At 67.6% G+C, this 57671-nt stretch carries 45 protein-coding genes and 1 tRNA gene (1 of these 46 only partly in view); 24 read left to right on the top strand and 22 right to left on the bottom strand.

The window, feature by feature from the left end:
- Positions 1 to 747, bottom strand: the beginning of a protein-coding gene (locus tag K368_RS0116030; RefSeq protein WP_027173213.1) for an FAD-dependent oxidoreductase. Its footprint begins 912 nt before the window's first position; only the first 747 of its 1659 coding nucleotides appear in the window; its start codon is at positions 745 to 747; the stop codon falls past the left edge of the window.
- Between the two features lie 576 nt (positions 748 to 1323).
- Between K368_RS0116030 and K368_RS0116025 the strand changes: the two genes are divergently transcribed.
- From K368_RS0116025 to K368_RS0116010, 4 genes are all read left to right on the top strand, one after another.
- The gene (locus K368_RS0116025) at positions 1324 to 1560 is read left to right on the top strand and encodes an ATP-binding protein (protein ID WP_155935181.1); all 237 of its coding nucleotides are present in this window, start codon (positions 1324 to 1326) and stop codon (positions 1558 to 1560) included.
- Positions 1542 to 3485: an ATP-binding protein gene (locus K368_RS24800; protein ID WP_036266393.1), complete on the top strand. Its 1944-nt coding sequence runs from the start codon at positions 1542 to 1544 to the stop codon at positions 3483 to 3485. The genes K368_RS0116025 and K368_RS24800 overlap by 19 nt, the downstream gene beginning before the upstream one ends.
- The gene (locus K368_RS0116015) at positions 3482 to 4153 is read left to right on the top strand and encodes a response regulator transcription factor (RefSeq protein WP_027173211.1); all 672 of its coding nucleotides are present in this window, start codon (positions 3482 to 3484) and stop codon (positions 4151 to 4153) included. The genes K368_RS24800 and K368_RS0116015 overlap by 4 nt, the downstream gene beginning before the upstream one ends.
- A 157-nt stretch (positions 4154 to 4310) precedes the next feature.
- Positions 4311 to 4703, top strand: coding sequence for a response regulator (locus K368_RS0116010; protein WP_036266392.1), 393 nt, complete (start codon positions 4311 to 4313; stop codon positions 4701 to 4703).
- Between the two features lie 22 nt (positions 4704 to 4725).
- Here the strand turns inward: K368_RS0116010 and K368_RS0116005 are convergent, their stop codons facing one another.
- The gene (locus K368_RS0116005) at positions 4726 to 5562 is read right to left on the bottom strand and encodes an alpha/beta hydrolase (RefSeq protein ID WP_027173209.1); all 837 of its coding nucleotides are present in this window, start codon (positions 5560 to 5562) and stop codon (positions 4726 to 4728) included.
- Positions 5563 to 5877: 315 nt separating this feature from the next.
- Between K368_RS0116005 and K368_RS0116000 the strand changes: the two genes are divergently transcribed.
- On the top strand, positions 5878 to 6756 hold the full coding sequence (locus tag K368_RS0116000; RefSeq protein WP_027173208.1) for a LysR substrate-binding domain-containing protein: 879 nt from the start codon (positions 5878 to 5880) through the stop codon (positions 6754 to 6756).
- A gap of 42 nt (positions 6757 to 6798) precedes the next feature.
- Here K368_RS0116000 and K368_RS0115995 read toward each other — a convergent pair whose 3' ends face one another.
- The 7 genes from K368_RS0115995 to K368_RS0115965 form a co-directional block, all read right to left on the bottom strand.
- Positions 6799 to 7815: a zinc-binding alcohol dehydrogenase family protein gene (locus tag K368_RS0115995; RefSeq protein ID WP_027173207.1), complete on the bottom strand. Its 1017-nt coding sequence runs from the start codon at positions 7813 to 7815 to the stop codon at positions 6799 to 6801.
- 25 nt (positions 7816 to 7840) lie between these two features.
- Positions 7841 to 8833 carry a DMT family transporter gene (locus tag K368_RS0115990; RefSeq protein WP_027173206.1) on the bottom strand — a complete coding sequence of 331 codons (993 nt, stop codon included), beginning with the start codon at positions 8831 to 8833 and terminating at the stop codon, positions 7841 to 7843.
- 169 nt (positions 8834 to 9002) lie between these two features.
- Positions 9003 to 10040 carry an SLAC1 anion channel family protein gene (locus tag K368_RS0115985; protein ID WP_051439895.1) on the bottom strand — a complete coding sequence of 346 codons (1038 nt, stop codon included), beginning with the start codon at positions 10038 to 10040 and terminating at the stop codon, positions 9003 to 9005.
- A 105-nt stretch (positions 10041 to 10145) separates the two neighbouring features.
- Positions 10146 to 12395, bottom strand: coding sequence for a xanthine dehydrogenase family protein molybdopterin-binding subunit (locus K368_RS0115980; RefSeq protein WP_027173204.1), 2250 nt, complete (start codon positions 12393 to 12395; stop codon positions 10146 to 10148).
- Between the two features lie 13 nt (positions 12396 to 12408).
- Positions 12409 to 12855: a (2Fe-2S)-binding protein gene (locus K368_RS0115975; protein ID WP_027173203.1), complete on the bottom strand. Its 447-nt coding sequence runs from the start codon at positions 12853 to 12855 to the stop codon at positions 12409 to 12411.
- Between the two features lie 102 nt (positions 12856 to 12957).
- Positions 12958 to 13905 (bottom strand): helix-turn-helix domain-containing protein, encoded by a 948-nt coding sequence (locus K368_RS0115970; RefSeq protein WP_027173202.1) that lies wholly within the window; start codon positions 13903 to 13905, stop codon positions 12958 to 12960.
- Between the two features lie 87 nt (positions 13906 to 13992).
- Entirely contained in the window at positions 13993 to 14787 is a 795-nt protein-coding gene (locus K368_RS0115965; RefSeq protein ID WP_027173201.1) for an SDR family oxidoreductase, read from the bottom strand.
- Between the two features lie 119 nt (positions 14788 to 14906).
- On the opposite strand from K368_RS0115965, the gene K368_RS0115960 reads away from it, so the two are divergent.
- Positions 14907 to 15854, top strand: a complete 948-nt coding sequence (locus K368_RS0115960; protein WP_027173200.1) for a GlxA family transcriptional regulator — start codon at positions 14907 to 14909, stop codon at positions 15852 to 15854.
- 155 nt (positions 15855 to 16009) lie between these two features.
- Here K368_RS0115960 and K368_RS0115955 read toward each other — a convergent pair whose 3' ends face one another.
- Together K368_RS0115955 and K368_RS0115950 are read right to left on the bottom strand one after the other, a co-directional pair.
- A complete protein-coding gene (locus K368_RS0115955) occupies positions 16010 to 16462 on the bottom strand; it encodes a hypothetical protein (RefSeq protein WP_027173199.1) in 453 nt (150 codons plus the stop codon).
- Between the two features lie 90 nt (positions 16463 to 16552).
- Complete coding sequence (locus K368_RS0115950; RefSeq protein ID WP_027173198.1) at positions 16553 to 17524, bottom strand: PfkB family carbohydrate kinase; 972 nt, start codon at positions 17522 to 17524, stop codon at positions 16553 to 16555.
- A 139-nt stretch (positions 17525 to 17663) separates the two neighbouring features.
- On the opposite strand from K368_RS0115950, the gene K368_RS0115945 reads away from it, so the two are divergent.
- From K368_RS0115945 to urtA, 10 genes are all read left to right on the top strand, one after another.
- Positions 17664 to 18359 carry a GntR family transcriptional regulator gene (locus tag K368_RS0115945; RefSeq protein ID WP_027173197.1) on the top strand — a complete coding sequence of 232 codons (696 nt, stop codon included), beginning with the start codon at positions 17664 to 17666 and terminating at the stop codon, positions 18357 to 18359.
- 366 nt (positions 18360 to 18725) lie between these two features.
- Positions 18726 to 22709 (top strand): M10 family metallopeptidase C-terminal domain-containing protein, encoded by a 3984-nt coding sequence (locus K368_RS27600; RefSeq protein WP_027173196.1) that lies wholly within the window; start codon positions 18726 to 18728, stop codon positions 22707 to 22709.
- 120 nt (positions 22710 to 22829) lie between these two features.
- Positions 22830 to 23051 carry a hypothetical protein gene (locus K368_RS0115930; protein ID WP_027173195.1) on the top strand — a complete coding sequence of 74 codons (222 nt, stop codon included), beginning with the start codon at positions 22830 to 22832 and terminating at the stop codon, positions 23049 to 23051.
- Positions 23052 to 23198: 147 nt separating this feature from the next.
- The gene (gene ureE, locus K368_RS0115925; RefSeq protein WP_027173194.1) at positions 23199 to 23663 is read left to right on the top strand and encodes an urease accessory protein UreE; all 465 of its coding nucleotides are present in this window, start codon (positions 23199 to 23201) and stop codon (positions 23661 to 23663) included.
- The gene (locus K368_RS0115920; protein ID WP_027173193.1) at positions 23663 to 24430 is read left to right on the top strand and encodes an urease accessory UreF family protein; all 768 of its coding nucleotides are present in this window, start codon (positions 23663 to 23665) and stop codon (positions 24428 to 24430) included. The genes ureE and K368_RS0115920 overlap by 1 nt, the downstream gene beginning before the upstream one ends.
- Positions 24431 to 24489: 59 nt before the next feature.
- Positions 24490 to 25185, top strand: a complete 696-nt coding sequence (locus K368_RS0115915; RefSeq protein ID WP_027173192.1) for an urease subunit beta — start codon at positions 24490 to 24492, stop codon at positions 25183 to 25185.
- Between the two features lie 144 nt (positions 25186 to 25329).
- On the top strand, positions 25330 to 27042 hold the full coding sequence (gene ureC / locus K368_RS0115910; protein WP_027173191.1) for an urease subunit alpha: 1713 nt from the start codon (positions 25330 to 25332) through the stop codon (positions 27040 to 27042).
- Between the two features lie 14 nt (positions 27043 to 27056).
- The gene (gene ureG / locus K368_RS0115905) at positions 27057 to 27692 is read left to right on the top strand and encodes an urease accessory protein UreG (protein ID WP_027173190.1); all 636 of its coding nucleotides are present in this window, start codon (positions 27057 to 27059) and stop codon (positions 27690 to 27692) included.
- A gap of 5 nt (positions 27693 to 27697) precedes the next feature.
- Entirely contained in the window at positions 27698 to 28558 is an 861-nt protein-coding gene (locus K368_RS0115900; protein WP_027173189.1) for an urease accessory protein UreD, read from the top strand.
- Between the two features lie 175 nt (positions 28559 to 28733).
- Positions 28734 to 29984, top strand: a complete 1251-nt coding sequence (gene urtA, locus K368_RS0115895; RefSeq protein WP_027173188.1) for an urea ABC transporter substrate-binding protein — start codon at positions 28734 to 28736, stop codon at positions 29982 to 29984.
- A gap of 57 nt (positions 29985 to 30041) precedes the next feature.
- On the opposite strand, the gene K368_RS27595 is transcribed toward urtA, so the two are convergent.
- The 3 genes from K368_RS27595 to K368_RS0115880 form a co-directional block, all read right to left on the bottom strand.
- Positions 30042 to 31421: a calcium-binding protein gene (locus tag K368_RS27595; protein ID WP_155935179.1), complete on the bottom strand. Its 1380-nt coding sequence runs from the start codon at positions 31419 to 31421 to the stop codon at positions 30042 to 30044.
- 552 nt (positions 31422 to 31973) lie between these two features.
- Positions 31974 to 34391 carry an aminomethyltransferase family protein gene (locus tag K368_RS0115885; RefSeq protein ID WP_027173187.1) on the bottom strand — a complete coding sequence of 806 codons (2418 nt, stop codon included), beginning with the start codon at positions 34389 to 34391 and terminating at the stop codon, positions 31974 to 31976.
- Positions 34392 to 34523: 132 nt separating this feature from the next.
- Positions 34524 to 35879: an NAD(P)/FAD-dependent oxidoreductase gene (locus K368_RS0115880; protein WP_027173186.1), complete on the bottom strand. Its 1356-nt coding sequence runs from the start codon at positions 35877 to 35879 to the stop codon at positions 34524 to 34526.
- 592 nt (positions 35880 to 36471) lie between these two features.
- Here K368_RS0115880 and K368_RS0115875 point away from each other — a divergent pair.
- Complete coding sequence (locus K368_RS0115875) at positions 36472 to 37530, top strand: LuxR C-terminal-related transcriptional regulator (RefSeq protein WP_027173185.1); 1059 nt, start codon at positions 36472 to 36474, stop codon at positions 37528 to 37530.
- A gap of 418 nt (positions 37531 to 37948) precedes the next feature.
- Here the strand turns inward: K368_RS0115875 and K368_RS0115870 are convergent, their stop codons facing one another.
- Both K368_RS0115870 and K368_RS0115865 read right to left on the bottom strand, forming a co-directional pair.
- Positions 37949 to 39082, bottom strand: a complete 1134-nt coding sequence (locus tag K368_RS0115870; protein WP_027173184.1) for an aminomethyltransferase family protein — start codon at positions 39080 to 39082, stop codon at positions 37949 to 37951.
- A gap of 99 nt (positions 39083 to 39181) precedes the next feature.
- Positions 39182 to 40888, bottom strand: a complete 1707-nt coding sequence (locus K368_RS0115865) for an APC family permease (protein ID WP_027173183.1) — start codon at positions 40886 to 40888, stop codon at positions 39182 to 39184.
- 1162 nt (positions 40889 to 42050) lie between these two features.
- Between K368_RS0115865 and K368_RS0115860 the strand changes: the two genes are divergently transcribed.
- From K368_RS0115860 to K368_RS0115850, 3 genes are all read left to right on the top strand, one after another.
- Complete coding sequence (locus tag K368_RS0115860; protein WP_245259592.1) at positions 42051 to 42542, top strand: dimethylamine monooxygenase subunit DmmA family protein; 492 nt, start codon at positions 42051 to 42053, stop codon at positions 42540 to 42542.
- Complete coding sequence (locus K368_RS0115855) at positions 42539 to 43492, top strand: PDR/VanB family oxidoreductase (RefSeq protein WP_027173181.1); 954 nt, start codon at positions 42539 to 42541, stop codon at positions 43490 to 43492. The genes K368_RS0115860 and K368_RS0115855 overlap by 4 nt, the downstream gene beginning before the upstream one ends.
- Positions 43493 to 43584: 92 nt before the next feature.
- Positions 43585 to 44646: a DUF3445 domain-containing protein gene (locus tag K368_RS0115850; RefSeq protein ID WP_027173180.1), complete on the top strand. Its 1062-nt coding sequence runs from the start codon at positions 43585 to 43587 to the stop codon at positions 44644 to 44646.
- Between the two features lie 153 nt (positions 44647 to 44799).
- Here K368_RS0115850 and K368_RS0115845 read toward each other — a convergent pair whose 3' ends face one another.
- A complete protein-coding gene (locus K368_RS0115845; RefSeq protein ID WP_036266385.1) occupies positions 44800 to 45669 on the bottom strand; it encodes a LysR family transcriptional regulator in 870 nt (289 codons plus the stop codon).
- A gap of 135 nt (positions 45670 to 45804) precedes the next feature.
- Between K368_RS0115845 and K368_RS0115840 the strand changes: the two genes are divergently transcribed.
- On the top strand, positions 45805 to 46509 hold the full coding sequence (locus K368_RS0115840; RefSeq protein ID WP_027173178.1) for a YoaK family protein: 705 nt from the start codon (positions 45805 to 45807) through the stop codon (positions 46507 to 46509).
- Between the two features lie 275 nt (positions 46510 to 46784).
- Here the strand turns inward: K368_RS0115840 and K368_RS0115835 are convergent, their stop codons facing one another.
- From K368_RS0115835 to K368_RS26115, 4 genes are all read right to left on the bottom strand, one after another.
- The gene (locus tag K368_RS0115835) at positions 46785 to 49337 is read right to left on the bottom strand and encodes an HWE histidine kinase domain-containing protein (protein WP_245259591.1); all 2553 of its coding nucleotides are present in this window, start codon (positions 49335 to 49337) and stop codon (positions 46785 to 46787) included.
- 1017 nt (positions 49338 to 50354) lie between these two features.
- Positions 50355 to 52163, bottom strand: a complete 1809-nt coding sequence (locus tag K368_RS0115825) for a calcium-binding protein (protein WP_027173176.1) — start codon at positions 52161 to 52163, stop codon at positions 50355 to 50357.
- Positions 52164 to 52307: 144 nt separating this feature from the next.
- Positions 52308 to 53195, bottom strand: coding sequence for a cation diffusion facilitator family transporter (locus K368_RS0115820; RefSeq protein WP_027173175.1), 888 nt, complete (start codon positions 53193 to 53195; stop codon positions 52308 to 52310).
- Between the two features lie 135 nt (positions 53196 to 53330).
- Positions 53331 to 53576: a hypothetical protein gene (locus K368_RS26115; RefSeq protein WP_197031022.1), complete on the bottom strand. Its 246-nt coding sequence runs from the start codon at positions 53574 to 53576 to the stop codon at positions 53331 to 53333.
- Between the two features lie 272 nt (positions 53577 to 53848).
- On the opposite strand from K368_RS26115, the gene queA reads away from it, so the two are divergent.
- Positions 53849 to 54937 (top strand): tRNA preQ1(34) S-adenosylmethionine ribosyltransferase-isomerase QueA, encoded by a 1089-nt coding sequence (queA, locus tag K368_RS0115815; RefSeq protein WP_027173174.1) that lies wholly within the window; start codon positions 53849 to 53851, stop codon positions 54935 to 54937.
- Positions 54938 to 54976: 39 nt separating this feature from the next.
- On the opposite strand, the gene K368_RS0115810 is transcribed toward queA, so the two are convergent.
- Positions 54977 to 55771 (bottom strand): DUF4239 domain-containing protein, encoded by a 795-nt coding sequence (locus K368_RS0115810; protein ID WP_027173173.1) that lies wholly within the window; start codon positions 55769 to 55771, stop codon positions 54977 to 54979.
- Positions 55772 to 56055: 284 nt separating this feature from the next.
- Here K368_RS0115810 and tgt point away from each other — a divergent pair, with 284 nt between their 5' ends.
- Positions 56056 to 57234: a tRNA guanosine(34) transglycosylase Tgt gene (gene tgt, locus K368_RS0115805; protein WP_027173172.1), complete on the top strand. Its 1179-nt coding sequence runs from the start codon at positions 56056 to 56058 to the stop codon at positions 57232 to 57234.
- A gap of 88 nt (positions 57235 to 57322) precedes the next feature.
- A tRNA-Lys gene (locus tag K368_RS0115800) sits at positions 57323 to 57398 on the top strand.
- Positions 57399 to 57671: the final 273 nt, after the last annotated feature.

Here is a 57671-nt window from a genome sequence, read left to right as displayed (position 1 = left end):
CGCCAGGCCCGCCGGTCCGGCGCCGATCACCGCGACGTCGTAGACGCGGCCGGGGTCGATCGCTTCCGTCAGCCCGAGGGCGTCCGCCAGCGCCGCGTTGGTCGGAGCGCGCATCACCGCCGCGCCCGGCGCGATCACCACCGGCAGGTCGTCTTCGGTCAGGCCGAATCCCTCGAGGGCGTTGCGGGACGCGGGGTCGCTCGCGGTATCGAGGATGCGGTGCGGGTAGGCGTTCCGGACGAGGAAGCGCTCCAGGCGGAGGGTCTCCCGCTGATGGCCGGGGCCGATCAGGACGACGCCGCCCCGCCCGTGGCGGATCAGGCCGACCCGGCGCAGGATGAAGGCCCGCATGATGATCTCGCCGATATCCGGTTCGGCGGTGACCAGGCGGCGGAAGGCGAGGCGATCGATCCGCGCCACCCGCGTCTCCACCACGGTACGGCCGGAGACCAGGATCTCACGGTCGTTGAACAGGTCGAGCTCGCCCGTGAACTGACCCTCGGTGTGGACGACGATGACCCTTGCGGCCCCCTCGTGGTCGGTCTCGAACATCTCGATCCGGCCGGCGAGGACGAGGAAGAAATCCACCCGCCGCTGGCCTCTGGCGAAGATGAGCGTGCCCGCCGGCAGGGTCTCCTCCCTGCCGTAGCCGGCGACCCGGTCCCCCATCTCCGCGCCGAGGCGGGGAAAGGTCTGCGCCGCCCGGTCGTCGCCGTCGGACTCCGCCGGGAGGATGGTGTCGGTCATCTCGAATCACTCCCTGTCGTGGAATGCGACAGTGCCACCCCTGCCCCGGATGGCGTCCCGTCCCGCAATCACCACTGTCACTGCAAGGACAGGATGCCTCCTGGCTTGTCCGATCACGCGTTGTTTTGCACGGTCCGGCGCCAATTCCCGGCCGCCGCTCGATCGACCGGGGTGACGCGCTTGAGAAGAGCGATGGTCTTCCGGCGAAGCAGGTTTCGCAGAAGTGGCCCCCGGTTCTGCGATAAAAACCTGCGACACACCAGAGAGCTAAGGAGGGTGAAGCGTCGGCTCGCTGACGCTTCACCCTCCTTAACGCGGATCGTTCAAATCATGGATCGTCCGTGCAAGACGAGCGGTCGGACCTATGATGACTTGATGGCGGCCGGATCGGCGGTGCAGGGCATGAGGGGCCGGCATGCGCCAGGGCCGTAGTCCCGTTATCATCCGCGCGAACGCCGCGCGCCCACGCCAATAAACGACGGTATAGTTCACAGGCACCCGGCCACGCTTCATGGTTCGCTCGAACGGCCGAGGCCTTCATCCGCCGTCCAGGCCACCGGAAATGGGGAGATGGCGATGCGTCAGGCCGTTCATGCACCGGGCTCGGCGGGACGGAAGCACACTCAGCCTGGCCTCGGCCTGGCGATCGTGCGCCAGACCGCGCAGGCCCTGGATCACAGGATCACGGTCCGGTCGGTGGAGGGCGTCGGCTCCCGGTTCTCCGTCACGGTACCGTGTGCCGACCGGCCGGACGACGGGACGCCCCGGCGCCGCGTCGAGGCCAGGGAGGGGCGATGGACGCGCCTGTCGTAGCCGCCCCCTCGCCTCTCCGTTCCGGGTTCGCCCCGGACACCCGCCGGACGGGCCGTTTCCTGGGCGTTCTCGCCCTCGGCTTCGCCCTGGCGATCTTCCTCGTGGACGCGTTCACGCCCCTCGAAGGGGCGGTGGCCGTCCTCTACGTGGTCGTGGTGCTCATCGCCGCGCGGGCGTTCCGGCGGAACGGGGTGATCCTGACCGCTGCCGGCTGCCTGCTCCTCACCGCCGTGGCCTATTTCCTCTCGCACCGTTTCTTCGACAGCGATTCGGCGCTGCTGCGCGCCCTGGTCAGCCTCGCCGCCATCGCGATCAGCGCGCTCCTGGTGCTGCGCAATCAATCCGCGGCCCGCATCCTCGCGGAGCAGGCCGAACTGCTCGAACTCACCCACGATCCGATCTTCGTCCGTACGCCCACCGACACGGTGACATTCTGGAACCGCGCCGCGGAGGATCTCTACGGTTGGCGCCGGGACGAGGTCCGGGGGCGCAACGTGCACGTCCTCCTCCGCACGGTCTTCCCCGACGGCGAGGCGGCGATCCGGGCCGCGCTGATGCGGAACGGGCGGTGGGAGGGCGAACTGGTCCAGACGGTGCGGTCGGGCGCCAGGGTCGTCGTCGAGAGCCGCTGGTCGCTCCAGCGCGACGCCGGCGGCCAGCCCCTCGCGGTCCTCGAGACGAACACCGACATCACCGAGCGCAAGCGCGCCCATGCCGCCCTGGCGGAGAGCGAGAGGCGCTACCGTACCATCTTCGACACGGCCCGCGTCGCGATCCTGCAGCAGGATTGGCGCGGGGTGAAGGCGGTCCTCGACGCGGTCCCGCGCGAGGCGGCCACGACCCTTCGCACCCATCTCCACGACCATCCGGAGGTCGTCCGCGACCTGCGCCGCAGCGTCACCATCGTCGACGCCAATGCCGAATTGCGGCGGCTGATCGGCGCCGATGCGGGCGCCTGGGCGCCGCAATCCCTCGACGCGTTCCTGTTCGAGGACGAGCCGACCTTCATCGAGTCGCTGCTGGCGCTGGCGCGGGGCGAGACCTTCTTCGAGGGCGAGACCGCGATCCGCTCGCTCTCGGGCGAGTCGGTGCCGATCCTCTTCGGCATCACGTTCCCGTCCCATGCGGACGGGTTCGAGGGCGTGCTGGTCTTTGCCGTCGACATCACCGAGCGCAAGCAGGCGCAGGAGGCGCTGCTGGCGGTCCAGGCCGAGCTCGCCCATACGGCGCGGGTGACGACGCTCGGCGAACTCACCGCCTCCATCGCCCATGAGGTGAACCAGCCCCTCGCGGCCATCGTCACCAATGGCGAGGCGGCCCTGCGCTGGCTGAGGCGGACCCCGCCGGACCTCGGCGAGGTCTCGGCCGCGGTGACCCGGGTGGTGGCGAGCGGCACCCGGGCCGGCGAGATCGTGTCCCGGATCCGGACCTTCCTCGCCAAGACGCCGCCCCCGCGCGACTGGCTCGACCTGCGGGAGATGATCGGAGAATCCGTGCTTCTGGTGGAGCGCGAGATGGCCCGCGGCGGCGTGCGCCTGATCCGCGACGTCGCGTCCGACGTGACCCTTGTCCACGGGGACCGGGTGCAGCTGCAGCAGGTGCTCATCAACCTGATGGTGAATGCGATCCAGGCCATGGCGACGGTCACCGAACGGCCCCGCCTCCTCACCGTCCGCGTCGTGCCCGACGGGGCGGAGCATGTCCGCGTCACCGTCGTCGATAGCGGCGGGGGGATCGCGGCGGAGGCCGTCGAGCGGGTCTTCCAGCCGTTCTTCACCACCAAGGCGGACGGGATGGGCATGGGGCTGGCGATCTGCCGGTCGATCATCGAGGCGCATGGCGGGCGCCTCTGGATCACCGGCCATGATGATCCGGGCGCCGCCTTCCACTTCACCATACCGACGACGGCCGAGAGGGCAGCATGATCCGAAGCAACGCGGCGGGGCCGGCACGCGCATCGGCCGCGAAGCAGACCGTCTTCGTCGTGGATGACGATCCGGATATCCGGGAGGCTCTGTCCGGTCTGCTCCGCTCCATCGATCTCGCCTCTGCCGCCTTCGCGTCGGTGGCGGAGTTCCTGGCCGCGCCGCGCCCCCTGGGCGCCGGATGCCTGGTGGTCGACGTCCGCCTGCCGGGCGTGAGCGGCCTCGAGTTCCAAAGCCAGCTCAGCGCCCTCGGGATCGACCTGCCGATGATCCTGATGACCGGGCACGGCGATATTCCGATGACGGTGAAGGCGATGAAGGCCGGAGCGGTCGATTTCCTCGCCAAGCCGTTCCGCGAGCAGGACCTCCTCGATGCCATCGGCACCGCCCTGGCGCGCGACGCGCAGCAGCGCAGCGCGCATGCGGCCCTCGACGATCTCAGGGCCGATTACGAGACCCTCACCGCGCGGGAGCGCGAGGTGATGGCGCAGGTCACCGCCGGCCTGATGAACAAGCAGGTGGCCGGCAATCTCGGCCTCAGCGAGATCACGGTGAAGATCCACCGGGGCCACGTCATGCGCAAGATGAGGGCGCGATCCCTGGCCGATCTGGTTCGCAGCGCCGAGGCCCTCGGCATCTCCCATGCCGGTGGCGCGCCGACGCGGTGACCGATCCGCCGGCTTTCGCCGAAAGGTGGAGGCCGGCAAACCTCCGTATGATTCCAACCCACGGTGCGTGGGACCATATCTCGGCTTGGGCCAACGCTTCCCGGTCCAAGATGCGCCGGTCACAGGGACCGGGCGGCGAACCCCTTAGGTCAATGGAATGGCAGCTCTGCCTGTGATCGCGATCGTCGACGACGACGAGGACGTGCGCGTGGCGACCGGAAGCCTCGTCCGCTCCCTCGGCTACACGGCCCGCATCTACGCTTCGGCTCGGGATTTCCTGGAGACCTGTCCGGTGGACGCGCCCGATTGCGTCATCACCGACGTGCAGATGCCCGGCATGACCGGCGTGGAGATGCACCGGGGCCTGCTCGCCCTGGGATCGCGGGTGCCGGTGATCTTCGTGACGGCGTTCCCCACCGAGGCCTTGCGCAACACCGTCCTGGCGGCGGGCGCCAGCGACTTCCTGGGCAAGCCCTGCGACGGCGCGACGATCATCCGCTCCCTGGAGCAGGCCCTGACGGGCGGGTCGGCGAGGGACGCGACGGCGTGATCGCCGTCGCGAAAGACCCGGCTCAGCCCTTCACGAAAGCGAGGAGGTCGGGGTTGACGACGTCATGGTGGGTGGTGAGCATCCCGTGCGGAAAGCCCGGATAGGTCTTGAGCGTGCCGTTGGCCAGGAGCGTGACCGATTTCAGCGCGGCATCCGCGATCGGCACGATCTGGTCGTCCTCGCCATGCAGGACCAGGGTCGGCACGGTGATGGCTTTCAGGTCGTCGGTCTGGTCGGTCTCGGAGAACGCTTTGATGCCGTCGTAATGGGCCTTCGTGCTGCCCATCATACCCTGGCGCCACCAATTCCGGATCACGCCCTGCTGCACGTTCGCGCCGTCGCGGTTGAAGCCGTAGAAGGGGCCGCTCGCCACGTCGAGGAAGAACTGCGCGCGGTTCGCGGCGGTGGCCGCGCGGAACCCGTCGAAGACCGCGATCGGCAGACCTTCGGGATTGGCCTCCGTCTTGAGCATCAGCGGCGGCACCGCCGAGACCAGCACGGCCTTGGCCACGCGGCCGGCCGGCTCTCCGTGCCTCGCCACGTAGCGGGCGACCTCGCCGCCGCCGGTGGAATGACCGATATGCACGGCGTTCCGCAGGTCCAGCGCCTCCGTCACGGCGAAGGCGTCGGCGGCGTAGTGATCCATGTCGTGGCCGGCATCGACCTGGGCCGAGCGGCCATGGCCGCGCCGGTCATGCGCCACGACCCGGTAGCCGTGATGCAGGAAGAACAGCATCTGCGTGTCCCAGTCGTCCGACGAGAGCGGCCAGCCGTGGTGGAACACGATCGGCTGGGCGCTCTTTGGACCCCAATCCTTGAAGTAGATCTCGACGCCGTCCTGGGTGGTGACGAAGGGCATGGGAGGATGTCCGATTCCGTAGGGAGCTGGTCCGAGCTTAGGAAGCTCGGCGCCGAGCCGGCTTGACGATTCGCGTCACCGCTTGGACGAATGCGCCATTGCCGATGCCGCCCTGATCGGCCCCGGCGCGGGGGCCGCTTTGCGTGATCGGCCGCTTCCATTCGATCGGCTTCTGGATGCGATCGGAACTCTACGATGTTCGTTTCTCCGGAATGCGGTCATTGTCGTCGCGAGGCCGCTCGCCGCCGCCCCCGGGCGCAGGACGGCGGGATGTCGAGGGGACCGGCGCGAACCAGACAGGACATCGACGGAACGATGCGCTCTCCCGATCTCGAACTCGACCTGCTGAGGGCCTTCGTCGCCGTGGCCGAGACCGGCAGCTTCACGGCCGCCGCCGACGTGGTGCACCGCTCGCAATCGGCCGTGAGCCAGAAGGTCCTCCGGCTCGAGGAGATCCTGGGACGGCGCGTCTTCGACAGGACGAGCCGCACGCTCGGCCTGACCCTCGACGGCGAGCGGCTGCTCGTGGCGGCGCGCCAGATGCTCGAACTCAACGATCGGCTGATGCGTACCTGGCGCGATCCGCCCGCCAGCGGCACGCTGCGCCTCGGGGTCGCCGAGGATTTCATTCCGGGCCAGCTGCCCAAGCTCCTCGCCCGGTTCGGGCGCCTCTATCCGGACGTGCATATCGACCTGATGACGGGGCTCAGCTGCAACCTTCTGGCGGCCTACAACGCGGACCAGCTCGACGCGGTCATCGCCAAGCGCAGCGGCGCGCAGGCCAGGGGGCGCGTGATCTGGCGCGAGCCGCTGGTCTGGCTGGCCTCCGTCGACTACCGGCTCGACTTCGACAAGCCGGCCCGCCTGGTGATGCTGTCGCCCCCATGCACCTACCGCGAGTCGATGATCGCCGCCCTCGATTCCGTGCGCCGGGACTGGATCGCCGCCTGCACGGCGAGCAGCCTCATGGGCGTGCAGGCCGCCGTGGCGGGCGGCCTCGGGGTGACGCTGCTGGGGCGTTCCTTCATGCAGGAGGGCATGCAGATCCTGCGCGCGCCGGACCTGTGGCCGGCCCTGCCGATGACCGACGTCACCGTTCTGGGGGAGGACCGCGCGCCGGACCTCGTCGCCCCGCTGATCACCTTCCTGACCCAGAGCCTCGCCAGTCACGACGCGCTCACCCTCGCGGCCTGACCCGGCCTTCGCGGCGAGCGCCGCGAGGCGTAGCCCGGGCTGTCATGCCCAGCCCTCCAGGACGATCTTGCCCTTGGCCCGGCCGCTCTCGATCAGGGCATGGGCGCGCCTCAGGTTGGCGGCCGAGATCGGGCCGAAGCTGTCGGCGAAGGTGGTCTTCAGCGTGCCGGAATCCACGAGGCGCGACACCTCCCCGAGGAGATGGCCCTGCGCAGCCATGTCGGCGGTCTCGAACATCGAGCGCGTGAACATGAACTCCCAATGCGTCGACACGCTCTTGCGCTTGAACGGCACCACGTCGAGGACCGCCGGGTCGTCGATGAGGGCGAAGCGGCCCTGCGGGGCGATCAACGCGGCGATCTCCGCCACGTGCTGGTCGGTGTTGGTCGTCGAGAACACGAAGGCCGGCGCACCGAGCCCGAGCGCGGCGAACTCGGCGCCGAGCGGCCGGGTATGGTCGATCACGTGGTGGGCGCCGAGGTCGCGGCTCCAGGCGGCTGTCTCGGGACGGGAGGCGGTGGTGACCACGGTGAGGTCGGTGAGCCGGCGGGCGAGCTGCGTCGCGATGGATCCGACGCCTCCCGCCCCGCCGACGATCAGCACGGCGTTCCCGGCGCCCGGAACGGGCGTCCTCACGTCGAGCCGGTCGAACAGGGTTTCCCAGGCGGTGATCGCGGTGAGCGGCAGGGCCGCGGCTTCGGCGAAGGAGAGCGTGGCCGGCTTGGCGCCGACGATCCGCTCGTCGACGCAATGGAACTCGGCGTTCGTGCCCTGCCGGCCGAGGGCTCCGGCATAGAACACCGCGTCGCCAGGTTTGAACAGGCCGGCCTCCGCGCCCACCGCCTCGACGATCCCGGCGGCATCGTAGCCGAGAACGTGCGGCTGTCCGTCGGCGGGCACGGCCCGGGCGCGGACCTTGGTATCGACCGGATTGACCGAGACCGCCCTCACCCGGACGAGGAGATCGCTCGGGCCCGGGATCGGGGTGGGGAGATCGAGGTCGAGGAGGGCCTGGTCGTCCTCGATGGGCAGAGACGTGTAGAAACCGACGGCTTTCATCAGGGTGGTCCTCGTGAATGGAACGTCAGGAGCCGGATTTGCGTGACGGGACGGCGCTCGCCGCGACGCCGAGGACGATCGCGAGGGAGCCGAGGATCAGGTCGGGGCCGGGCGCCTCGTGCAGGATTGCGACGGAGGTCAGGAGGCCGGTCACCGGCACCGCCAGCATCGTGGTCGACATCGTGCTCGCCGAAAGCCGAGCGCTCGCGGCGTTGACGGCGCAGAAGCAGAAGGCGGTGGCGACGGGCCCGACGAAGACGAGGCAGGCCCAGAACGCCCCCGTGCCGTCCCCGCTGAACGGCCCCTCGACCGCGAGCGCCACCGGAGCCAGAACGGAGGCGGCGAGCAGCATCTGCCAGGGCGCGAGCTGGATGGCCGAGGACGGTCCGCGCCCGTAGCGCAGGTGCAGGAGGCACGCGGCCCAGGCGGCGGATGCCGCGAGCAGCATCGCGTTGGCGCCGACCACGTCCCTGTCGTGCCAGTCGATGGCGTAGGGATTGAGCAGGACCAGGACGCCGATGCCCGCGAGGACTATTCCGATCCAGCGCCGCCGCTCGATGCGCTCGCCGAAGACGAGGAGCGCCGCCGGGATGACCCAGATCGGGGTCGTGTAGCTCAGGATCGCCGAGCGGCCGGCGGGAAGCTGCGTCATCGCCAGGGCGCCCAGCGCCGTGAACAGCATCATCTGCAGGAGGCCGATGGAGGCGACGACGGGCAGATCCCCGCGCCGGGGCAGGCGGATGTCGCCACGGGCGGCCTGCCAGGCGAACAGGCAGATCGCACCGGTGGCAAACCGCGAGGCCGAGAACCAGAGCGGCGAGACGTGGCCCAGGCCCAGTTTCATCACCGGCCAGTTCGCGCCCCAGAGCAGGATCGCGCCGCCGAGAAGGAGGGGAGAGGCGCCCCATGCCTCGGCGCCCCGCCGCTTCCTGACGAGGCCCGCGAGGCGGCGCGCGGGGGCGAGCCCCGTCGGGGTTCGGGGGACGACATGGGCGGCGGCGATCGCTGAGGCGGACATGGCTGGTCTCGTCGGTGTCACGCGCTGAGGGGGTGCCCGTGGTCCGAAGCGGAGCGTCCGTGGAGCGCGCCGTGATCGCCCGAGCCCAGGCAGCATGCTGCGGGGCGAGCGATCCGATAAGCGCATAGTTCTGATCGGAGGGATCGGTTTTTCTTCTGGACGATTCTGATCAGCTCGCGAGCTCACGCAGCTCGCCCCGGCTGATGCCGAGGATCGTGCGCAGCGCGAGACCGGCGATGGTCACCGTGGCGAGGCCGAGGAGGAGCAGGGCCAGGATATCGGCCGCCATGGTCCCGGCATGCTCGGCATAGCGCAAGGCCGCCACCGCCATCGCGGCCATGGGAAAGCTCACGGCCCACCACGAGACCCGGAACGGGCAGCATCGCGGCAGGTCGCGCAGGCGTCCGGCCAGGACGGCGAAGACGAAGAGGGCGACGAAGAACAGGGCCTCCGCGAACGCATCGACCCGGCCGAACGTCGCGACGTAGCTGGAGACGCCGACGGCGAAGGGCGCCACCAGGATCATCAGGGTCGGCCGTTGCGCCGGGGCGAGGGGCTCCTCGAAGACGAGGCGGGCGAAGATCAGGGTGAAGAGCGGGACGGCGAAGAACAGCCCGACGCTGAGGGAGAACATCACCACCGCCTGCATATGCGGCAGACCCAGCGAGGGCGCGGCCAGGGGCACGTCGAGGAGCCCGACGACCGGCACGATCCAGGCCGGCGTCGCATGGGCGAGCTGGTGCCGGCTGCCCATCCACCGGCTCACGATGAGAAAGGCGAAGACCAGCATCCCGGCCGCGCCGAGGATCCAGGCCGTGGCGGCGAGACGGGGGCTGAGCCCCTGGAGCGTGAACGGCAGCAGCAGCAGGCTGATCGGCACCGTTCCGAACAGGTTGCCGGCGATCGGGTGCCGGAACTCGGAGAGCACGGCCTGCCGGGCCGTCACCGCCTTCGCGCCGTAGGCCAGCGCCAGCGCGACGAAGGCGGCGAGCGCCGTCCAGCCGATCATGTCGGCGATGAGGGGGGTGAAGCCATGGCGTGCGCCCGCGAGCCGCCACCCGACGGCGAGTCCCATCAGCCCCATCACGGAGCCGAAGAGGCCCACCGGCAGGTCGTCGAACAGCGGCCTGCGCAGGGGGATAGCCTGCGCCGTGCCGTCCGCGACGATCGGTGTCGTCAACGCCAGGGTTTCTCCGTCGCGGGGCATCGCACGTCCTGTCCTGATGGCCGATGGAGGTATCCGCGTGGGGGCGGATCGTGTCCGATCCCGAGGGCGCCCGGCCATGGCGGCATCGCGGGGATACCGTCGGGATCAGGCGTCGGAGAGCCGGGTGTTCGCGAGCGGAAGGCTGCGCACCCGGCGGCCCGTGAGGGCGGCGACCGCGTTGACCACGGCCGGGGGCACTCCGGGCAGGCCCGGTTCCCCGATGCCGCCCATGGGCGCCCCGCTCTCGACGATGGTGACGTGGACCCGCGGCATGCGCTCCCGGTCGAGGATCGGATAGGTGTCGAAGTTCCGTGCCTGCCGCTGCCCGCCCTCGTAGACGACCTGCTCCAGCAGCGTCGAGGACAGGCCGAGGGCGGCCGCGCTCTCCACCTGCCGCTTGACGATGGCCGGGTTGACCACGCTGCCCGGATCGATCGCGATCCAGAGGTCGTGCACCCGCGCCTCGCCGTCCTTCAGGGAGACCTCCGCGATGGTCGCCGTCTCCGAGCCGAAGGGCGAGGCCATCGAAACGCCGCGCGCGCGGCGGGTGCCGTCGGCCGCCTCGAACGGCCCGCGCTTCCATCCTCCGGAGAGATCGGCCACCGCCTGCAGCAGCGTCCGATGCCGCGGGCTGTCCTTCAGGAGCGTCATGCGCAGGGCGAACGGGTCCTTCGCCCCGGCCTGAGCGATCTCGTCGAGGAAGCTCTCGTAGAAGAAGTCGTTCATCGAGTGCCCGACCGAGCGCCAGAAGGCGATCGTCACCGGATGGGGCACCTTCACGTAGTCGAGCCTGCGGTTCGGGATCGCGTAGGGCTTCTTGTCGAGGCCCTCCACCACGGAGGAATCCACCGGCGACTTGAACAGGGCGCCGAACCAGCGCCCGATGGGTCCCTCCCCCACGGCCGTGGTCTGCAGGGCGACCGGCATCCCGTCGCTCCCGAGGGCGGCGCGGAACCGGGCGAAGCTCAGGGGACGCACCGCGTCCATGCCGAATTCCTCCTCGCGCGACCACAGCACCCGCACCGGCCGACCGGTCGCCTTGGCGAGCAGGATCGCCTGCGGAAACGGGTTGGCGGGACCATAGGAGAAGTGCCGCCCGAAGAAGCCGCCGAGCATCGGCGAGTGGATGCGCACCTGCATCGGCTGGAGCCCGGCGACGCCGGCGGCGACCTGCTGGAACAGCTCCGGCATCTGGTTGGGCAGCCACAGGTCGAGGGTGCCGTCCGCCTCGAACCGGGCCACTGCCGAGGGCGGTTCGAGCTGCGCATGGGCGAGGTAGGGCGCGTCGTACTCCGCCTCCACGATCTTGGCCGCACCCGCGAAGGCGGCCGCGACGTCGCCCTCCTGCTCGGCCGGGATGCCGGGCTCCGTCGATCCCTTGAGAGCCGCGAGCATCGCCGCCGACGAGAAGGTTTTGGAAACCGTGGCGACCCCGTCCGCTGCGGGGTTCGTCCAACTCACCTGCAGGGCTTCCGCGCCCTTGCGCGCACGCCACCAGCTGTCCGCGATCACCGCCACGGCGCCCGGCAGCCGATGCACCGAATGGATGCCCGGCATGGCGCGGATGTCGCTCTCATTGGCGACGGCCTGCGGCTCGGTGCCGAGGTGCGGCGCATGCAGCACCGCCGCGTGCAGCATGCCGTCGACCGTGATGTCGATGGCATAGACGGCCCGGCCCGTGGACTTCTCATGCATGTCGAGCCGCGCGACGGGCTTGCCGATCCAGCGGAACGTCTTCGGGTCCTTCAGCGGCACGTCGTCCCGCGGCGGGAGCGCGAGGGCGGCGGCGGCGAGCTCGCCATAGCCGAGGGAGCGACCGGAGGCGGCGTGGATCACCCGGCCGTCATCGCTGGTCAGCTGGTCCTGCGCGACACCGAGCTTGGCGGCTGCGGCGCGCAGCATCATCTCGCGGGCCGTGGCGCCGAGTCGCCGCATGGCGGCGTAGCTGGAGCGGGTCGAGAAGCTTCCGCCGGTCATGCGCAGGCCGTTGACCACGGCGTAGTCGGGCCCGGGTGGCGCGCATTCCACGGCGAAACGCGCGGGGTCGAGGTCGAATTCCTCGCCGATGGTCTGGGCGAGGCCGGTATTGATGCCCTGCCCTCCCTCGACGAAGGGGCTGAGCAGCCGCACCGTGCCGTCGGGCCTCATCTCCAGGAACGCCGCGACGCGGGTTCCGGGCTTGGGCGCGATGGCGGCCGCGCCCTCGGCCCGCTCCTGGGCCGCGGCGGGGTCGGGACCGAGATGGACGCCGAGCACGAGGGCGCCGGTGGCGGCGCCGAGAAAGCCGCGGCGCGACAGGTTGCGGATGGGCTCGCGGCCGCCGGCGAGCGGCAGCGGGGGAGAGAGGTCGTTCATGGTGCCGTTCCCCTCAGGCCGCGGCCTGCCGCACGGCGGCGGCAATCGCGTTGTAGGTGCCGCAGCGGCAGAGATTGGTCATCGCCGCGGCGATGTCGTCTTCGGTCGGCTTCGGGGTGTTCTTGAGGAGGCCGGTGGCGGCCATGACCTGGCCCGACTGACAATAGCCGCATTGCGGGACCTCGATGCCGATCCAGGTGGCCACGACCCTGGCTCCCACCGAATCCCGCTCGATCGCCTCGATGGTGGTGACGGCCTGCGTGCCGACGCTCTCCAGCGGGATCTGGCAGGACCGCGTCGCCTGCCCGTCGAGCAGGATGGTACAGGCGCCGCATTGACCGATGCCACAGCCATACTTGGTGCCGCTCAGGCCCAGCGTATCGCGCAGAACGAACAGGAGCGGAGTATCCGGTTCGGCATCGACAGCATATTGGCGGCTATTGACCGTCAGATCGACCATGACCGTCTCCTCGATACCGTTCGCAAAGCGCAGTATTGTGAATAAAGACGATGTCGGCTATCGCAAATGCCATAAACGCAGCGTTTTCGGACATGCCTCCGTTCAGGCGGCGTGCCTGTCACGCAGGGCGCCTTGCCGGATCTCCTGCGGGGTCCGGCCGTAGATCCGCACGAAGGCGCGGCGCATCCGTTCCCTGTCGGTGAAGCCGGATTCGGCTGCGACGATGTCCAGGGAGTGCCGGCTCCGCAGCAGCAGGACGCGAGCGGCGTCGGCGCGAAGACGTTCGATCACCTTGGCGGGTGACAGGCCGAACTCCGCCTGGACCGCCCGGCTGAACTGTCTGGGGGATAGGCGGGCGACATCGGCGAGGCGCGCCACGCTCAACGTCTCGCGCAGATTGGCGCGCACGAACTCGAAGGCCCGCTGGATGCGGTCGGATTTCGGCTGCAGGTCGAGCAGGGTCGAGGCCTGCTGCTGTCCGCCGAACCGGCGGCGTTCCAGCAGCATCCGGCGGGCGACATCCCGGGCCACCGTCGGTCCGAGATCGTCCTCCACGAGCGCCAGGGCCATGTCGATCGAGGCGGTCATGCCGGCCGAGGTCCAGACCGATCCGTCCCTGACGTAGAGCTGGTCGGTCTCCACGCGCAGGTCGGGAAAGCGGGATCCGAGCTCCGCATTGTCGCGCCAATGGGCGGTCACCTGACGGCCCGCGAGAAGGCCCGCTTCCGCCAGGACGAAGCTCCCCCTGCAGAAGGAGGCGACCCGCCGGGCCTGTCCCGCCGCCCGGCGCACGAATGCGAGGAGCGCGGGCGAGCCCGCGCTCGCGCCGGTGAAGGCGCTCACGATCAGGGTATCGAACGCAGCCTCGCCGGGCGGCTCGGTCATGACGGAGAAGCCCGCATTCGTCTGAACGAGACCGCCGGATTCGGAGATCAGGCGCAGGTCGTAGACGGGCTCGCCTGCCGCGTTGTTCGCGACCTGGAACACGGCCATGGCCGAGAGCGACATCAGCTTGAGATCGGGAATCGCCAGAACGCCGATCGTCAGCATGGCTTTCTCCCTGCACCCGAAGTCATGGAAGGATGTAGCGAGCTTAGCGCAGAATCGAAGCGTTCGGACTACTGGCCCTTCCCGTGCCTACGCGGCCCGATACCGCTCGGCCGCCACGGCGCTCGACAGATGCGGCAGCATGGTCTGGCGTGCCGTCTCCCAGGCCTCCCATTCGCCGAGATCCATCAGGGATGGGATGGTGGCGAACTCGCCCCGGTCGAGGCCGACCAGGGCCGCATCGACAAGGTCGGCGGCGGACATGACCCATCCCTCCGGCAGGTTGCTCGCGGGCAGGCCGGCGATGTCCCAGAACTCCGTGCCGGTGGCGCCGGGCAGGACCACCTGCACCGACACGCCGGTGCCGGCGAGTTCCTTGGCGAGCGAGTGGCTGAACGCCAGCACGAAGGATTTCGAGCCGCCATAGACGCCGTTGAGCACTTCCGGCCCGATGGCGACGATGGAGGCGATGTTGATGATCGTGCCCGTGCCGCGCGCCATGAATGACGGCACGGCGGCGTAGGTCAGCCGCGTCGGCGCGGTGACGTTGATGGCGATCATCCGTTCCATCTCGTCAACCGAGGCGGAGGCCAGCGGCGCGGCGCTGCCGAACCCGGCATTGTTGACGAGATGCGTGATGCGCGCGTCGGTCTTCAGGATGTCTTCGACCTCGGCGAGGCCCGTCCGGTCCGTCAGATCGGCCTCGACCGCGCGAACCGTGACGCCATGGCGGCGGGCGAGCGCGTCGGCGACCGCATCGAGCCTGTCCTTGTTGCGGGCCACCAGGATGAGATCGTGGCCCCGCGCGGCGAAGCGGTCGGCGTAGACGGCGCCGATGCCCGAGGAGGCCCCTGTGATGAGCACGGTTCCCTTTGCTGTGGTCATGGTCTTCGTTCTTTCGAGATGCGTGGGCAGCCAGTGCCGATGTCACGAACCTAGCCCTGGACGGCGATGTCCGAAATGACGTAAAAACGTCAATTCAGGACGCCGCCAGGAGAATGACCATGCGCCATGTCGGTTTCATCCTGGAGGACGGGTTCCAGGTCATGGGATTGGCCGCGTTGTCGGCCTTCGAATTCGCCAATGTGGAGCTCGGATCGGAGGCCTACCGTCTCACGGTGATGTCCGAGCACGGGGCGACGATCCGCTCCTCGTTGGGGATCCGGATCGAGACCGTCCCGCTCACCCTCGCGCCGGACACCCTGATGGTCGTGGGGGAATTGGTGCCCCGTCCGCTCACGCCCGCCTTGCGCGGGTACATCGCCGAGGCCGGCCGGACCTCCCGCCGGGTGGCGGGCCTGTGCACGGGGGCGTTCGCCCTGGCCGAGGCCGGTCTGCTCGATGGCCGCACCGCCACCACCCATTGGGCCCATGCCCGCGACCTGCAGGAGAGGTTTCCCCTGATCCGCGTCGACGACGATCGCATCTTCGTGGGCGACGGACATATCTGGACGTCGGCGGGGATGAGCGCGGCCATCGATCTGACTCTGGCCCTGATCGAGGACGATCACGGGGTGGACCTGTCGCGGATGATCGCGCGGAAGCTCGTGGTCTATCACCGCCGGCCGGGCGGCCAGTCCCAGTTCTCCGCGCTCCTCGAACTGGAGCCCCGGTCGGACCGTGTCCGTCGCGCCCTGGTCTATGCCAGGGAGCACTTGCGCAATCCTCTCACCGTCGAGGAGCTGGCCGACGCCGCGAGCGTGAGCCCGCGCCAGTTCAGCCGGATCTTCCGGGAGGAGACCGGACAATCCCCGGCGAAGGCGGTCGAGCGCCTTCGGCTGGAAGCCGCCCAGCTCATGCTCGAGGACGGCCGCCATTCGATGGATGTCGTCGCCCGCGACACCGGCTTCGCCGATCGCAACCGGATGCGGCGCGCCTTCCTGCGCACGTTCGGCCAGGGACCGCAGAGCCTGCGTCGCGGCTTGCGCCTCGTAGACCAGTCCGCCGCGTAACGGCCCGCGCGGCGGACGCCGGTCGTCCCCCGTCAGCCAGCCGGACGCAGCCTGCCAGGACGGTTCCGAGGATCAGAGTCCGAACGGGGATAGAGACCAGGAGAATCCGCCGCGGAAAGAGGTGCCAATCGCTGACGCCGGCGGCATCCCTCGTCCTATCCGGCGCCCGTCGTCGCGCGGCGCGGCGCGATCAACTGATCGAAGATCACGCGCTTGCCGGTCTTCCTGTAGCGCACGCCCATCGCCCGGCGGCCGATATTGCGGGCCTTGCCGGCCTCCACCAGGGCCATCAGCGTCTGGGGCACGGCCGCGGCCGCCGTCATCACCCAGGCCACGTCGGCGCCGTCGGGCCGGTCGAGGGGCGGCGGCTTGCCCGTCCGGGCGAAATCGCGGGCCTCCGCGTGGCTGTAGAGATGCCATCCGAGATAGCCGACGACCCGCCTGTCGTCGAAGGCGAAGAGCGCGTGGCCGCGCCGGATCTGGTCGTCCACGGTCTGGGTCAGGTCGCCGAACCGGAAACCGGAGAAGGGCGCGCGGCGGGCGAGGAAGTGCAGGGCGATCCCCAGCGTCGCATAGGAAGGATCCAGGGCACGGATCGTCACAGCCATGGGGGTGTGCTCCTCGTCTTGCGCGCGCGAAGGCGGCGCGGCTCGCGGTCTTGTGCGCTGCGCGGCTCATGGTCTTGTGCGCTGCGCGGCTCATGGAGCCGCCGTCCCGGGCGCCTGGGCGCTGAGGAAGGCCCTGACCTCCCCCGGATCGGGTAGGCCGTCGAGGACGCCGGCGCGGGTCACCATGAAGGCGCCGCAGGCCGCCGCCATCCGGCAGCTCGCATCCCAGGGAGTGCCCGCCACGAGCCCGGCCGCGAGGCCCGCCGTGAAGGCGTCGCCGGCACCCATCGTGTCGATGGCGGCCACCGGGTAGGCCGGCTGATCGAGGATCGTCGAACCGCCGAGGACGATCCGCGCCCCGGACGCGCCGAAGGTGATCGCCAGCGCCTCGACGCCGCGTTCGTGAAGCGCCCTCCCGAGCCCCTCCGCCGCCGCGCGCAGAGGACCGGTGCCGGCCTGTCCGGGGCACAGGAATCCGAGAAGGGCCTCCGCCTCGGTCTCGTTCACCACGAGGATCGTGGTGGAGGCCAGAATTCCGGCCAGGGTCTCGGGCGCCGGCATCCGGAACGGCGAGGGGTTGAGAAGGGTCGGAACGCCGGCGCCGCGGGCGATCGCGAAGGCTTCGGCGATGGGGCCGTCGCCGATCTCGAACTGCGCGAGCACCATCGCGGCCGAGGCGATGCGCGTCGCCGCCGCGCGCACGGTCTCCCGCGACAGGAGCAGGTTGGCTCCGGGATGGACCGCGAGGCAGTTCTCGCCATCGGCCCCGACGAAGCCGACGCCGATGCCGGTGGAGCCGGGATGGACCCGTATCATCGAGGCCGGCAGGCCCATCCGCAAAAGCGCGGGCTCGGCCAGCGCCGCGAGATGGTCATTCCCCACCGGGATCAGGCCGTCCACCGTCACGCCGAGGCGGCGGAGGCCGGCGGCGACGTTGAACCCCTTGCCGCCCGGTTCCCAGGCCACGGCGGAGGCCAGCAGCGATTCGCCGGGACGGGGAAGCCGGTCGACCCGGAACGTGCCCGCCGCGACGAAACTGCCGAGCACGAAGGCGCTTCCCATGTGGCCAGTCCGCCGCGAGGTCATGTAAGGGAGGGAGTGTGACGCGCCGCCCGGACGCCCTTCTTACGATGCCGCCGCATTGACCAAAACACCAAACGTTTTCGCGAGCCTCCGCATCCAGAACGACACGGCTCTCCCGATGTATCGGCAACTGGAGCACCAGTTCCGGGCCATGATCACGGATGGTCTTCTTGCCGCCGGGGCCACCCTGCCCGCCGAGCGAAAGCTGGCCCTCGACCTCGGCATCAGCAGGAAGACCGTCCAGCAATGCTACGATGCCCTGCGCCAGCAGCGGCTGGTGAGCGCACATGGCCGCAACGGCTACATCGTCGAGGACGGCTTCCGCCGCATCAAGCCCGGCATGGAGCGCCTCAAGGGCTTCACCGAGGAGATGCAGGAACTGGGGCGCGTCCCTTCCACCCGCATCCTCGAGCGGGCGGTGGGCGAGGACCGGTCCATCGCCTCGATCTTCGGCCTCTCCTCCACGGCCCGGTTCCTCCGGCTCGTGCGCGTCCGTCTCGGCGACGGCATCCCCCTGTCGGTGGAGAAGGCCTGGTACGATGTCGGCCTCGCGCCCGGCCTCGCCGAGGCGGACCTGTCGGGCTCCATCTATGCCCGCCTCGTGGAATGCGGAGCGCCTCTCGTCGATTGCGAGCAGACCATCGAGGCGGCCTCTCCCGAGCCGCAGGAATGCGCGATCTTCGGCTTTTCCGAACCGCTGCCCTGCCTGCTGATCAAGCGCCGCTCCTACGGCGCCGATGGCCGGATGATCGAGTATGTCGAAGGGCTCTTTCGCGGCGACGCCTACGCCTACCGCCTGCGCCTGCGGGCATAGGGCCTGATCCCGGACAAGACGATGCGACGCCGATATCTCACCGCATCGTCACGGTTGCGATGTCCGTGAGGATGTCGTGGCGGCGCTGTTTGACGACGGCCCAGCCGTTGCGGAAGTCACGGCAGCATGTCCTGTTTTTGGTACCATCGAAGGATACCATTAGCTGAATATAACACGCGGATACTGTCGCGATGACTACTTTGGATCCATTTTGGTAGCGTCCATTACTGTTGCATGGTAGCGCTTGAGTCGATCGGGCGAGCCGATTCGAGGGCCTTGCCTCAAGGCGCGTCCACGCAAAGGTCTTCCCCCCGCCAACCGTCGGATCGGTTCGCGGGCTAGGAGACTCACGGGGGAAATCGGGCGATGTGCATCCTGTGCAGCGATGAGCCGGGCTACGTGTCCCGGCATTGGATGTCCGGATCATCGGCGGGGAGCGCGTCGTTCGCGGCGACCGTGGTCTCGGCCCCGCCCTCCGGCGATCTCGCCAGGGTCATCGACCAGCTGACCACCTCGTGGCCCGTCCGCCCCGGCCAACCGCCCGAGGACGACGCCCGGACCTGGGCGGGGACGCAGCTCACCTACGCGATTCCCTCGACCTCGCCGCCGGACAGCGTCACCACGGAATCCACCGGATTCCGGGCGATGACCACGCTGATGGTCGACCGGGCCCGCGAAGCCTTCGAGCTCTGGGACGATCTGATCGCCATCGACCTCGTCGAGACCACGTCCGCGACCGACAACGACATCAGCTTCGCCTACAGCTCGGTCACCGACAAAGGCGGCAGCTATGCCGCCCCCACCCTGACTCAGGGGAACAACGGCGTCGACACGATCACCCAGCAGCGGATCTGGTTGAATTCGAGCTGGACGACCCACGATGCCGATGCCGACATGTTCTATGGCGGCTACGGGGTCCAGACCTACGTCCACGAGGTCGGACACACCCTCGGCCTCTCGCATCCCGGCAAGTACGATGCCGGGGCCGGCGGTCCGATCACTTATAACGGCAATGCCGAATACGCTCAGGACACGCGGAAATACACCGTCATGTCCTATTTCGATGCGGATGAAGATGGGTCCGGCGTCGATCATGTCGGCCGCACTCTGAACGTGACCTACGGCGCGACGCCGCTCCTCGACGACATCGCGGCGATCCAGGCCAAGTACGGGGCCGATCCCAACACCCGGGTGGGCAACACGACCTATGGGTTCAACTCCAATGCGGGCCGCGGCGCCTTCGATTTCACCCTGAACACCGACCCCGTCATGGCGATCTACGATGCCGGGGGATACGACACCCTGGACGTGTCGGGCTTCACGACGAACCAGTTGATCGACCTCGGCGCGGGCACCTTCTCCGACATCGGCAGCATGACCGACAACGTCGCCATCGCCCGGAACACGGTGATCGAAGCGGCGGTCGGCGGGTCGGGCAACGACACGATCTATGGCAATGCCAGCAACAACACCCTGACGGGGAATGGCGGGAACGACCGGATCTACGGTTCCGGCGGCAGCGACGTTCTCTATGGCGGGTTCGGCACCGACACGCTCTACGGTGGATTGGGGGGCGATACCCTCGACGGCGGTCCGGGCGACAACGCCCTCTACGGCGAGGACGGCAGCGATACGCTCCGATCCGGCCTCAACAAGGACGTGCTCGATGGCGGGGCCGGGTTCGACTATGCCAGCTATGCCACTTCGACGGCGGCCGTCACGGTCGACCTGTCGGTCGGCAAGGTGCTCGGCGGCTACGCCAACGGCGATACGATCACGGGGATCGAGGGCGTCTACGGATCGGCCTATGCCGATACGCTGAGCGGCGCATCCACGGCATCGAGCCTCTATGGCGGCGGCGGCGACGACCGGCTCCGGGGCCTGGGGGCGAACGACGTCCTCTATGGCGAGGCCGGCAACGACACCCTGGTGGGGGGCGCCGGCGCGGATATCGTGTTCGGCGGCGACGGGTTCGACATCGCGGGGTTCGACGGCAGCGCCGGCGTCACGGTGAACCTGATCACCGGAAACCATGCGGGCGACGCCGCGGGGGATCTCTTCTCCTCGATCGAACGCTATACCGGCAGCAACTTCGACGACACCTTCGTCGGTGCGGCAGCGGCCGACGATTTCGTGGGCCGCGGCGGCAATGACAGCCTCAGCGGAAACGGCGGCGCGGACAAGCTGGAGGGCGGCGCGGGCGCCGACAGGATCGACGGCGGCGACGGGATCGATACGGCGAGCTACGCGGGGTCGAGCGCCGGCGTCTATATCGACCTGTCCCTCGGCAAGGTGCTCTACGGCGATGCGAACGACGACACCCTCGTCAGCATCGAGAACCTGGAAGGCTCGGGCTACGACGACAACCTCGTCGGTGACGCCGCCGCCAACACGCTGAGCGGCCTGGCCGGGAGCGACACCCTGTCCGGCGGCGGCGGGGCCGATTTCCTCGGGGGCGGTGACGGCAACGACTATCTGACGGGCGGGGCCGGAGCCGATTACATGACGGCCGGCGACGGTGTCGACTGGGCCTATTACAACGACTCGAGCGCGGGCGTGACCGTGGACATCAGCGCCGGCAAGGTCGCCGGCATCGGCGGCAGCGCCGAGGGCGACGCCCTGGTGGATTTCGAGAACATCCTCGGCTCGGCCTTCGACGACAAGCTCTACGGCAACGGATTCGCCAACATCCTCAGCGGCGCCGCCGGGAACGATTCGCTCTACGGCTATGACGGCGCCGATACCCTGCTGGGCGGCGCGGGCGCGGACAGGCTCGACGGCGGCACCGGCTTCGACGTCCTGGATTACGGTGCCTCCGCCGCCGGCGTGTCGGTCAACCTCAGCACCGGAGCCGTGAGCGGCGGCGACGCGGCGGGGGATGTCCTCGTCGGAATCGAGCGGGTGGCGGGATCGCGCTTCGCCGATACCCTGGTCGGGACGCTCGGGGTCGATCTCCTCGACGGGCGGGCCGGGGCCGACAGCTTGCAGGGGCTTGGCGGCGACGATGTCTACTCCATCGACGACAGCGGCGATCTCGTCTTCGAGGTCGCGGGGGGCGGGGCCGATACGGTGCTCGCCGCCGTGAGCTATCGGCTCGCCGCCGGCCAATCCATCGAGACCCTGCGGACGATCCTCGACACCGGCACCGTCGCCATCGACCTGACCGGCAACGAAACCGCCAACAAGCTCGTGGGCAATGACGGGGCCAACCTCCTCGATGGCGGGGCGGGTGCCGATACCCTCTATGGGCGGGACGGCAACGACATCTTCATCGTCTCGGCGGCGGCCGACAAGGTGTTCGAGTCCGCCGGAGACGGCACCGACACGGTGAGGGCCGCCGTGAGCTATGGGCTCGCCGCCGGCCAATCCATCGAGACCTTGCGGACGATCCTCGACACCGCCACAACCGCCATCGACCTGACCGGCAACGAACTCGTCAACAAGCTCGTGGGCAATGACGGGGCCAACCTCCTCGACGGCGGCGCCGGCGCCGACAGCCTGTACGGTCGGGCCGGCAACGACACGTTCATCGTCTCTGCGGCGACCGACAAGGTGTTCGAGGCTGTCGGCGACGGCGCCGACACGGTGAGGGCGGCGGTCGATTACGTGCTCGCCGCCGGCCAATCCATCGAGACCTTGCGGACGATCCTCGACACCGCCACAACCGCCATCGACCTCACCGGCAACGAACTCGTCAACAAGCTGGTGGGCAATGACGGGGCCAATGTCCTCGACGGCGGCGCCGGGGCCGACAGCCTGTACGGTCGGGCCGGCAACGACACGTTCATCGTCTCGGCGGCGACCGACAGGGTATTCGAGGCGGTGGGCGACGGTGCCGACACGGTGAGGGCCGCCGTCGATTACGTGCTCGCCGCGGGCGAATCCATCGAGACCTTGCGGACGGTGCGGGATACCGGCACCGTCGCCATCGACCTGACGGGCAACGACGTCGCCAACAAGATCCTCGGAAACGACGGACTCAACATCCTGTCCGGCGGCGATGGGGCGGATCTGCTCTATGGCAGAGGAGGCGCCGACACCTTCGTCTTCGACCGCCTCGGCGACAGCACCGTGTCCGCTGGCGGACGGGACACGCTCAAGGATTTCAGCACGTCCCAGGGAGACCGGATCGACCTTCATGTCATCGATGCGGTCGCCGGCGGCGTGGTGAACCAGGCCTTCCGCTTCATCGAGGACGATGCGTTCACCAGCAGGGCGGGCGAGCTTCGCTCCATCGTCTCGGGCGGGAATACCCTGGTGAGCGGCGATGTGAACGGCGATGCGAAGGCCGATTTCGCCATTCTCCTGAGCGGCACCTTTGCCCTCCAGACGGCGGATTTCATCCTTTGATGTCGGTCTGACAAGCCGTCGAAGATGCGTGATGCAGCAAGGCATTATCCCATGGGATCGGTGGATCGGAAGGATGCCGATGAGTATTTCTCGCCCGTCGTAATGATTCGGAGGTCTGGCATGGCGAACCATTACTGCCTGGATCCTTTGGATCCCCATGGGGAATCGGAGGTGTTCGTGGTTTTCGAAGGCCGATATCCCAATATTCGCCTTCTGTCGGTCATCAACCAGAGTCGCGATGACATTCTCTCCGCTCTGGTGGAGGAGCAGCGGCGCGACCTGATCCGCGAGATCGGGGCCTTCTATCGCCCTCCGCTGACCGCCAGGACGGCGACGGCGTAGCGCCCCGGGCGCTGTCCCGAGCCGATGCATCGGTCGACAACGGCCTCCCGTTCGCGCCGGAAGGGCCGAGCGTGGGGAAGCATTGGCGTGCCGATGCGAACCCGGTTAGTTTCCTCTCCTGGACCTCGCCGGGTGAGTGGAGACCGAATGCGCGTCATCGACCGTATCGTGGGCAGCAGGCTCGATCCCGAGATCGCACACCGCCTGCATCATCTCGATCACCACCACGCCGTCGACATCCTGGCCATCGACAGCGCCGACACGGCCCGGCGGCGATTGCGGGCGACCACGGAGGGCGGCGAGGACATCGCCATCGCCCTGCCCCGCGAGGAAACCCTGTTCGACGGCGCCGTCCTGATCCTCGAGACGGACCGCGCCTTGGTGGTGCGGGTCGGGGCGGAGCGCTGGCTTCGGCTGGTGCCCGGGGACAAGGCCGCCGCCCTCGAACTCGGCTACCATGCCGGCAACCTGCATTGGCGCGTGCGCTTCGACGGTGACGACCTGCTCGTGGCCCTCGAAGGCCCGCCGGAGGATTACCTCGCGCGCCTCGGCGATCTGACGGCGTCCGGCCGCGTGGCGCATGGGCTCGACGGGCGGACGGAAGCCGCCTGATGCTGCAGCGGCTCATCGCCCTCCAACAGGCGGATTCGGCCTTCCCCAGCGGGAGCTTCGCCTTCTCGAACGGGATCGAGGGGCTTGCGGCGCTTCCGGACGGTCTCGGCGGGGCGGAGCTCGGCCATGCGGTCGAGGTCATCCTGCGCCATCGCTGGGCCGGCAGCGACCGGGTCGCCCTGGTTCTGGCGCATCGGTCGGCGGGGGACCTGGCGCGCCTCGCCCGGATCGACGCCGCCGTTGAAGCGGCCTGCCTGCCCGAGCCGATGCGCACGGGCAGCCGACGCAACGGCGGGGCACTGCTCGCCGCCCATACCCGCATCGGGACGCCGGGGGCCGAAGGCTTGCGCATGGCGGTGCGCGACGGCCCGCTCCTCGGGCATCTGGCGGTGATGCAGGGCGCCCTGTGGAGATCCCTCGGCCTCGACGAGACCACGGTCACCGAGATCGCCGGCTACCAATGTGCGGCCGCCCTCGTCACCGCCGCCGTGAGGCTCGGGCGGGTCGGCGCCATCGAGGCGCAGCGCATCCTCTCTGCCCTGATGCCGGTGCTGGCGGAGATCGCGGCCCGGCCTGTGCAAGGGGGCGGGCAAGAGGCCCAGCAAGAGGCCGAGCAAGAGGCCGAGCAAGAGGCCGAAGAGGGGAGCGAGACGTGGGGCGAGGACGACACCGACAGCGCGGACATCATGCTCGTCGCCTTCACACCGCTCATCGAGATCGCCACCATGCGTCACGCCCGCGCCGATCTGCGCCTGTTCGCGAATTGAAACCGTCGCCGGACGGTGAAACACGGTTCCGGGAACGGACGAGGCCGTAGGGATCACCAATGCTGCTGACACCGACCGAACTCGAACGGCTGACCATCTTCACGGCGGCGGAACTGGCGCGAAAGCGCCGCGCGCGCGGCCTCAGGCTGAATTACCCGGAGGCCGTCGCCATCATCTCCGACGAGATCCTGGAGGGCGCGCGCGACGGGCGCAGCGTCGCCGACCTGATCGGATGGGGCTCGACCATCCTCACCACCGGGGACGTCATGCCCGGCATCGCCGCCATGCTGCCGATCCTGCAGGTCGAGGGCGTGTTCCCCGACGGCACCAAGCTCGTCACCGTGCACGAGCCGATCCGGCCCGCCGAGGGGGCGCCGGCCGATACGCTGGAGCCCGGCGCGATCCTGCCCGCCGAGGGGGAGATTGAACTGTCCGCGGGACGCCCGCGCACCACCATCGAGGTGGTCAATACCGGCGACCGGCCGGTGCAGATCGGATCGCATTACCACTTCTTCGAGGTCAACCGCGCCCTCGACTTCGACCGCGAGGCGGCGCTGGGCCTGCGCCTCGACATCCCGGCCGGCACGGCGGTGCGGTTCGAGCCGGGCCAGCGCAAGACCGTGACCCTTGTGGGGTTCGGCGGCGAGCGCCGGCTCACCGGCCTGAACGACCTGACCCAGGGGACGATCGACACGCCGGCGGACCGCGCCGCCGCCCTGGCCCGTGCCAAAGCCGGCGGCTTCAAGGGTGCATAGAAGTCCGGGCGCGTCATACCGGACGACGATGAGGAGACCTCATCGTCGTCCGCCCGCGCGACCGCGCGGCGGCGGGCGTCCGCCGAACGCACTGATTGCGGCCATCGGTCGGGACCGGTGCCGCTTGGTGTCAAGGAGACCATCATGGTGACGATCCCCCGCCGCGACTACGCCGCCCTCTACGGCCCCACCACGGGGGACGGCGTGCGCCTCGCCGACACCTCCCTCGTCGCCGTCGTGGAGAAGGACTACGCCGTCTACGGCGACGAATGCCTGCATGGCGGCGGCAAGACCCTGCGCGACGGCATCGGCATGGCGCCCGGCGTCACCTCGGCCGAGGGCGCCCTCGATTTCCTGCTCTGCAACGTCCTCGTCATCGATCCGGTGCTCGGCATCGTGAAGGGCGATCTCGGCATCCGCCACGGCAAGATCGTCGGCATCGGCAAGGCCGGCAACCCGGCGATCATGGACGGGGTCGATCCACGGCTCATCGTGTCCGCCGGCACCACGGTGCGCGATTGCGAGGGGCTGATCGCGACGCCGGGCGCCATCGACGTCCATGTCCACTTCGATTCCGCGGGCCTGCCCGACCACGCCATCGCCTCGGGCATCACCACGCTGCTGGGCGGCTCATTGGGGCCGATCACCGTGGGCATCGATTCCGGAGGCCCGTTCAACACGGGCAAGATGCTCCAGGCGGCCGAGCATTGGCCGGTGAATTTCGGGTTCCTCGGCCGTGGCAACACCCACAAGCCGGCAGCCCTGAAGGAGCAGCTCGAGACCGGCGTGCTCGGCCTGAAGATCCACGAGGATTGGGGGGCGATGCCCTCGGCCATCGATGCCTGCCTGGGATTCGCCGACGAGCACGACTTCCAGGTCCAGCTCCACACCGACACGCTCAACGAATCCGGCTTCGTCGAGGACACGCTCGCCGCCATCGGCGGCCGTGTGATCCACATGTATCACACGGAAGGCGCCGGGGGCGGGCACGCGCCGGACATCATCCGCGTCGCCGGCCTGCCCCATTGCCTGCCCTCCTCGACGAACCCGACCAACCCCTACACGGTGAACACCTTCGACGAGCACCTCGACATGACGATGGTGTGCCACCACCTCAACCCGGCCCTGCCGGAGGACGTGGCCTTCGCCGAGAGCCGCATCCGCGCCCAGACCATCGCCGCCGAGGACGTGCTGCACGATATCGGCGCGATCTCGATGCTCGGTTCCGACAGCCAGGGCATGGGCCGCATCCACGAGGTGATCTGCCGGACCTGGCAGCTCGCCTCCAAGATGAAGGACCAGCGCGGCAGCCTGCCCGAGGACCGGGCCGGCTTCGGCGACAATGCCCGGATCAAGCGCTACATCGCCAAATACACCATCAATGCGGCCCGCACCTTCGGCATCGCCGAGCACATCGGCTCCCTCGAAGAGGGCAAGATGGCCGATATCGTGCTGTGGCGCCCCGCCTTCTTCGGCATCAAGCCCGAACTGGTCATCAAGGGCGGCTTCATCGCCTGGGGCGCCATGGGCGATTCCGCCGCCTCGCTGATGACCTGCGAACCGATGCTGCTGCGCCCCCAATGGGGCGCGTTCGGCCTAGCCAAGCAGGGGCTCTCGGCCTGTTTCGTCCATCCGCTGGCGATCGAGCGGGGCCTGCGCGACGAGCTCGGCCTGCGCAAGGCGCTGCTGCCGGCCCATGGCACCCGGACGCTCAGCAAGGCCGACATGCTCTGGAACGACGCCTGCCCCCATATCCGCGTCGATCCCCAGACCTTCGACGTCTTCGTCGACGGGGCCATCGCCACCTGCGAACCGGCCAAGGTCCTTCCCCTCGCCCAACGCTACATGCTGCGCTGATGCCCGACACCGCGATGATTCTCACCCCGTCACCTAAACGTGCCAGCGCCGCGCGGATCGGCATCGGCGGACCCGTCGGGTCGGGGAAGACGGCGCTGATCGAGCGTCTGATCCCGGTTCTGGCGGGGCGCGGCGTCGATCTCGCCATCGTCACCAACGACCTCGTCACCAAGGAGGACGCGGAGCGCCTGCGCCGGTCCGGGCTGATCGACCCGGCCCGGGTCTCGGCGGTGGAGGCCGGCGCCTGCCCGCACACGGTGATCCGCGAGGACCCGACCCTCAACATCGCGGCGGGCGACGCCCTGGAGGCGGCCTTTCCCGGCCTCGATCTCCTCATCTTCGAATCCGGCGGCGACAACCTCGCCTCCACCTTCTCCCTCGATCTGGTGGATTGGTGGATCTTCGTCATCGACGTGGCGGGGGGCGACGACATCCCGAGGAAGCGCGGCCCCGGCGTGCTGCGCTGCGACCTTCTCGTGGTGAACAAGACGGACCTCGCTCCCCATGTGGGGATCGACCTGCCCGCCATGCTCGGCGAGGCCACCGCTGTCCGCGGCGGCAAGGCGATGATCGCCACCAATGCCCGCTCGGGCGACGGGATCGAGGCCGTGGCGGATGCGATCTGCCGCGCCGTGCTGTTCGCGCCTTGAGCGACGTGGGAGAGGAGATCCGGGGCGCGACGCCGGAGGGAGCGGGCCGCTCCCGGCATCGCCAAGCCCGCCTCGTCTTCGTGCGCGGCGGCGGGACCACGGTGCTGTCGCGGCAGGTCGTGCCCTATCCGTTCCACATCACGCGACCGTTCCGGATGTATCCCGAATGTCCCGACATCGCGACGCTGTATCTCCAATCGGCCTCCGGCGGGCTCTACCGCGCCGACCGCCTGGGCCTCGACATCACGGCGAAGGCCGGAAGCCGGGCTCATGTCACCACCCAATCGGCCACCGTCGTCCATGACACCGGCGCCTACGCCGCGCGCCAGGACACGCGTCTCGCCGTCGCCAGCGGTGCGAGCCTGGCGCTGCATCCCGATCCGATGATCCTGTTTCCCGGCGCGGCACTGGATCTCGACACCCGCATCGTCGTCGGCCGTGATGCGAGCGTCATCGTCAGCGAAGGCTTCGCCAGCCACGATCCGAGCGGCATGGGCCGGCCGTTCGCCCGGATCGCCCTGTCGCTGCGGGTCGACGCCGAGGATGGACGCATCCTCGTCAACGAGCGCTCCACCCTCGACGGCGCGAGCCTGGCAGGCCCCGCCTCCCCCCTCGGCACGTATGCGGCCTATGGGTCGATGGCGATCCTCGGGGGGCGCGATGGCCATCCCGACATCGCCGCGCTGCAAGAGGCCGCCGATGCGACGGGGTGCCTATGCGGAGCGAGCCCGCTGCCCAACGGAGCCGGACTGGCCGTGCGGGTCCTCGCGCCCAGCGGGGGCGCCCTGTCGGCGGGGATGGATGGGGTCTTCGCGGTCGCCTTCGCGGCGCTGTTCGGTGTCGTCCCCGCGCGCCGCCGCAAGTGAGGACGGACGTCGTACCTGCCCAGCAATGAGGCAGCGTGCAGCCAATTTGCCCTTTAAGAAACGAAGTTTCTTCCCGACAGTGTGCCCCGGTCGAGCTGGAGTGATCCTGCTCGAGGAGAGCAACCGTGGATGGACACGGGCGTGTCCTCCACAATGACGAGTGGGGAATGAACCGATGGCGTCGAAAGACGAAGACACCGCTTATCGTCAACTCCGTCGCCGGTTGCTGCTCGGGCTCGCCGCCGCACCCTTCATCGCCGCCACGCGAAGCTCGCCCGTTCTCGCAGCCGATGCCGTGAACACCACGGGCCTCGCCGTCACCGACAGCGAGGTGACCGTCGGCATCCTCCACTCCGTCACCGGCACGATGGCGATCTCCGAGACCGGCGCCACGCAGGCCGAGAAGCTCGCCTTCGAAGAGATCAACGCCGCCGGCGGCATCCTCGGCCGCAAGATCAAGGTGATCCAGGAGGACGGTGCCTCCGACTGGCCGACCTTCGCCGAGAAGGCGAAGAAGCTCCTCGTCAACGACCATTGCGCGGCGATCTTCGGCTGCTTCACCTCGGCCTCGCGCAAGGCGGCGCTGCCGGTGATCGAGCAGTATAACGGGCTCCTGTACTACCCGACCTTCTACGAGGGTCTGGAGCAGTCCAAGAACGTCATCTATACCGGCCAGGAGGCGACGCAGCAGATCCTCGCCAGCCTCGATTGGGTCCACAAGGAGAAGGGCGGCGACACGTTCTTCTTCATCGGCTCGGATTACATCTGGCCGCGCACCTCGAACAAGATCGCCCGCAAGCATATCGAGAGCGTGCTCAAGGGCAAGGTCGTCGGCGAAGAGTATTTCCCGTTCGGCCACACCCAGTTCAACTCGGTGATCAACAAGATCAAGCTCACCAAGCCGAAGGTGATTTTCGTCACCGTCGTCGGCGGCTCGAACGTGGCGTTCTACAAGCAGCTCAAGGCCTCCGGCATCGACCTGTCGAAACAGACCCTGCTCACCCTGTCCGTCACGGAGGACGAGGTCGAAGGCATCGGCGGCGACAACATCGCCGGGGCCTATTCCTGCATGAAATACTTCCAGTCCATCGAGAACGACAACAACAAGGCTTTCGTCGCGGCCTTCCACAAGATGTGGGGCGAGAAGACCGTCATCGGCGACGTGACCCAGGCCGCCTATCTCGGCCCCTTCCTGTGGAAGATGGCCTGCGAAAAGGCTGGCTCCTTCGATGTGGACAAGGTCGTCGCGGCCTCGCCGGGCCTGGAATTCAAGGCCGCGCCGGAAGGCTACGTGCGCGTCGATCCCAACCACCACCTCTGGTCCAAGACCCGCGTCGCCAAGGCCCTGCCGAGCGGCCAGTTCGAGATCGTCTATACGAGCCCGGAGCTGATCAAGCCGGACCCCTTCCCCAAAGGGTACCAGTAGGCGCGATCGACGCGGGTTTGACGGCGAACACAACGCTCCCGCGACGCGAGCCGCGGGTCAGGCGCCGAACGTGAACAGGTCGCTCGGACCCGCCTGAAGTTCGGCCTGAATCTCGGCCACCGTCACGTCGTGCAGGATGAGCTTGTTGGTGCCCTCGACCCCCGTGAACGTCACGAGGGTGTCCCGGCCGCCGCCATGGAACGGCGTGAGCACGATGTCGAGGGCGTCGATGCCCTCGATGGCGATATGGAGGTGATCGGTCGCGGCGTCGAAGCCGTAGAGGTTGTCGCGACCGAAGCCCGCCTGGAACTGGAAGGTGTCGGCGCCCGAGCCGGCGAACAGCTTGTCGCCGCCTGCCCCACCCTCGATCGCGTCCCCGCCTTTGCCGGCCTTGATGCGGTCGGATCCCGTACTGCCGACGATCTCGACGGCGTGGCCGACCGTGGACTGCGACACGATCGTGGAGCCGGTGCTGACGGCGGACATGTCCAGATGCGTGTCGTTACGGACGTAGACGGCTTCGATGGCGGCGAATGCGCCGTCGCTCAGCGCGACGGCCCCACCGCCCTCGACGAATAGGAAGTCCTTGTCCGCTCCGCCATCGATATCGGCCGGCGTCTCCGTGATCGCCAGCCGATCATTGCCGAGGCCACCCTTGAGGGTGTCGATTCCGCCTCCGCCGCGCAAGGTATTGGCGCCGTCGTTGCCGATGAGGGTATCGTCGTGGGAGCTGCCCCGAACGTTCTGGACACCGGAAAGAGTGTCGCCGGCTGCATCGCCGCCGCTATTGATGCCCGTCAGAAGGTTGATGAAGACGGCGTCGTCTGAATGCTCGTAGATCACGACGTCGCTGGGATCGGCGGTGATATAGTCCGCACCGCGCCCACCTTCGATCACGTTGCGGCCGATATCCGAATTTGCAGAAATCCTATCGTCCCCAGAGCCGCCCCTGGCGTTCTCGATGCCGATCCAAGTATCGCCATTCGCATCGCCGCCCACGCCGTACCCATCGGTCTGACCGAAAAGCCCAATCTGCACCCCCACAGTCGAGTGCTCGTAGCTGACCGTGTCGATCCCGGCGCCGCCATCGAAAGTGTCGCCGCCGGCGCCGCCCTCGAGCACATCGTTGCCGTCGCCGCCATTCAGGATGTCACCGTCCGACCCACCGCGAAGGATGTCGCCACTCCTTCCCCCATTGAAGCTCACGGAAGCGACATTGTCGAAAAAATCGATGTAAAAACTTACCGGAGGATCTATGTCTCCAACTAAAGTGCTCGCCCTTGAGTTATTTCTATAGAAAATCATATCTCCTGTATTTTGGTCGAACACCGTCTGATAGGAAACATTGTTTCCAGCATAGTTGATAATTCCCAGCCCCAAATCGATACTGTTATTCCCGTCGTATGGATCTGCAGGAGAAAATCTAATAACGGCCATTGCAATGCTCTATGACTAAGTGTTGATTCGCATAAGGTGGCACCTGAGCGAGCGTAGCATCGTACCGGGCGAATGTACCAAAAATATGAAAAGGAGATGACGTGGCTCGGGCTTAGCCTGGTTGATCTGAAAAAGCGATGACACTCTCCATGAGGCTGCAGCGTGCCGATTGATAAATATCGATGACGGGATGGGGCGATGGATGCTTATTCAGTCTAGGCCCGGACGGCGATGGTGTGCTGAAGTAACGATTGTCGATGCTATTCGTTGACATCGCAGGTGCAGGCGAGAAAGGTAACGGTGCCTCACGAAATTGCCGCTCACGGTCGGTTCTGGATCTACGCCCGACCCAACGAGGTCGGGCGTAGATCCAGAGCGCTCTTCGCCGAAGTGGATGCCGGTTCGGCGAAAAAGAGCGCGGCACGACAAAGGCCGAGAGCTGTGCCCGCCCCAACCCGCTCGGGCGCAGCTCTCGTGTCTCTCAGACGCCTCCCGCTGCGCCGTCGTGCTCCGAGGGAGAATCGACCGTGACCGGGAGGTGTCTGAGGTGCGTCAAGCGGGGATTCCGGCCGTTGCGACGGTCTCCGCCGAGGGCCTGGCGAGGCTGGCCTTCCCCTGATCGCCCTTCCCCTGATCGCCCTGTCCCTGATCACCCTTGGCAGGCGGTTCCGCCCGGACGCGCGCCTTCTTGGGATCGAAATGGGGAAACGCCACGATCGTGGCGGTAAGCCGCTTCTGATGGCCGTCGAGCTTGCCGATCTCCACCGACCGGCCGAGGGCCGCCGCGGAGACGTCCAGGCGCGCCAGGGCGATGGTCTTGCCGAGGATCGGCGACTTCGTGGCGCTGGTGACGATCCCGACCTGGGTCCGGCCGTCATAGACGGGATCGCCATGCCCGACGGGCTCGTTGCCCGTGACGTCGAGGCCGACCATCCGCTTGTGCGGGTTGTCCCGCCGCCGCGCCACGGCCTCCGATCCGATAGAGGCGTCGGGCTTGTCCTTGGGCACGGTGAAGCCGATGCCTGCCTCGAACGGGTCGGTCTGGTCGCAGAAATCGTATCCGGCGAAGACGAGGCCGGCCTCGATCCGCAGCATGTCGAGGGCGGCGAGCCCCATCGGCGTGAGCCCCTGCGGCTCGCCGGCCGTCATGATCGAGTCCCAGATCGCGGTCGCCTGGCTTGGGTGGCACCAGACCTCGTAGCCGAGTTCGCCGGTATAGCCGGTCCGCGACACCAGGATCGGTACGCCGTCGATGCGCCCGACCGTGAACCGGAACCATTTCAGCTCGTCGATGGCGGGTTCCTGGGGCGGGCTGACCACGAGGCCGGACAGGATCGCCCGCGATCTCGGCCCCTGGACGGAGACGTTGTGGAGCTGGTCGGTGGAGCTCTTCACCCAGACCTTCAGCTTGTGGTCTTCGGCGAGCTTGCGCAGCCAGAGGCCGGAATACTCGTCCCCGCAGATCCAGCGGAAGTTGTTCTGGCCGAGGCGAAACAGCGTGCCGTCGTCGATCATTCCGCCATGCGGGTTGCACATCGCCGTGTAGACGATCTGGTTGACGGCGAGCTTGCGCACGTTGCGCGTCACCGCGAGCTGCATCAGATCCTCGGCATCGGGTCCGATCACCTCGAACTTGCGCAGCACCGAGAGATCCATGATCGTGGCCCGCTCACGGCAGGCCCAGTATTCCTCCAGCGGGCCGGCGGCGTTGAAGCAGGTCGGCACCCAGAACCCGCGATAATCCTCCATCTTCCGGGTCAGGGCGGCGGTGCGCGGGTGAAACCCGGATTCGCGGGTGAGGCGCGGTTCGGCGTCGGGGGTCATGCGGTGGCTCATACCCTTGGAGAAGGCGCTGTCGGCATCGTAGACCCGGACGTGGATGTCGGTGGGGCACCAGCCATTGGCGGGATCGATGTCGTCGGCGCAGGACGAGGTGGCGCAGACGAGGTCGGTCAGCGCCCGCAGGAGGACGTAATCGCCCGGGCGTGACCAGGGCTCGTCCATGGTGATCGTATCGTCCGGCCCGGCGACGGTGTTGTAGAAGAAGTTGATCGCCGGCCAGCCTTTCTTGGGCCGGACTCCATGCGGGCGCAGCACCGCGTTGAAGTTGTCGGTGCAGTTCGAGTGGCCGGGATATCCCATATCCTCGTAATACTTGGCCGAGCAGGCGAGCATGAACGTGTCGTGGCGCCCGACCGTGTCCTGGACGATCTCCACCAGGGGGATCATGCGCGCGTCGAAATACTTCGACAGCAGGCCGGGCTTCGGCGCCGTCGATCCCATCAGGGTATGCGTGGTGGTGGCGTCGAGGCCGTATTCGTCACCCGCTTCGAGGGCGACGGCATCGAAGGCGAGGAAATCCGCGCATTGGCGCCCGTCCACGTCGATGATCTGGATGTACTGGCCGGCCTTGACGGAGAAAGCCTCCGCCGTCGCGGCCTTCACGCGCAGGTCGAGGAGCGGGGGAGCCAGCGGCGGCGGCGCCCTCCCCTCCAGGGATGTGGCGGGCTCGATCTCCACCCGCAGGTCGGTTGGCGGGTCCTGCGCATCCGGCGCCATCGGGCCGCCGGGAATCACGAGAACGCAGACGGAGCTTGCCGCCGCCGTGGCGTGGAAGGTCGATCCCGGCGGGGATTCCGCATGGAACAGCGCATGGGTTTCGAGGCCGGACGGCGCGATGCCGCGTGAAGCGAGGGCGGCCTCCACCGACCTGCCGCCGGCCCCGTCTCCTACCTCGCGCAGGGTCTCCGAAAGGGTCGGGATGCCCGGCTCTTCCGGTGCCACCGGTCCGAACGCGCCGGGGCTGGCGTAGAGCCGGGCGGGCTGGCGCCCCTCCGGGTCGACGATGCGCAGGCGATCCCCGGCCTCGACCTCGAAGACGGCACAGGCCCCTCCCCTCGCCGAGAACGAGAGCGTGCGCGCCGCCGCCGCTCCCAACGCGCCCTCGGGCTGCATCCAGATCTGGTTCATTCGGCTATCCAGTGTGAACGGGTCGCAACGGATGCGGGCCGACGCGCCCCGCACGGGGCCGTCATCGCCATCGGATGCCGCTCCCCGGTGATGGCAGCCGGGGAACGGCATGAGTCCAAGAGGTCGACGCGCTCACTCCGCGGCCTGGGGCAGGCCCATGAAGGCCTGGAGCGAATCGTCCATGGCCTTCATCCAGGTGGTGTGGTGCGGGGGCGAGACCGTTCCGGTGATGGTGGAGCGGTAGGACCGGTCGCGGTAGGTGAGGATGCCCTCCATCTTGTGGTGCTCCCATTCCTTGAACAGGTCGGCGACCTTGTCGACGTCGAGGGGCGGATAGTCCGTCGCTGCCAAAAGTTCGCGGACATACTCCGTCTGGAAGTCGATCGCCTCGAACGGGTTGGTGAGCGTGTCCTGATGGGCCAGCCACTTGGCGATGTCGGCCGCCTGCTCGTCCGGACCCGGCAGCGCGAGCTTGCCCATCATGTAGTCGCGGGCATACCAGGCCTGGGCGTCGAACATGTTAAAGGTATAATACTGGTCCTGCATCCCGAGATAGATCAGCTTCGGGTTGGACTGCCAGAAGATGCCCTTGTAGATTCCCGCCGGGTAGAGGCAGTTATGGGATTTCAGCCGCAGCTCGTCCGGCAGGAACGGATAGGTGTGCTTGTAGCCCGTGCAGAAGATGATCGCGTCGACCTCGGTGTCGGTGCCGTCCTTGAAATAGGCCGTGTTGCCGACGAGCTTTTCCAGAAGCGGCCTCTCCTCGAAACCCGCCGGCCAGTCGAAGCCCATCGGCTTGGTGCGGTAGCTGAAGGTGATCGATGTGGCGCCGTACTTGATGCATTGCGTGCCGATATCCTCCGCCGAATAGCTCGCGCCGATCATCAGCAGGCGCTTGCCGGAAAATTCGTCGGCGACGCGGAAATCGTGCGCATGCATCACGCGGCCGGGGAAGAATTCCAGCCCCTCGAAGCTCGGGACGTTGGGGACCGAGAAGTGACCGTTCGCCACCACGACGTAGTCGAAGTCCTCGACCTGATGCTCGTCCTTGATCAGGTCTTTCGCCGTCACGGTGAACCGGCCGGTCTCCTCCGAATAGCTCACCCAGCGGACGGGGGTGCAGAAGCGGATGTACTTGCGCACGTCGCTGCGCGCGACCCGCCCGGCGATGTAGTCGTGCAGCACGGCGCGGGGCGGATAGGACGGGATCGGCCGGCCGAAATGCTCCTCGAACGAGTAATCCGCGAATTCGAGGCACTCCTTCGGGCCGTTCGACCAGAGGTAGCGATACATGCTGCTGTGGACCGGCTCCCCGTTCTCGTCGAGGCCGGTCCGCCACGAGTAGTTCCATTGGCCGCCCCAATCGGACTGCTTCTCAAAACAGACGAGCTCGGGAATCTCCTCCCCCGCGCGCCGCGCCGCCTCGAAGGCGCGCAGCTGGGCGAGGCCGCTCGGACCCGCGCCGATGATCGCAACCCGTTTCTTCATGATCAGATCCCCGTTCCATGTCTCGTGAGCCGGGCGGGCCGGGCCTCCCGATGGCGGGTTCCCGATCGGTGCCGGACCTCCGCCAAAGACCATTCTCCCCCCAGGATAGAGCCGGCGAGGGCGAAACCTCGTCGAAACATTCCTGTCGAGAAAATTCATACGCGTGGGAGAAAGGGCGGTGCAATAGTGACTGTTGGCACTACTGTCGTCGTTCAGGTGTGCATTGCAAACCAGAAGGGGGTTACTGTTAAGCGAGAACCATGCCAGGCATCCCAGTCGAACCGGGCGGCACTTCTCGGACGTCCGGCGCGGGCCTATCCCTTTCCCGGCGGGGCTAAGTATTCACACATCTCGCGGGATGCGCGGGTCCCCTCTCCTTTCAGGAGAGGGAGTTCCGGTGCGCCTCATGTCGAACCCGCTGGATAGAGCGAACAGCCGTTGAGCAGATATGTGGACCCAGTCGCTTGCGGAGCGAGGGATCGTCCTCGTCTAACGTGAGTGAGCTTGGGGCGGGGCGCGGGTCGGCTTAACGTGCCCGAGGCCGGGCGCCTCGACGACGCGCCCGCTTCATGGGGAATGGCACCGTTTCAGGATGAACGACGAACCGATCCGGAGCGGACCCGATCCGCTGGCCACCGCCGAATGGTACGATCGCTTCGGCGACGTCGCCGCCTCCATCGGAACCGAGCGCTTTCACCGGAACCTGCTGTCCCTGTTCGCTCTCTGCGTGAAAAGCGACTCGGGATGGATCATCCGGTACTCGCGCGTGGCCCCGCCCGACGTGCTCTACACGACCGGGGTTCCGAGCGAGATCGTGGAGTTCTACAACAAGAAGTGTCTGCGCATCGATCCCTTCTCCCTCTACTGGAAGAACGGCGGCAAGCCGGGCATCCTGACCCTGTCGGAGATCGGGAACACCAGCCCGGAATCGATCCTCTACAGCAAGATCTTCAGGCCGGCCGCGAACATTTCCGATGAGCTCGGCATGTTCTTCTCGACGGTGGGGCATTGCTGCTTCGGGTTGTTCCTCGAACGGGAGCGCGGCGTCTTCTCACAAGAGGATATCCGGCGGGCGAAGCTCGTCTTTCCCGCCCTGGAGGGGTGCCACAGGAGCCATCTCGGCCATCTCTTCAGCAACCTGCGCTACACCGACGGGACGCAGGCGGACGGGTTGGTCAACCGCCCGACCCTGATCCGCGACCGCCACGACGTGGAGGTGTTCGCCAATGAATCCTGGACGCGGGCGGTCCAGTCGGATGCCTCGATCCTGCCGATGCTCGAGACCCTGGCGCCGTCGGACGCCATCCGGACGGTCCATGCGCGGGATCACGTGATCACATCGGAGGTCTTCGACCGCGACTTCGCCCTGGCGCCGGGCGGCCGGATCTTCATGCTCGGTCCGAAACCCGCGATGCCGGACGAGTCGGTGGGCTATCGGGCGGCGGCGGAGGTGCTGGTGGCGTTGACCCCGCGGGAGCGGGACATCCTGACCCTCACGATGAAGGGCCAGGCCACGGGCCAGATCGCGCAGAGCCTGGGGATCGGCAAGGGGACCATCAAGAACTGCAAGATCCGCATCTACCGGAAGGCGGAGGTCACGTCCGAGCGCGATCTCATCAAGAGATTCAGCCCGTTCTTTCCCTCGGCCTGAGGGCTTACGGCATTCATCTCGTTCGCGGGATGCACACCTCCAACTCCTCCCCCTTGCGGGGAGGAGTTGGAGGTGTGGTGGTTGGGCGACCCTCCTGCTGCTGCGGAGGCTGGTGGAATCACCCCCGCTCCTAACCTCTCCCCACAAGGGGGCTGTCGGACTCACACATCTCCTCGACGGCTATTTTATCCAGTCGAAGACATCGACATGAGCCGCGACAGGCTCCCTCTCCTGGAAGGAGAGGGCTGGGGTGAGGTGTGGTCCATCTCCGGAAAGCTCGCACACCTCACCCTGTCCCTCTCCTTCCAGGAGAGGGGACCCCCGCATCCCGCGAGATGTGTGAACAACGTCGTCACATTGGGGAGAGGGACGCCGCCTGCCCACTCAACCGCACGGTAGCGGGGAGTCGCCGCTCCGCTCAAGCGGTCCGTTCGTCTGCCGGATGGGTGCGCAGGCGCATCGGATCGTAGAACGGCGTCCGCACCACATGGGCCACCAGCGGGCCGGTCTCGGTTTGGACCTCCACCTCCGTGCCGAGGGCCGAGAGCTCCGGCGGCAGGTGGGCGAGGCCGAGGGACTTCATCAGGTGCCGGCTGTAGGTGGTGCTGTTGACGGTCCCGATTTCGCGGCCGTCCTTGACGATCATGGCGCCCGGCGTCACCGCCTCATGGTGCAGGATCTCGAGGCCGACCTGGCTGAAACGCTCGGTGCCCCTCCTCGCCAGCAGGGCGGCCTTGCCGCGGAAATCCGGCTTGTCGAGGTCGACGGTCCAGGCGAGGCCCATTTCCCACGGCGTGGTGTCGGATTTCGGCATGTCGAACGGGAAGAACAGCAGGCCGCCTTCCACGCGCACGATGTCGAGGCAGTCCCAGGAGGCCGCCACGATGCCGAAGGGCTCGCCGGCCTGCATGATCGCGTCCCAGATGGCGACGGCGTCCTTGGCGGCGCAGAACACCTCGTAGCCGCGCTCGGCCGAGTAGCCGCCCCGCGCCAGGGACACGTCGCGGCCGAACAGCATCGTGCGGACATGCTCGAAATACTTCAGCGTCGGCAGGTCGAACGGCGTGTGCGGCGCGAGGATGGCGAGGGCCAGCGGTCCCTGCAGCGACAGGATGTGGACGTCGTCGTCGCGGGCCGCCTCCACGGCGCGGCCTTCGGTGAATTCGGGAAGGACGTCTTCGAGGCTGCCGCCGCCATGCGAGACGCGGAAGGCCTGCGGCCCGTCGCGGTAGACCAGCACGTCGTCGATCAGGGAGCCGTTCGCGTCGACGATGTTGCTGATGGCCGATCGGCCCTGCCCGATCTTGCCGACGTCGCTGGTGAGCATCGCGTTCAGCATCGCTTCCGCGTCCGGGCCGGAGACGTTGACGATGCGAAGGCCGGAGACGTCGAACAGGCCCGCCCGCGAGCGGACGATGGTCGTCTCCTCGTAGCGGTCCGTACTGTAGGATTGCGGGATGGGCATCCCGTTCCACTCGGCATCGAGTGTCGAGCCCAGGGCCAGGTGGCGCTCGTTGAGGGCCGACTGGCGGGGGAGGTCTGTGTAGCTCATGGCGGCTATCCCTTAGCGTTCCGTTTTTTGATTGGGCGGGACCCCGTCTCGTCCCGCGGGCGGGCGGCCGGGGGCGAACCGCCCGGCAGCCCGGTTCGATCAGAGCTGGAAGAACCAGTTCGAGAGGAGGAGCACCACGACGCCGGCGGCCAGCGTCAGGTAGGGCAGGATTCCCGCCCGCCGGCGGCTCACCATCCCCTCGGGGCCGACATGCAGATCCTCGTACATCTCGGCCGGGAACTTGCCGCCGTCCTGGACATAGTGGCGGTAGCAGAAGACCGGGATGATCAGGGCCGCCGTGACGAGGCCGGCCCAGAGGGCGATCGGGTTCCAGACCTTCGCGCCCGCCCCCATGAAGATCACGTTCACGAAGGCGAAGACGCCGCCGAGCACCAGGATGAAGGTCGGTGCGCGGTAGGGGCGCGGGATATGCGCCGAGTCGATGCGGTGGATCCAGGCCGAGTTGAGGTTGAGGAAGTTGAAGATGATGTAGCCGCAATTCGACACGGCCAGGATGAAGAAGAAGCTCGTCGCATCGGCACAGGCGATCGCCAGGATCGCGAGGTTGAAGACGAGATCGGTCCACATCGCCCGCGTCGGCGCGCCGTGCTCGTTGACGTGGCTGAGGTAGCGCGGCAGCCAGCCGTCGGCCGAGCCCTGGTAGAGGGTACGCGAGGATCCCGCCATGGCCGTCATGATGCAGAGCACGAGGGCCAGGATCATCAGCATGACGAGGAAGTTCTCGACGATGGGACCGCCGCCGACCATGTGAGCCAATGCCGCCGCGACGCCGGACCCGTCCACGATGGAGGCCTCCAGCATCCCCTCGACGCCGAGCATGCTCTGGAAGGTGAAGGGCACGAGGGTGAACAGGACGAGGCAGAGCACGCCCGAGTAGAAGATCGCCTTGAACGTATCCTTGGCGGGGTCACGGAACTCGCTGGTGTAGCAGATCGCCGTCTCGAACCCGTAGGTCGACCAGGCCGCGATGAACATGCTGCCGAGGACCAGTGTCCAGCCCGTGATGTTCCAGGCGCCCGGCGCGGGAGCGGCCGGTGCCGCCAGGGGGACCAGGGGGGAGAAGTTCTCCCAGTTCACGCCGTGGATCAGCAGCGGGACCACGCCGACGATGAACATCGGGATGATGACGAGGAGGCCGATATACTTCTGGACGTTCGCCGTTCCGAGAATACCGCGGTGCTGCACGGCGAAGACCCCGAGCATCAGGGCGGCGCCGATGAAGAAGGCCAGGTTGAGGGAGAGCGAGACCGGGCCGAGGGTGGTCGTGAACAGGGTCCAGGTGCGGATGCCGGGCGCCACGGCGGCGATGGCCGCCGTCACCTTGTCGGCATCGGCCATCTGCAGGCTGGCGCCGTTGGTGGCGAGCCATTGCACCACGGCCGGCGACGTGGCCGTCGGCTGCGGCGCCACGGCGTTGATGATGTAGGAGGCCGCGATGGAACAGCCGAGGGACAGGACCGGCGACCAGGCGAACCAGTTGCACCAGACCGAGAGGGGCGCCACCAGCTTGGTGTAGCGGACCCAGGCCGCGGCCCCGTAGACCGACGCGCCTCCCGACTTGTTCGGAAACAGGCCGGCGATCTCCGCATAGGTGAAGGACTGGATGAAGCCCATGATCATGGAGAGCGTCCAGATCAGGAAGGCGAGCTTGCCCGTATTGCCGGCAATGCCGCCGACCGAGAACAGGACGAGGGCGGGAACACCGCTCGCGACCCAGAACGCGCCCGTCCAGTTGATGCTGCGATGCAGCTTGCCGTCTTCGGCCGTCCCGGTGGCGGGGGACATCAAGCCCGCCACGGGCTTTGCCGAGGATGCCAGTCCGGTGCTCATGATTCAGCTCTCCATTCGTCGTGTCGAGGGTTCGGGCTCGTGCCCTCGTCGAGGCTGTGATCCCGGGGCGATCGATGTCCGCGCGGGATCGGCAGGGTCGAGAAGCACTCGGAGCGTCGTCTTTGTCAGGGCGCCATTCCCGCAGGTGCAGGGGCGCCGCACAAGAATTTCCGAAGGACGTTTCAAGTGTCTCTCACGAAACTCCCACCGTCCCGTCGTGTCACGAGCGAGAAACGGTGCCGACCGGGAGGTTCATGAGAAGCCCTAAGCTAGGGGCTTGATTGTCGAGATGTCGTCGACAGCATGGAAATCTCCCATCTTTACGGAGATCGTCACGCGAAGTGTTTTCATATAACCATGGCGTCGGGTCATGCCGGGGGGCACCGGTCATGCGGGTCCGGCGCACCACGTGAGCAGAAGGCTGCCGGTCGAACTCCTCAAATTCTCTATAGGAACATTCATTTCTCTTCGGTTGAGCCGCTGTCAAGCGCTATCGTGGCTCTCCACTGAGCGAACAGCGGAATTGCATCGAAATTTTCCAGGAGATTTGATTTTCGACCAGTTATGACCAGTAAATAGGCATGGGTGCTTGTCGATTGCGGGCATGACGAGAGATCGGGCCGAGCCTTCCCGATTCGAGCGGGTCACCGCGGCCTCCCGCCTGCTCGCGTCCCCCGCGCCCCTGCATGTCCTGAACGGGATGTGCGGCCCATGAGGGGGGGCGGGTGATGAAAGGATCGCCCGCCGCTCATCGAACCGGCATTCGACCTATTGGCTCGGGCTCCAGTCAAAAACGGTGATTGACATTGTTGTTCTCTTGGAGAAAATGAAATTCTCTTAGAGAAGCAATTCGCTGCGCAAGCAAGACGGGTCGGGCTTTCGAGGCTCCACCGAGGTCGCCCCTGAGGGTCGGCGCGGTCCGCTCAGGCCGCCGCCCGCATGGATCGGGCCATTATCGGTCGTCGATCCGGTCCTTCAACCGGCCTTTCAACCGGTTCTCGGGCCGGTCGCCGTACCGCCCATTGTCGAGACGAGGTCGATGTCAGATCAGTCCATCAAGAGTCGGCCGGTTTATCAATCCTTGAAAATGGATGCGTCCGGGCTCCGTCATTTGCTGGTGTCCGACTCGCCCTCCTACGGCTTCGAGGCCCTGCCCGGCAGGGAGGTGGAGGTCTGGTTCGTCGCGGCCGCCGACCAGGAGGGCCGGATCCCACCCTCCGGGACTGTCCACGAACGGGGCTTCCGTTCGCCGCGACACCTCATCGACCGCCTCGACCATCGCCTTGCGCAGGAGCGCATGGGGCTGCGGCTCTATGTGAGCGGGACGGAGGGCTTCCTGTGGGATGTCTTCAATACGGCGCAGCGCGCCGGAATGACCAAGCAGGAGATCTTCCAGTGCCAGTCCGGCACGCAGGCGCGGCGCGTCGCCTGCGTCCATTGCCGGACGTTCAATCACGGCGTGACGACCACCATCGTCCGATGTGACGGCTGCGGCGCCAACCTGTTCGTGCGGGATCATTTTTCCCGGCGCCTGTCGGCCTTCATGGGGGTCAAGATCGATGCCGAGGTCGCCGGCGAAGTCCCTCCGGCAGAGCAGGCCTATTCATGATCCTCGACGGCAAGCTGTCGGCGCGCGTCGCCGAGATCGACCTCCTGAACCCGACGCTGAAACGGTTCCGCTTCGTTCCCGAGAACGGCGGGGCGTTTCCCACGTCGCCGCCGGGTGCCCATGTCCTCGTCACCCTGCGGGGGCCGGACCGGGTCTGGCAGAACGCCTATTCCCTGGTGACGCCGCCCGATCAGCGCGATCACTACGCGATCATCGTCCGCCGTGTTCCGGAATCACGCGGCGGCTCCCACTTCCTGCACGATAGGCTGAAGACCGGCGACGCCGTCGAGCTGAGTGCGCCGGCCAGCCTGTTCCCGATCGCATCCCTGGCCCGCAAGCACATCCTGATCGCCGGCGGCATCGGGCTGACGCCGTTCCTGTCCTACCGGCCGGTCCTGGCGTTGCGCGGCGCCGCCTACGAGTTGCATCAGTTCTGCGCCCCCGACGAGGTCGAGACCTTCCGGGCCCTGCTCGGTACCGATGCGGCGGGCGTTCACGTCCATGGCGTCGGACGGGGGGAGCGGCCGGACCTCGCCGCCCTCCTCGCCGACCAGCCTCTGGGAACCCATGTCTATACCTGCGGGCCGCAGGGCCTGATGGATGCGGTCGAGGAGACGGCGCGCGGCCTCGGCTGGACGCCGCACGCGATCCACCGCGAGAGTTTCGGCGGGGACAAGGGCGGCGAGCCGTTCATGGTCACCCTGGCGCGGTCCGGCCGGTCGATCGCGGTCGGGGCGTCGCAGACCCTGCTCGAAGCGCTGGAGGGCGAAGGCATCGAGGCTCCCTGCCTCTGCCGGGGGGGCGCCTGCGGCGTCTGCCTCCTGCCCCTCGTGGAGGGCATCCCCGATCACCGGGATCACGTCCTGTCCGAGGCCGAGAAGGCGGAGGGGCGCCTCATCGCGACCTGCGTCTCCCGGGCCAGATCCGGGACCCTCGTGCTCGATTTCTGAGACCGGACGACCGCGCGGCGGCGGGACGTCGCCGAACGCGCCGATCCGGGCCATCGGTCGGGATCGGCACCGCTGGGTAAAAGGAAGCTGAGATGGGTATTCAGTTCAAGACCGACGAAACCTTCCGGGACGACTTCTCCTACCGGAACAGCGACGCGGCGGTGCTCCGCTTTCCGTTCCCGTTCGGCGAAGACACATACATGTACTCGGTGAACATCGAGCCTCATGGGAAAGCGGGCACGTCGCCGGTCTTCGATCACGCGTTCGATGTGGACGAACATTACGTCGCCGAATGCAGGGAGCGCGCGATCGTCCTCGATCACGATCCGAAGCGATGCCAGGTGCTGCCGCACATGATGCCGGCGCAATGGGACACGCTCGAGCTCCTGATGGAGAGCCTGTCCACGGACTACCCCGAGCATTTCGGCCTGACGCGGGACGGCACCGCGTGGCACTGGATCAACCGTCCCCTGGGCCTCGACCAGCGTTTCGTCTTCGGCGACGCGTCCACCCTCCCCTGCGGCCCGTTCGAGTACATCACCCGGCAGGCTCAAGGGGACTTCACCCTGCAGGATCACCGGGACGACAACCTCTACGTCGATGGCGGCATGGTCACCACGCAGGCGGATTGGTCGCTGGAATTCGATATCGGCATGAGCTTCCACGAGTGGCACGGGCCGGTGCCGCTGGCGCACGAGATCGGGGTGTTCGACCGGGCGCTGCAATATCTCCTGCGTCTCCAGTACGGGCATCCCGTCCGCCGGCTGAACTGGACGATGACGATCAACCCGCGCCTCGACACGTCGCCCGAGAACTACCCCGATTGGGGGCCCGACCGCACCACCGTGACGGCGGAGAACATCGCGGGCAAGCTCCACCTGCGCGTGGAGTTGCAGACCCTGTTCCGCCTGCCGCGCTCCAACGCGATCCTGTTCGGGATCCGCTGCTACCTGATCAGCCTGCAGGACATCGAGCGGGTGGAGAAGTGGCGCAAGCGCCTTCACCGCGTCCTGGCGACCCTCCCGCCCGAACTCGTGGAGTACAAGGGCCTGACCCGGTTCCACCACATGGCGGTATCGCGCCTCGCCGCCATGGACGACGGCGCGCCCCTGTCCCTCGGCATCCAGCCGGACCAGGCCCGATTGCCGGCCTGAGGCGGCCCCGCGCGCCGGGCGGCCTTCACGCCGGCGATGCACCCCTGTCGCAGCCGGGTCACCGCATGGGGGCAGGCCACGGGAGACCTCCCCGTGGACAATCGCGCCGCTTGGTTCGAGGGTTGGGGGGACGGTGACTGATCCCCACCCCACTCAGACCTCGGAGACGGCCTGTAGCTCCGCCGAACTTGCCAGGATCGTCTCCTGCAACGCCGTCGCGACGGCGTGCTGGCGGCCCGGGCCGAGCACCACGAACTCGACGTCGCCGATCTGTGGCAACCCGGCCATGGTCGGGATCGGGGCAAGTCCCGGCGGCATGACCCTGGCCGAGTGCGGCGCGATGCCCAAGCCCGCTTCGACGGCGGCGCGCACCCCCATCAGGCTGCCGCTGGTGCAGGCGATCCGCCACGGACGGCCCGCCGCTTCGAGGGCATCGAGGGCCAGGGTGCGCGTCATCGAAGGCGGCGGATACAGGACCAGGGGCAGCGGCAGCGCAGGATCGGGCATGAAGCCCGGTCTGCCCGCCCAGATCAGCGCCTCCGCCCAGGCCAGCTCGCCGCGCGGATCACCGCGCCGGCGCTTGCAGAAGATCACGTCCAGTTCGCCCGCATCGTAGCCCTGATAGAGGGCCCGACTCAGCCCGACCGTCAGCTGCAGATCGACGGAGGGGTGGCGGTCGGCGAAGCGCGCCAGAACCTGGGCCAGGGCCGACAGGGTGTAGTCTTCGGAGACGCCGAGGCGGATCCGGCCGCGCAGGCCGCCCGGTGAGAAGAAGGCGCGAAGCCGGTCGTGCGCCTCCAGCATCTCGCGGGCGAAGCCGATCAGGGCCTGGCCGTCCGGCGTCGGGGCGACCCGATGCGTGTCCCGCATGAGGAGAGATCGGTCCAGCGCCTTTTCCAGCCGCGCGATATGCCCGCTGACCGTGGATTGCCGCACGCCGAGCGCCTGCGCGGCGGCCGTGAAGCTGCCGCTTTCGAGCACGGTCAGGAAGGAGCGGATCTGGTCGACGTTGAGGTTGCTCATCACGGTTCATGATAGCCGATATTCTTACCGCCCTGGAGTTCGGCGGGCTAACCGTCTCTCACGGACCTCCCGCCGCGCCCTTCGGCAATGAGTGCGGCGCAGCGCCATGATCGTCCGCAAACCAGGGATATTCTCGTGAAACCGCAGATCACCGGTGGCGGCGCGTCCGCCGGAACCGCCCTCGCCTTCGTCGCCGGCTTCGTCGATGCGGCGGCCTTCATCGCATTGACCGGCCTGTTCACGGCTCACGTCACCGGAAACTTCGTCCTGATCGGCGCCGAACTGGTCTCCAGTTCGACCGGCGTCCTGGCGAAACTTTTGGCGCTGCCCGTCTTCATGGGGGCTGTGGCGGGGGCCCGCATCCTCGGGCTGCTCCTGGAGCGACGGGATGCCGATCCATTGCCCTGGCTGCTCGCCGTCGAGGCGGCCCTCCTCGCGGGCTTCGGCCTGTGCGGGGCAGTGTTGTCGCCCCTCGATGCGCCGGACGGCGCCCCGGCCCTGGCCGTCGGCATGCTCGCCGTTGCGGCCATGGGCGTGCAGAACGCGATCGGCCGTCTCTCCCTCGGTCATCTCGCCCCGACCACGGTGATGACCGTGAGTGTGAGCCAGGCCGTCATCGACGCGACGGATCTCGCCCTGAGAACGGCCGGGAACCCCGCGCAGACGCGCGCGCGGTTGCTGCGCGTCCTGCCGGCCATCGTGGCCTTCGCGGCGGGCGCCTTGTGCGGAGCCTTCGGGATCGCCCATCTGGCTTTCGGCTGCATCGCGCTGCCGGTCGTCGTGCTCGTCGTCCTGACCGCCCTGGTGATCGCGCCGGCCCATGCGAACACCGCGACGTGAGACGGTGAGGCCGGTCCGAACGTCCCCATCCCGCCGCTACGCCAGCGATCTCTCAAATCGATGGACGGCCCGAATGTGTCCATGGCCGGACGTCGGCTTCTGGGCGATGAGACAACCTCCGCTTCCGACCCTTCTCGGACTCCGAGAAGGTCCGCTTCCAGGTAGTCTGATTAACGAGGATCAACGATTGGAACGGGTGGAGTTCCGATTGTCCGCTTCGGAATGGAGCGGTATCCAAGCGGACTGCGGTGTCACCCGGGGCGTTTGTCGGCGCGTCAGGGCGAGAACGCCGAACGCAGCGCCTCGATGTCGAAGGGCTTCTTCACGACCGGAACCGCGCCCAAGGCCGGCGGGATGATGAAGCCCTCGCCGTAGCCGGTGGCGAAGACGAACGGCACGTTCAGCGCCCGCAGCCGCTCCGCAACGGGCAGGCTTGTCTCGGTGCCAAGGTTGACGTCCAGCACCGCGAAGTCCGGGGGCCTCGCCGATATGATGCGAAACGCCTCCTTGACCGACGACGCCATCTCGACCGCCTCCGCTCCGAGTCGCAGCAGCATCTCCTCGCCTTCTAGGGCGATGATGATGTTGTCCTCGACTAAGAGCACCATACCGGACAGAGCACACGACGGTGCGGGGCAGTCGTCCGCCGGGGCGACGGAACGAGCCTCCATTTTTGGGGCCGGGCTGACGAAGCGCAGCGGGACGGTGAAGCGGGCCTGGACGCCAGTGAGTTCGTATCGGATCTCAGCCTCGCCCTTCAGTTCGTAGGGAATAGAGCGCTCGATGATCGTGGTCCCGAAGCCGCGACGCGTCGGCGCTTTGACAGCCGGTCCCCCCATCTCGCTCCAATCGACGAGGAGGTGGGCATCATCGACGGTTAGATCGACCGTGATCGTGCCACGGCTGTCGGCGAGCGCGCCGTACTTGGCCGAGTTCGTCATCATCTCGTGGACGACGAGCGCCATCGTCGAGAAGGCCTGGGGTTCGAGCAGCACGTCGCCGCCATCGATGCGCACCCGGTCCGCCTTCACGCCGAGATAGGCACCGGCCTCCAGGCGAATGAGGTCGTGCAGCGAGCCTGGTCCCCAACTCGTCGCGGTGATCTGGTCGTGCGCTCTGGCCAGGGCCTGGATGCGACCGCCGACCACGTTGGTGAAGTCCTCGACCGTGGCGAACTCGGACCGGCTTTGGGTCATCAGGGCGCGGATCAGGTTGAGGATGTTGCGCACCCGGTGGTTCAGCTCGGCGATCAGGAGTTCCTGGTGCTCGTGCGCGCCCTTCCGCTCCTTGTCCGCGGTATCGGACAGGCGCAGCATCATCTCCAGCAGGGTGACCCGCAGGGACTCGGCGATGCGAAGGTCCGCGTCGCTCCACGGGGTTGATTGCCCACGGACGATCTCGCGCCAAGCCGCGAAGCTTGTCCTCGGGTTCAGCCGCAGGCCGCCGGGAGCCGCCGTGACTGCCTTGTGCGGATTGCCGGCCCAGGTGACGGTGCGTGCGACCTCGCGTCGGAAGAAGATCAGGTAATCCCGCGGGGTGCGCGAGATCGGGATGACGAGGAGGCCGGCCGCGCTGTCGGCGAAGTCCTTGGCCGGCTCATGCAGGAGCCCAAACTCATTCGACGCGAAGGGACGGCTCGACGCAATCCGGTTGAGGTACCGGACGACGCCCACCATCTCCTCCTGCGTCGGGGCAATCCCCTTAAGGGTGAGCTGCCCTTCCACCGACAACCCGATGCCGTCGCAGGGGACGATGGCCCGGAGTTCGTCAAGCAGGCCCTTGAGGCCGTCGAAGCCCGTGCGGTCGGGGGAGAGCAGGCTCATCAGCCGATTGTGCATGACCCGCGCATGGGCCTCGTAGGCGACCTCGACCTCGCGCTCCCGGCCCTCCATGATCCAGGAGAACATCTGCCCGAACAGCTCGATGCCGCTCCGCCGTTCAAAGGAGAGGTGGTTCGGCACGCGATGATGGCAGGCGAACAGGCCCCAGAGCTTACCGCCGCGCAGGATCGAGACCGACAACGAGGCGGCCACGCCCATGTTGCGGAGGTATTCGAGGTGGATGGGCGAGACCGAGCGCAGCACGCTCATCGTTAGGTCGAGCGGCCGTCCCTCGGGGCTGAGCTGCGGGACGATGGCGGACGGCTTGGCGTCGACGTCGGCGATGAGGCGAAGCCAGTTCCGCTCGTAAAGCGCCCGGGCCTGCCGGGGGATGTCGGAGGCCGGGTAGCGCAGGCCGAGATAGGGTTCGAGGCCGGCACGTGCGGCCTCGGCGACGACCTCACCCGCGCCGTCGGGATCGAAACGATAGACCATCACCCGCTCGAAGCCGGTCAGCGCCCGCATCTGACGGACCGCTTCCCGGCACAGGGCGTCGAACCCGACCGTCTGCTGGAGGCGGCCAACGAGGGTGCGCACGAGATCGATCGCGTCGCCCCGCCCCGCCACGCTCGGCTCAGCCTCGATGACGATGCTCTCGTCGCTGATGTGCAGGGCGACGTCGAAGCCGGCACCATCCTTCAGGAGTCTGAGGCCGAAGATCCGTTCGACCTGACCGACGCCCCGGATGGATTGCAGCTTGCCGCGGATCGCATGGACCGCCTCGATCTCGAAGACCTCGACAAATGGCAGGCCGAGTAGGGCCTCCGCCGGTTGCCCCAGCCAGTCCGCAATGTTGTCGGAGACCCGGACGACGATCCAGTCAGGTGAGACCACGAGGAGGAAGCCGAACGGCTGAACCGACCCGAGGATATGGATCGGCTCCCGGTCACAGGATGTGAGGTCGGGCGTTGCCACGCCTGGGGCCGTGTTGGCATCGGACGGCTTCACGGCATTGCCTCCGTCCGCATATCAGAACGCCCTGCGCGACACTCTGGGTCGGGGTGTCAAGCAGCGTTGATACGGCTGGAAGAAGCTATGGATACACCGCAAGCTTGGCTTGGACCTTCCCAAATAATTTAGCAACGCCCCCGGATCAAATCGGCAAAAATACTTCCAGTTAGTGGATAGCTATTCGGCGTAAGTTTTCTGGATGTGACGGCGTCTCAATCCAACCCGCGGGCGGATGCCCTAATGCCATGCCCTACCCCACGATGCCATTCTGCACCGCAATCCGGCGTCCGCTTCCAGAAACGGCAGCAGCTTCGCGATACGGCGAGGTCGGGTCGGAGGCGAAACGTCCGCTTCAGGTTGAGAGGTCAGGGTCCGCTCCCCACCCTTCTCGGACGTTCCGGGGTAGGTACCAAGTATCAGATTTCGGACGCGGGTTAGTGGCTCTGCTAGGGTTGCTGCATGCGTAGGTCTATTGAACCTAGCAATGATCGTGGCGTTATTACATAGTCTCGATCTTAACTTGCAAGATCGGGCCTCCGAGCTCTGCCGAAGTCGAGAGGCTCGACGTGGAATTGCAGCCGTCGAGCGACACCATCCAACCTGAAAAGCGCAGTCGTCTCGTAGTTCAGGTCAAACCGGCCCCCGCACCGGAGCCTGCGCCATGGCGCTGAAGCGCCGGCATCTATCGAGGACTTATACCAGGCCTCACTGACCCTGACACATAGGTCAGGGTCAGTGAGGTCCGGCGGACGACCGCCGCCGCGCCGTCGTGCGGGCAGACCTCGATGAGTCGGGCTCATCGAGGTCTGGTATTATGCCAGACCGTATCGAGTCTCGTGCCGATGCCCGGCGCACCGGCGAGGCCGACCCTGCTCGAACGCCCGACCACGCCCGGTCGACCCTGCCGACCGGCGGAGCCGCAGGCTCGCACCGGACGCAGAGACCGTCGGGCCGGGGGCCACGTCCGGTTCCGAGGGGGGGAAGGTCTCTCGAACCCCGCCCCCGATTCCCGTGTCAGACCACCAGCACGTCCGAGGCGGTGAGCGCCGGCTTGCCCAGGAGCGTTGCGAGCAGGATCGCATCGTGGGCGCTGCCGGAGCCGTCCGCGTCGTAGAAGAGATGGCCCCTCTCCGCATCGTAGACGATGCGGTGGTCTGCCGTGGTCGCGGCGCCGAGGGCGAAGGCCTCGTCCGGCAGCCGGCCGGCGGTCAGGGCCGTGAAGACGCCTGCATCGAGGGCGAGTGTGTCCTCGCCATGGCTGAAATCGACGATCCGGTCCTTCGTGCCGGGCGCGGCGAGGACATCGAACACGAAGGTGTCGGCCCCGGCATCGCCGCGCAGGACATCCGTCCCCGCGCCGCCGGTCAGGATGTCGTCGCCGTCGCCGCCGAACAGGCGGTCGTCGCCCGCGCCGCCGAGGAACCGGTTGGACCCGGCATCGCCCCGCAGGGAATCGGCGAAGGCCGAGCCTGTCACGGTCTCGAAGCCGGAGACGCCGCCGGTGCCGGTGGCCCGGCCGCTCTCGATCAGCACGCGCGCCGACGCGCCGAACTCCGAATAATCGAGGGTGTCGGTGCCGTCGCCGCCCAGGCTCAGGCCACGGATGGCCGACCCCGTCTCGATGCCGAGCGTGTTGTCGCCGGAGCCGAACTGGATCGCGGTGCCGCCCCCGCCGAGGATGCGGCCCGCATTGACGATCACGTCGTCCAGCGCACTGACGATCCTGATGGCGATGCCCGATCCGCCCTGGATGAGCCCCGCATTGTCGATGCTGGTCACGAAGGGCGCGTCCCCCTGCGACGAGTCGTCGATCAGGATTCCGAGGCCGGCGCCGTAGATCCGCGCGCCGGCGAGGTTGACGATGTCGCCGCCGCCCGCCGCGATGCCCTCCGCGGTGTTGGGCAGGCCGTCCGACCCCGTGCCGCCGGCGCCGAGGCCGCGGATGGTGCCGTGATTCTCGATTGTTGCCCGGAAATCGATGTCGATCCCGTCGCCGTCGCCGTCCTTGATGCCGTCCGGGCCGCCGCCGTCCTCGGAGCCGGGCGTCGCGCCGTTGACGTCGGAGCCCGCCGCATCGGCGAAGGAGCCCGTGATCACGCCGTGGTTGATCACGGTCGCCGTGCCGTCGGAGCCGATTCCGGAGCCGTTGCCGCCGAGGATGCGGGCGCCGGCCTCGTTCGTCACCGTGACCAGGCTGTCCTCGCCCATGGTGATGCCGTGGCGGTCGCCGAGGATGGCGCCGCCGGCCGCGTTGCGGATCGTCCCGCCCGCCCCGTCCTCGAACTGGATCCCGTCGGCGCCCTGGACGTAGCCGGAGGCGGAACCGCCCCGGATGGTACCGCTGTTCACGAGATCGAGGGTCGCGCCGATTCGCACGCCGTCGGCTGCCAGCGCCAGCAGCGATCCGGCATTGTCGATCTCGGCGAGGAACGCGCCCGAGGTCGCGGCGAGGTCGAGGGCCTGGCCTTCGGCGGAGACGATGGTCGAGCCGATCTCCGTGGTGATGGTGAGCGTTCCGGCGGCGACGGTGCCGGCCTGGATCTGCACGGCGTCGTCCACGGCGCGGATGTCACCGCCATTGTCGATGGTCGCGGTGAGAGTGGGGCCGATGGCGGTCTCGAAGCGGATCGCCCGGCCGCCGGACGCGGTGTTCTCGATCAGGCCGTCATTGCGGATCTCGGCGCCGTCCGGGGCGGCCGTGAAGCGCACGGACTGGCTTCTTTCGGAGACCGAGAGGGCTCCGTCCACCTGCAGGATGTCGCCGCCCGCCAGGTCGAGGCGAGCGGTCTGCGTCGTGCCGGTCGCGACGGAATAGGCGGTCATGCGGTCTCATCCTCGCCCGGACGCGTCCGGTTGGGGGCGGACGTCCAAATCATCGGGCGTGGCGGACATTAGGGGGGTCGGATGACGCTCGAACGACGGTGCGCGTGGCGGTGGATTCTCCCGGATTCCGGAGGGCGCTCGACCCTACACCACCGGCACGCCGCGCCCCTTGGCATGCTCGGCCGGCTCCACGTGGATGACCACGACGGCCCCCTCGACGGCGCTCTCGATGGCGCTCTCCAGGCGGTCGCAGATGTCGTGGGAGTCCTTCACGGTCATCTCGCCGGGCACCACGAGGTGGAAGTCGATGAAGGTCGCCTGCCCGGCATGGCGCGTGCGCACGTCATGCGCCTCCAGCGCGCCCTCCCCGTGATCCGAGATCAAAGTGCGGATCTGGTTCACCATTTCGGCGGGAGCCGCCTTGTCGAGGAGGCCGCTCACGGAATCGCGCACCATGGTCCAGCCCGACCACAGGATGTTCAGGGCGACGAGCCCGGCGATGAGCGGGTCGAGGATCAGGGTCCCGGTGACGGCCACAAGGGCGACGCCGATCAGGACCCCGCCCGAGGTGACCACGTCCGCCATCACATGACGCGCATCGGCGACCAGGGCGGGCGACCGCCACGCCCTGCCGCGACTCAGAAGCGCCACGGCCCAGACGCCGTTGACGGCCGTGGCGAGACCGTTCACGGCGAGCCCCAGCATCGGCGCGTCCAGTGGCTTCGGGTCGAGGAGGCCGTAATACGATTCGCGGAGAATGAGGATCGCGGCCACGATGATGAGGGCGCCCTCGATCACCGCCGAAAAGTACTCGGCCTTGTGATGGCCGTAGGGGTGGTCGTCGTCGGCCGGTGCCGCGGCCACCCGGAGGGCGACGAAGGCGAAGGCCGCCGCCGCCACGTTGATGATGCTCTCCAGCGCGTCGGAATAGAGCGCGAGACTGCCGGTGAGCCAATAGGCTGCGAATTTGAGCGCCATCACGAAAGCGCCGATTCCGGCGCTCGCGAGAGCGGCTTTCTGGGTGCGGTCCATTTCCGGTGCCGATCCGTGACGGGCCCGCCGGGTGAAGGAGCAGGGCGTGGTGCTAGGCGGCCCCGCCCATACGATCATCCCCGCCGAGAAGGCCACGGCAAAGGTTGAACCCACTGGTGAAGGGTTTAGTCGCGGCTATGTCTGGGGCTCGCCCTCCTGTGGTCCGGGCACTGCGCCCGCCCGACGCTCCGCTTCACGCGCGGCGCTGCGTGCCCCCTGGGCTCGTGCCCGCTCGGCCTTGCGCACATAGGTCCGGGCCATCCACCCCCAACGGGCATTGGCCGCCATCATGTCGAGACGCCGGGCTTCGCGCTCCCAATAGGACACCAACTGCGAATCCAACGTGACCCGGCGGCGCTGAACCTTGATGTTTTCAGTCATTATACGAACCGCATGTGAGCAAGATTGTTTGGATACCACGCCGCTTTGCTTCGGAGCGGTCAAGGTTGTTTTCAACGCAGATCTGTAACAATGCGATGCATGTGAAGGTTGTAGGCACGCGAAGAATCGCGAGCCATGCAAGCCGTGCATTGTCGGCCTTTATCCGTCGCGTCGCTTCCACCTGCACCACGACGTCCCCCCGAACCGGCATCGAACTGGAAGGCCGTCATTGGCCATTGATCCCGGGCCAGGAACCGTGCTGTTGGCGCGCGATGCGCGTCGACCTCTTCGATTTCGATCTGCCCGAAGCGAGCATCGCTCTCAGGCCGCCCCAGCCCCGAGATGCCGGGCGACTGCTGGTGGTCAGGCCCGGCGAGGCGCTGGAGGATCGCGCCGTGCGCGATCTCGCCGACCTGCTGAGACCGGGCGATGCCCTCGTCTTCAATGACACCCGCGTGATCGCGGCCCGTCTCCGCGGCGTCCGCCATCGCCACGGCTCGCCGGGCCTGCGCATGGAGGCGATGCTCCACCTGCGCGAAGCGCCCGAATGCTGGCGCGCCTTCGCCCGGCCGGGCAAGCGCCTCGCCGTTGGCGACAGGGTCCGTTTCGCACGGGATGGCGACAGCGAAGCCTGCGCTCTCGGCGTCCTCGACGCCACCATCGCGGAAAAGGGGGCGGGAGGCGAGATCGTGCTGCGCTTCGACCTCTCCGGTCCCGCCCTCGACGAGGCCATCGCGCTCGCCGGCGAACTGCCGCTGCCGCCCTACATCGCGGGCAAGCGCAGCACCGACGCACGGGACGTGGTGGATTACCAAACGGTCTACGCCCGCGAGGCGGGAGCCGTGGCCGCCCCCACCGCGGGCCTGCACTTTTCCGACGACCTCCTCGCCCGGATCGACGCCGCCGGGATCGCACGACACAGCGTGACCCTGCATGTGGGCGCGGGTACCTTCCTCCCCGTCAAGGCCGACGATACCGACGACCACCGGATGCATGCTGAGATCGGCTACCTCGATCAGGCGACGGCCGAGGCGCTCAATGCCGTGCGCGCGGCAGGCGGCCGCATCGTCGCGGTCGGGACCACGGCCTTGCGCCTGCTCGAGAGCGCTGCGGACGGAGACGGCCGGCTCCATGCCTTCGCCGGCCCCACCGACATCTTTATCACGCCGGGCACCCGGATCCGCGCGGTGGATGCGCTGATGACCAACTTCCACCTGCCGCGCTCGACCCTGTTCATGCTGGTCTCGGCGTTCTCGGGCCTGGAGACGATGCGGGCGGCCTACGCGCACGCCGTCGAGGGCGGCTATCGGTTCTACTCGTATGGGGATTCGAGCTTGCTGTTTCCCGCGCCATCCAAGTGAACCTCCCTGGCGGAGACCCGGCCACCTCCGAATGGAGGATCATTCCAGATGGGTCGTCATCATGCTTTTGGCGCGCTCGAAGGCCGCGGGACCGAGGGCGAAGGGGCCGTCGAAGGGCCGCTCGTGGAGCGCGATGACCGACAGCGTTCCGACCATCGCCGTGGAGAAGATGACGAGCGTGATGACCTGAGCGCGCGGCTTGTCCACATGGACGATGCCGATGGAGATCAGCGTCAGGGTGCATAGGAACAGCAACGTCATCCACTTCGAATCGTCGCTTTCGCTGGCGCTTAGGGCCAGCCGCTCACCGCGAGCCTCCCGCAGGTTCATGATCGTGGTCATCAGGGCGGTATGAGCGACGATACCGGATGCGCTGGTCTGAATCGGGTCGGCCACCATCTTCATGAGCTTGCTGAGGGCTGCGCCCGCCTCGCTGGAATAGGGCGTCTTGGTTCCCATCTTCGGGAACTCGTCGGAGATCACCGCATCCGCATAGGCGAGCAGCGCCTTCTGAATGTCCGACATGTCCGAGACCGTGGCCTCGCTGAGATCGTAGGCGGCGATCAGGTTGGCCCGCTCCGTCTGAACGATGCGAGACGCCTTGCCCTGCCGCTCCCAGGCATCGTTCGCCACGAAGCCGGTCAACAGGGCGAGCAGAATGCCGATCGAGCTGAAGAACGAAGCGACGATGCCGCCGACATTGTTGAGCAGATGGGTCCGAGTGTAGGGGACGTTCGTCAGGACGACCAGGACGATCGAGACTGTCGCAAACAGAGAGGCGAGGATGACGATCATCAGCCATATCGGCTGATCGAGCCAGAGTCCCAGGAGCATCGATAAACCTCGCGATCATATGGTGAGCCGGCCGCGCGGAAGAGTCCTCGTCTGGAGGAGCCCTTGCTTTAAGGAATCCTAGTCTGAATGTCCGGGTGGTTGGCGGATTTCCGATACATCTTGTGTGCGCTATGGACCAGTAGCCCGGATCGACGACGACCGCCCCGGCATGGGTCGACCTGTCTGGCGCCGACAGTTCCGTTTGCGAGCGCACGTCCTCCCGTATCGGCTTTTGCCGAGAACCGGCATCCACTTTTTCGGCCGATGCTCTAAACACCATGCCCATGTCCGAGACCCCCTCCCTCCGCAGTAACGCTTCCGAGCATTTCACCTTCCGCGTCGACGCCACCGATGGGCAGGCCCGCACCGGGGCGATCTCGATGCCGCGCGGGACGATCCGCACGCCGGCCTTCATGCCGGTGGGGACCGCGGCCACCGTCAAGGCGATGTATCCGGGCCAGGTTTGGGATCTCGGCGCCGACGTGGTGCTCGGCAACACCTACCATCTGATGCTGCGTCCCGGCCCCGAGCGCATGGAGCGCCTCGGCGGCCTCCACCAGTTCATGAACTGGCCGCACCCGATCCTCACCGATTCCGGCGGTTTCCAGGTGATGTCTCTCTCCGCCCTGAGGAAACTCGACGAGCAGGGCGTCACCTTTCGCTCGCATGTGGACGGCTCCGCCCACCACATGAGCCCGGAGCGCAGCATCGAAATCCAGGGGCTCCTCGGCTCGGACATCCAGATGCAACTCGATGAATGCGTGCGGCTCCCCGCCGAGCGGCCGGCCATCGAGAGCGCCATGCGGCTGTCCCTGCGCTGGGCGGAGCGCTGCCGGCTCCAGTTCGGCGAGCAGCCGGGCAAGGCGATGTTCGGCATCGTCCAGGGCGGCGACTTGCCGGACCTGCGGGTCGAGAGCGCCAGGGGCCTCGTCGATCTCGATCTCAAGGGCTACGCCATAGGCGGCCTCGCTGTGGGCGAGCCGCAGGCGGTGATGCTGGCGATGATCGAGACGGTGGAGCCGCATCTGCCCAGGGACAAGCCGCGCTACCTCATGGGAGTCGGCACGCCCGACGACCTGATGCGGTCGGTGGCGCGCGGCATCGACATGTTCGACTGCGTGATGCCGACACGCGCCGGCCGCCACGGCCTCGCCTATACCCGCTTTGGACGCATCAACCTGCGCAATGCCCGGTTCGCCGAGGATACCCGCCCCCTCGACGAGACCTCTACCTGCCCGGCGGCGCGCGACTACTCCCGCGCCTACCTCCACCATCTCGTCCGCACCGAGGAGATCCTGGGCATGATGCTGCTGACTTGGAACAATTTGTCCTACTACCAAGACCTGATGGCCGGACTGCGGGGGGCGATCGCCGCGGGCCGCCTCGCGGATTTCTCCGGCGCGACCCGCGAGGCCTGGGCGCGCGCTGAGGCCGAACGCGCCAGCGTTAATCTGGCCGGTTGACCCCTTCGGCCCAACCCCCTATTGCGAGCCACGCTTCTCACGACAGCAGGCCGGACCATCCCGTCGGGCCCGGCGCGTCAGAGCAAGCGAGCGCGTAGCTCAGCTGGTAGAGCAACGGACTTTTAATCTGTAGGTCCTGGGTTCGAGTCCCAGCGCGCTCACCAACAATTGTAGCGCGACACATAATTTGGAACTGCCGCCACTTAAGTGGAACACGGTGGACAATGTGTCGCAGCGGAAAATGCCAGACTTTCCATCTGCGCTTGCCGCCTCTGGCGGAGCGCAGAGCCACCGGAGCGAAGAGATCTGACTAGACCGCGGGGACTCCGCAGCGAACACGAGATCCCCGTTCACTCATTCCGCAATGTCTCGCTGCTATCAGCCGACATGTAAATTTACGCTCTCGTTAATGCCGCGTTCATTGCCTCAACAATAAT

Origin of the sequence: Methylobacterium sp. 10, assembly GCF_000519085.1 — a bacterium.
GTDB lineage: Bacteria > Pseudomonadota > Alphaproteobacteria > Rhizobiales > Beijerinckiaceae > Methylobacterium.
Note: the sequence above shows the minus strand (reverse complement) of the source record. Positions and strands in the feature narration are given on the sequence as shown.

Bases quoted from the DNA above. Each gene is read 5' to 3' on its own strand.
- K368_RS0115975 (WP_027173203.1), bottom strand. From the start codon at position 12,855: ATGGTCGATCTGACGGTCAATAGCCGCCAATATGCTGTCGATGCCGAA.
- ureE (WP_027173194.1), top strand. From the start codon at position 23,199: ATGCGCGTCATCGACCGTATCGTGGGCAGCAGGCTCGATCCCGAGATC.
- K368_RS0115995 (WP_027173207.1), bottom strand. From the start codon at position 7,815: ATGAAAGCCGTCGGTTTCTACACGTCTCTGCCCATCGAGGACGACCAG.
- K368_RS0115855 (WP_027173181.1), top strand. From the start codon at position 42,539: ATGATCCTCGACGGCAAGCTGTCGGCGCGCGTCGCCGAGATCGACCTC.
- K368_RS24800 (WP_036266393.1), top strand. From the start codon at position 1,542: ATGGACGCGCCTGTCGTAGCCGCCCCCTCGCCTCTCCGTTCCGGGTTC.
- K368_RS0115965 (WP_027173201.1), bottom strand. From the start codon at position 14,787: ATGACCACAGCAAAGGGAACCGTGCTCATCACAGGGGCCTCCTCGGGC.
- K368_RS0115930 (WP_027173195.1), top strand. From the start codon at position 22,830: ATGGCGAACCATTACTGCCTGGATCCTTTGGATCCCCATGGGGAATCG.
- K368_RS0115945 (WP_027173197.1), top strand. From the start codon at position 17,664: ATGTATCGGCAACTGGAGCACCAGTTCCGGGCCATGATCACGGATGGT.
- K368_RS0115845 (WP_036266385.1), bottom strand. From the start codon at position 45,669: ATGAGCAACCTCAACGTCGACCAGATCCGCTCCTTCCTGACCGTGCTC.
- tgt (WP_027173172.1), top strand. From the start codon at position 56,056: ATGTCCGAGACCCCCTCCCTCCGCAGTAACGCTTCCGAGCATTTCACC.
- K368_RS0115810 (WP_027173173.1), bottom strand. From the start codon at position 55,771: ATGCTCCTGGGACTCTGGCTCGATCAGCCGATATGGCTGATGATCGTC.
- urtA (WP_027173188.1), top strand. From the start codon at position 28,734: ATGGCGTCGAAAGACGAAGACACCGCTTATCGTCAACTCCGTCGCCGG.
- K368_RS0115990 (WP_027173206.1), bottom strand. From the start codon at position 8,833: ATGTCCGCCTCAGCGATCGCCGCCGCCCATGTCGTCCCCCGAACCCCG.
- K368_RS0115870 (WP_027173184.1), bottom strand. From the start codon at position 39,082: ATGAGCTACACAGACCTCCCCCGCCAGTCGGCCCTCAACGAGCGCCAC.
- K368_RS0115920 (WP_027173193.1), top strand. From the start codon at position 23,663: ATGCTGCAGCGGCTCATCGCCCTCCAACAGGCGGATTCGGCCTTCCCC.
- K368_RS0115875 (WP_027173185.1), top strand. From the start codon at position 36,472: ATGAACGACGAACCGATCCGGAGCGGACCCGATCCGCTGGCCACCGCC.
- K368_RS0115960 (WP_027173200.1), top strand. From the start codon at position 14,907: ATGCGCCATGTCGGTTTCATCCTGGAGGACGGGTTCCAGGTCATGGGA.
- K368_RS0116005 (WP_027173209.1), bottom strand. From the start codon at position 5,562: ATGCCCTTCGTCACCACCCAGGACGGCGTCGAGATCTACTTCAAGGAT.
- K368_RS0115825 (WP_027173176.1), bottom strand. From the start codon at position 52,163: ATGACCGCCTATTCCGTCGCGACCGGCACGACGCAGACCGCTCGCCTC.
- K368_RS0115885 (WP_027173187.1), bottom strand. From the start codon at position 34,391: ATGAACCAGATCTGGATGCAGCCCGAGGGCGCGTTGGGAGCGGCGGCG.
- K368_RS0115950 (WP_027173198.1), bottom strand. From the start codon at position 17,524: ATGGGAAGCGCCTTCGTGCTCGGCAGTTTCGTCGCGGCGGGCACGTTC.
- K368_RS0116010 (WP_036266392.1), top strand. From the start codon at position 4,311: ATGGCAGCTCTGCCTGTGATCGCGATCGTCGACGACGACGAGGACGTG.
- K368_RS0115955 (WP_027173199.1), bottom strand. From the start codon at position 16,462: ATGGCTGTGACGATCCGTGCCCTGGATCCTTCCTATGCGACGCTGGGG.
- K368_RS0116025 (WP_155935181.1), top strand. From the start codon at position 1,324: ATGCGTCAGGCCGTTCATGCACCGGGCTCGGCGGGACGGAAGCACACT.
- ureC (WP_027173191.1), top strand. From the start codon at position 25,330: ATGGTGACGATCCCCCGCCGCGACTACGCCGCCCTCTACGGCCCCACC.
- K368_RS0115865 (WP_027173183.1), bottom strand. From the start codon at position 40,888: ATGTCCCCCGCCACCGGGACGGCCGAAGACGGCAAGCTGCATCGCAGC.
- K368_RS0115915 (WP_027173192.1), top strand. From the start codon at position 24,490: ATGCTGCTGACACCGACCGAACTCGAACGGCTGACCATCTTCACGGCG.
- queA (WP_027173174.1), top strand. From the start codon at position 53,849: ATGCGCGTCGACCTCTTCGATTTCGATCTGCCCGAAGCGAGCATCGCT.
- ureG (WP_027173190.1), top strand. From the start codon at position 27,057: ATGATTCTCACCCCGTCACCTAAACGTGCCAGCGCCGCGCGGATCGGC.
- K368_RS0116000 (WP_027173208.1), top strand. From the start codon at position 5,878: ATGCGCTCTCCCGATCTCGAACTCGACCTGCTGAGGGCCTTCGTCGCC.
- K368_RS0116015 (WP_027173211.1), top strand. From the start codon at position 3,482: ATGATCCGAAGCAACGCGGCGGGGCCGGCACGCGCATCGGCCGCGAAG.
- K368_RS27595 (WP_155935179.1), bottom strand. From the start codon at position 31,421: ATGGCCGTTATTAGATTTTCTCCTGCAGATCCATACGACGGGAATAAC.
- K368_RS26115 (WP_197031022.1), bottom strand. From the start codon at position 53,576: ATGACTGAAAACATCAAGGTTCAGCGCCGCCGGGTCACGTTGGATTCG.
- K368_RS0115820 (WP_027173175.1), bottom strand. From the start codon at position 53,195: ATGGACCGCACCCAGAAAGCCGCTCTCGCGAGCGCCGGAATCGGCGCT.
- K368_RS0115880 (WP_027173186.1), bottom strand. From the start codon at position 35,879: ATGAAGAAACGGGTTGCGATCATCGGCGCGGGTCCGAGCGGCCTCGCC.
- K368_RS0115980 (WP_027173204.1), bottom strand. From the start codon at position 12,395: ATGAACGACCTCTCTCCCCCGCTGCCGCTCGCCGGCGGCCGCGAGCCC.
- K368_RS0115850 (WP_027173180.1), top strand. From the start codon at position 43,585: ATGGGTATTCAGTTCAAGACCGACGAAACCTTCCGGGACGACTTCTCC.
- K368_RS0115985 (WP_051439895.1), bottom strand. From the start codon at position 10,040: ATGCCCCGCGACGGAGAAACCCTGGCGTTGACGACACCGATCGTCGCG.
- K368_RS27600 (WP_027173196.1), top strand. From the start codon at position 18,726: ATGTGCATCCTGTGCAGCGATGAGCCGGGCTACGTGTCCCGGCATTGG.
- K368_RS0115970 (WP_027173202.1), bottom strand. From the start codon at position 13,905: ATGCTGACGATCGGCGTTCTGGCGATTCCCGATCTCAAGCTGATGTCG.